The 54,000-nt window shown below is 55.3% G+C and carries 62 protein-coding genes, 1 tRNA gene and 3 pseudogenes (1 of these 66 only partly in view); 31 read left to right on the top strand and 35 right to left on the bottom strand.

Annotated elements, in window-relative coordinates; translation table 11 throughout:
* The 5 genes from P353_RS09590 to P353_RS09570 form a co-directional block, all read right to left on the bottom strand.
* Positions 1-194: the 5' portion of a sigma-70 family RNA polymerase sigma factor gene (locus P353_RS09590; RefSeq protein WP_034368514.1), read on the bottom strand. It extends 385 nt beyond the left edge of the window; the window shows 194 of its 579 coding nt (coding positions 1-194); the start codon lies at positions 192-194; its stop codon lies off the left edge, out of view.
* Between the two features lie 66 nt (positions 195-260).
* Positions 261-836, bottom strand: a complete 576-nt coding sequence (locus P353_RS09585; RefSeq protein WP_034368511.1) for a DUF3455 domain-containing protein — start codon at positions 834-836, stop codon at positions 261-263.
* Between the two features lie 150 nt (positions 837-986).
* Positions 987-1,241 (bottom strand): hypothetical protein, encoded by a 255-nt coding sequence (locus P353_RS09580; RefSeq protein ID WP_034368509.1) that lies wholly within the window; start codon positions 1,239-1,241, stop codon positions 987-989.
* Between the two features lie 204 nt (positions 1,242-1,445).
* A complete protein-coding gene (locus P353_RS09575) occupies positions 1,446-1,817 on the bottom strand; it encodes a hypothetical protein (protein WP_034368506.1) in 372 nt (123 codons plus the stop codon).
* Between the two features lie 288 nt (positions 1,818-2,105).
* Positions 2,106-2,546 carry a hypothetical protein gene (locus P353_RS09570; protein WP_157839586.1) on the bottom strand — a complete coding sequence of 147 codons (441 nt, stop codon included), beginning with the start codon at positions 2,544-2,546 and terminating at the stop codon, positions 2,106-2,108.
* 101 nt (positions 2,547-2,647) lie between these two features.
* Between P353_RS09570 and P353_RS09565 the strand changes: the two genes are divergently transcribed.
* The 3 genes from P353_RS09565 (at position 2,648) to P353_RS09555 (ending at position 4,830) form a co-directional block, all read left to right on the top strand.
* The gene (locus P353_RS09565; protein ID WP_034368503.1) at positions 2,648-3,262 is read left to right on the top strand and encodes a hypothetical protein; all 615 of its coding nucleotides are present in this window, start codon (positions 2,648-2,650) and stop codon (positions 3,260-3,262) included.
* A complete protein-coding gene (locus tag P353_RS09560; protein WP_034368501.1) occupies positions 3,262-3,927 on the top strand; it encodes an SOS response-associated peptidase in 666 nt (221 codons plus the stop codon). The genes P353_RS09565 and P353_RS09560 overlap by 1 nt, the downstream gene beginning before the upstream one ends.
* Before the next feature lie 234 nt (positions 3,928-4,161).
* Entirely contained in the window at positions 4,162-4,830 is a 669-nt protein-coding gene (locus tag P353_RS09555; RefSeq protein WP_157839585.1) for a hypothetical protein, read from the top strand.
* An 82-nt stretch (positions 4,831-4,912) separates the two neighbouring features.
* Here the strand turns inward: P353_RS09555 and P353_RS09550 are convergent, their stop codons facing one another.
* Complete coding sequence (locus P353_RS09550; RefSeq protein WP_034368496.1) at positions 4,913-5,410, bottom strand: thermonuclease family protein; 498 nt, start codon at positions 5,408-5,410, stop codon at positions 4,913-4,915.
* A gap of 241 nt (positions 5,411-5,651) precedes the next feature.
* On the opposite strand from P353_RS09550, the gene P353_RS09545 reads away from it, so the two are divergent.
* Positions 5,652-5,725 (top strand) — tRNA-Gly (locus tag P353_RS09545).
* A gap of 27 nt (positions 5,726-5,752) precedes the next feature.
* Here P353_RS09545 and P353_RS09540 read toward each other — a convergent pair.
* Positions 5,753-6,439: a site-specific integrase gene (locus P353_RS09540; protein WP_080750502.1), complete on the bottom strand. Its 687-nt coding sequence runs from the start codon at positions 6,437-6,439 to the stop codon at positions 5,753-5,755.
* A 397-nt stretch (positions 6,440-6,836) separates the two neighbouring features.
* Here P353_RS09540 and P353_RS29190 point away from each other — a divergent pair, with 397 nt between their 5' ends.
* The 4 genes from P353_RS29190 (at position 6,837) to P353_RS29520 (ending at position 9,230) form a co-directional block, all read left to right on the top strand.
* Positions 6,837-7,259 carry a hypothetical protein gene (locus P353_RS29190; RefSeq protein WP_157839584.1) on the top strand — a complete coding sequence of 141 codons (423 nt, stop codon included), beginning with the start codon at positions 6,837-6,839 and terminating at the stop codon, positions 7,257-7,259.
* Between the two features lie 20 nt (positions 7,260-7,279).
* Entirely contained in the window at positions 7,280-7,756 is a 477-nt protein-coding gene (locus tag P353_RS09535; protein WP_034368493.1) for a helix-turn-helix domain-containing protein, read from the top strand.
* Positions 7,757-7,774: 18 nt separating this feature from the next.
* Positions 7,775-8,353 carry an RES family NAD+ phosphorylase gene (locus P353_RS09530; protein ID WP_034368490.1) on the top strand — a complete coding sequence of 193 codons (579 nt, stop codon included), beginning with the start codon at positions 7,775-7,777 and terminating at the stop codon, positions 8,351-8,353.
* A gap of 688 nt (positions 8,354-9,041) precedes the next feature.
* Positions 9,042-9,230 (top strand): hypothetical protein, encoded by a 189-nt coding sequence (locus P353_RS29520; RefSeq protein WP_198529050.1) that lies wholly within the window; start codon positions 9,042-9,044, stop codon positions 9,228-9,230.
* A 1,040-nt stretch (positions 9,231-10,270) separates the two neighbouring features.
* On the opposite strand, the gene P353_RS29180 is transcribed toward P353_RS29520, so the two are convergent.
* The 3 genes from P353_RS29180 to P353_RS29170 form a co-directional block, all read right to left on the bottom strand.
* Positions 10,271-10,513 carry a hypothetical protein gene (locus P353_RS29180; RefSeq protein WP_157839582.1) on the bottom strand — a complete coding sequence of 81 codons (243 nt, stop codon included), beginning with the start codon at positions 10,511-10,513 and terminating at the stop codon, positions 10,271-10,273.
* A 79-nt stretch (positions 10,514-10,592) separates the two neighbouring features.
* On the bottom strand, positions 10,593-10,760 hold the full coding sequence (locus tag P353_RS29175; protein ID WP_157839581.1) for a hypothetical protein: 168 nt from the start codon (positions 10,758-10,760) through the stop codon (positions 10,593-10,595).
* Positions 10,761-10,775: 15 nt separating this feature from the next.
* The gene (locus tag P353_RS29170) at positions 10,776-11,048 is read right to left on the bottom strand and encodes a hypothetical protein (RefSeq protein WP_157839580.1); all 273 of its coding nucleotides are present in this window, start codon (positions 11,046-11,048) and stop codon (positions 10,776-10,778) included.
* Between the two features lie 453 nt (positions 11,049-11,501).
* On the opposite strand from P353_RS29170, the gene P353_RS09515 reads away from it, so the two are divergent.
* The 3 genes and pseudogenes from P353_RS09515 (at position 11,502) to P353_RS30165 (ending at position 12,977) form a co-directional block, all read left to right on the top strand.
* Positions 11,502-12,023, top strand: a complete 522-nt coding sequence (locus P353_RS09515) for a hypothetical protein (protein WP_232776387.1) — start codon at positions 11,502-11,504, stop codon at positions 12,021-12,023.
* 70 nt (positions 12,024-12,093) lie between these two features.
* Positions 12,094-12,833 (top strand): annotated as a pseudogene (locus P353_RS30315) (terminase gpA endonuclease subunit); the annotation flags it as partial.
* A gap of 15 nt (positions 12,834-12,848) precedes the next feature.
* On the top strand, positions 12,849-12,977 hold the full coding sequence (locus tag P353_RS30165; RefSeq protein ID WP_269799957.1) for a hypothetical protein: 129 nt from the start codon (positions 12,849-12,851) through the stop codon (positions 12,975-12,977).
* 166 nt (positions 12,978-13,143) lie between these two features.
* Here P353_RS30165 and P353_RS09505 read toward each other — a convergent pair whose 3' ends face one another.
* Complete coding sequence (locus P353_RS09505) at positions 13,144-13,902, bottom strand: hypothetical protein (RefSeq protein WP_157839579.1); 759 nt, start codon at positions 13,900-13,902, stop codon at positions 13,144-13,146.
* A 158-nt stretch (positions 13,903-14,060) separates the two neighbouring features.
* Between P353_RS09505 and P353_RS29165 the strand changes: the two genes are divergently transcribed.
* Positions 14,061-14,216 carry a hypothetical protein gene (locus tag P353_RS29165; RefSeq protein ID WP_157839578.1) on the top strand — a complete coding sequence of 52 codons (156 nt, stop codon included), beginning with the start codon at positions 14,061-14,063 and terminating at the stop codon, positions 14,214-14,216.
* A 50-nt stretch (positions 14,217-14,266) separates the two neighbouring features.
* Here the strand turns inward: P353_RS29165 and P353_RS09500 are convergent, their stop codons facing one another.
* On the bottom strand, positions 14,267-14,722 hold the full coding sequence (locus P353_RS09500) for a universal stress protein (RefSeq protein WP_034368481.1): 456 nt from the start codon (positions 14,720-14,722) through the stop codon (positions 14,267-14,269).
* A 170-nt stretch (positions 14,723-14,892) separates the two neighbouring features.
* Positions 14,893-15,345: a universal stress protein gene (locus tag P353_RS09495; RefSeq protein WP_034368705.1), complete on the bottom strand. Its 453-nt coding sequence runs from the start codon at positions 15,343-15,345 to the stop codon at positions 14,893-14,895.
* A gap of 299 nt (positions 15,346-15,644) precedes the next feature.
* Between P353_RS09495 and P353_RS09490 the strand changes: the two genes are divergently transcribed.
* From P353_RS09490 to P353_RS09480, 3 genes are all read left to right on the top strand, one after another.
* Positions 15,645-15,950, top strand: coding sequence for a hypothetical protein (locus P353_RS09490; RefSeq protein WP_034368478.1), 306 nt, complete (start codon positions 15,645-15,647; stop codon positions 15,948-15,950).
* A gap of 53 nt (positions 15,951-16,003) precedes the next feature.
* Complete coding sequence (locus tag P353_RS09485) at positions 16,004-16,561, top strand: DUF1003 domain-containing protein (RefSeq protein WP_034368475.1); 558 nt, start codon at positions 16,004-16,006, stop codon at positions 16,559-16,561.
* 100 nt (positions 16,562-16,661) lie between these two features.
* Entirely contained in the window at positions 16,662-17,087 is a 426-nt protein-coding gene (locus P353_RS09480) for a hypothetical protein (RefSeq protein WP_034368473.1), read from the top strand.
* 60 nt (positions 17,088-17,147) lie between these two features.
* On the opposite strand, the gene P353_RS09475 is transcribed toward P353_RS09480, so the two are convergent.
* Complete coding sequence (locus P353_RS09475; RefSeq protein ID WP_232776385.1) at positions 17,148-17,840, bottom strand: Rha family transcriptional regulator; 693 nt, start codon at positions 17,838-17,840, stop codon at positions 17,148-17,150.
* A gap of 430 nt (positions 17,841-18,270) precedes the next feature.
* Here P353_RS09475 and P353_RS29160 point away from each other — a divergent pair, with 430 nt between their 5' ends.
* On the top strand, positions 18,271-20,385 hold the full coding sequence (locus P353_RS29160) for a hypothetical protein (RefSeq protein ID WP_157839577.1): 2,115 nt from the start codon (positions 18,271-18,273) through the stop codon (positions 20,383-20,385).
* 350 nt (positions 20,386-20,735) lie between these two features.
* Here the strand turns inward: P353_RS29160 and P353_RS09465 are convergent, their stop codons facing one another.
* From P353_RS09465 to P353_RS09450, 4 genes are all read right to left on the bottom strand, one after another.
* Complete coding sequence (locus P353_RS09465; protein WP_034368468.1) at positions 20,736-21,266, bottom strand: hypothetical protein; 531 nt, start codon at positions 21,264-21,266, stop codon at positions 20,736-20,738.
* A 328-nt stretch (positions 21,267-21,594) separates the two neighbouring features.
* Entirely contained in the window at positions 21,595-22,002 is a 408-nt protein-coding gene (locus P353_RS09460) for a LexA family protein (RefSeq protein ID WP_080750501.1), read from the bottom strand.
* Positions 22,003-22,182: 180 nt separating this feature from the next.
* Complete coding sequence (locus tag P353_RS09455) at positions 22,183-22,857, bottom strand: dihydrodipicolinate reductase C-terminal domain-containing protein (protein ID WP_034368466.1); 675 nt, start codon at positions 22,855-22,857, stop codon at positions 22,183-22,185.
* Positions 22,858-23,161: 304 nt separating this feature from the next.
* A complete protein-coding gene (locus P353_RS09450) occupies positions 23,162-23,842 on the bottom strand; it encodes a hypothetical protein (RefSeq protein ID WP_034368464.1) in 681 nt (226 codons plus the stop codon).
* 511 nt (positions 23,843-24,353) lie between these two features.
* Between P353_RS09450 and P353_RS09445 the strand changes: the two genes are divergently transcribed.
* From P353_RS09445 to P353_RS09415, 5 genes are all read left to right on the top strand, one after another.
* Entirely contained in the window at positions 24,354-24,686 is a 333-nt protein-coding gene (locus P353_RS09445) for a hypothetical protein (RefSeq protein ID WP_157839576.1), read from the top strand.
* Positions 24,687-24,750: 64 nt separating this feature from the next.
* Positions 24,751-25,227 carry a GNAT family N-acetyltransferase gene (locus P353_RS09440; RefSeq protein WP_034368461.1) on the top strand — a complete coding sequence of 159 codons (477 nt, stop codon included), beginning with the start codon at positions 24,751-24,753 and terminating at the stop codon, positions 25,225-25,227.
* 95 nt (positions 25,228-25,322) lie between these two features.
* Complete coding sequence (locus P353_RS09435; RefSeq protein WP_157839575.1) at positions 25,323-25,625, top strand: hypothetical protein; 303 nt, start codon at positions 25,323-25,325, stop codon at positions 25,623-25,625.
* A 456-nt stretch (positions 25,626-26,081) separates the two neighbouring features.
* Positions 26,082-26,606: a hypothetical protein gene (locus P353_RS09430; protein WP_157839574.1), complete on the top strand. Its 525-nt coding sequence runs from the start codon at positions 26,082-26,084 to the stop codon at positions 26,604-26,606.
* Between the two features lie 1,125 nt (positions 26,607-27,731).
* On the top strand, positions 27,732-28,052 hold the full coding sequence (locus P353_RS09415) for a hypothetical protein (RefSeq protein ID WP_034368447.1): 321 nt from the start codon (positions 27,732-27,734) through the stop codon (positions 28,050-28,052).
* Between the two features lie 139 nt (positions 28,053-28,191).
* Here the strand turns inward: P353_RS09415 and P353_RS09410 are convergent, their stop codons facing one another.
* On the bottom strand, positions 28,192-28,617 hold the full coding sequence (locus tag P353_RS09410; RefSeq protein WP_034368444.1) for a nuclear transport factor 2 family protein: 426 nt from the start codon (positions 28,615-28,617) through the stop codon (positions 28,192-28,194).
* Positions 28,618-29,052: 435 nt separating this feature from the next.
* Here P353_RS09410 and P353_RS09405 point away from each other — a divergent pair, with 435 nt between their 5' ends.
* Positions 29,053-29,301: a TOBE domain-containing protein gene (locus tag P353_RS09405; protein WP_318010643.1), complete on the top strand. Its 249-nt coding sequence runs from the start codon at positions 29,053-29,055 to the stop codon at positions 29,299-29,301.
* Between the two features lie 224 nt (positions 29,302-29,525).
* Here the strand turns inward: P353_RS09405 and P353_RS09400 are convergent, their stop codons facing one another.
* From P353_RS09400 to P353_RS09390, 3 genes are all read right to left on the bottom strand, one after another.
* Entirely contained in the window at positions 29,526-29,858 is a 333-nt protein-coding gene (locus P353_RS09400) for a hypothetical protein (protein WP_034368440.1), read from the bottom strand.
* Between the two features lie 148 nt (positions 29,859-30,006).
* A complete protein-coding gene (locus P353_RS09395; protein ID WP_232776383.1) occupies positions 30,007-30,354 on the bottom strand; it encodes a hypothetical protein in 348 nt (115 codons plus the stop codon).
* A gap of 122 nt (positions 30,355-30,476) precedes the next feature.
* A complete protein-coding gene (locus tag P353_RS09390) occupies positions 30,477-31,400 on the bottom strand; it encodes a LysR family transcriptional regulator (protein ID WP_034368435.1) in 924 nt (307 codons plus the stop codon).
* A gap of 98 nt (positions 31,401-31,498) precedes the next feature.
* On the opposite strand from P353_RS09390, the gene P353_RS09385 reads away from it, so the two are divergent.
* The 3 genes from P353_RS09385 to blaOXA all read left to right on the top strand — a co-directional run bounded on the left by P353_RS09385 (position 31,499) and on the right by blaOXA (position 33,698).
* Entirely contained in the window at positions 31,499-32,020 is a 522-nt protein-coding gene (locus tag P353_RS09385) for a DMT family transporter (protein ID WP_034368432.1), read from the top strand.
* 260 nt (positions 32,021-32,280) lie between these two features.
* On the top strand, positions 32,281-32,697 hold the full coding sequence (locus P353_RS09380) for a VOC family protein (RefSeq protein WP_034368431.1): 417 nt from the start codon (positions 32,281-32,283) through the stop codon (positions 32,695-32,697).
* Between the two features lie 200 nt (positions 32,698-32,897).
* On the top strand, positions 32,898-33,698 hold the full coding sequence (gene blaOXA / locus P353_RS09375; protein WP_034368428.1) for a class D beta-lactamase: 801 nt from the start codon (positions 32,898-32,900) through the stop codon (positions 33,696-33,698).
* 116 nt (positions 33,699-33,814) lie between these two features.
* On the opposite strand, the gene P353_RS09370 is transcribed toward blaOXA, so the two are convergent.
* The 4 genes from P353_RS09370 to P353_RS09355 all read right to left on the bottom strand — a co-directional run bounded on the left by P353_RS09370 (position 33,815) and on the right by P353_RS09355 (position 38,793).
* Positions 33,815-34,534, bottom strand: coding sequence for a PA1136 family autoinducer-binding transcriptional regulator (locus tag P353_RS09370; RefSeq protein WP_034368424.1), 720 nt, complete (start codon positions 34,532-34,534; stop codon positions 33,815-33,817).
* A gap of 1 nt (position 34,535) precedes the next feature.
* Entirely contained in the window at positions 34,536-35,384 is an 849-nt protein-coding gene (gene hchA / locus P353_RS09365) for a glyoxalase III HchA (protein ID WP_034368422.1), read from the bottom strand.
* 119 nt (positions 35,385-35,503) lie between these two features.
* Complete coding sequence (locus P353_RS09360; RefSeq protein WP_034368420.1) at positions 35,504-37,162, bottom strand: sensor domain-containing diguanylate cyclase; 1,659 nt, start codon at positions 37,160-37,162, stop codon at positions 35,504-35,506.
* 239 nt (positions 37,163-37,401) lie between these two features.
* Positions 37,402-38,793: a PLP-dependent aminotransferase family protein gene (locus P353_RS09355; RefSeq protein ID WP_198529049.1), complete on the bottom strand. Its 1,392-nt coding sequence runs from the start codon at positions 38,791-38,793 to the stop codon at positions 37,402-37,404.
* A 169-nt stretch (positions 38,794-38,962) separates the two neighbouring features.
* Here P353_RS09355 and P353_RS09350 point away from each other — a divergent pair, with 169 nt between their 5' ends.
* Positions 38,963-39,196, top strand: coding sequence for a hypothetical protein (locus tag P353_RS09350; RefSeq protein ID WP_034368417.1), 234 nt, complete (start codon positions 38,963-38,965; stop codon positions 39,194-39,196).
* Positions 39,197-39,364: 168 nt separating this feature from the next.
* Here P353_RS09350 and P353_RS09345 read toward each other — a convergent pair whose 3' ends face one another.
* Entirely contained in the window at positions 39,365-40,249 is an 885-nt protein-coding gene (locus P353_RS09345; protein ID WP_034368414.1) for a LysR family transcriptional regulator, read from the bottom strand.
* Between the two features lie 51 nt (positions 40,250-40,300).
* On the opposite strand from P353_RS09345, the gene P353_RS09340 reads away from it, so the two are divergent.
* The gene (locus tag P353_RS09340; protein WP_034368412.1) at positions 40,301-41,239 is read left to right on the top strand and encodes a DMT family transporter; all 939 of its coding nucleotides are present in this window, start codon (positions 40,301-40,303) and stop codon (positions 41,237-41,239) included.
* An 81-nt stretch (positions 41,240-41,320) separates the two neighbouring features.
* Positions 41,321-41,953 carry a LysE family translocator gene (locus P353_RS09335; protein ID WP_034368409.1) on the top strand — a complete coding sequence of 211 codons (633 nt, stop codon included), beginning with the start codon at positions 41,321-41,323 and terminating at the stop codon, positions 41,951-41,953.
* Between the two features lie 288 nt (positions 41,954-42,241).
* On the opposite strand, the gene P353_RS09330 is transcribed toward P353_RS09335, so the two are convergent.
* The 7 genes from P353_RS09330 to P353_RS09300 form a co-directional block, all read right to left on the bottom strand.
* Complete coding sequence (locus P353_RS09330; protein ID WP_034368407.1) at positions 42,242-44,674, bottom strand: TonB-dependent siderophore receptor; 2,433 nt, start codon at positions 44,672-44,674, stop codon at positions 42,242-42,244.
* Positions 44,675-45,004: 330 nt separating this feature from the next.
* Positions 45,005-46,075 carry a FecR domain-containing protein gene (locus P353_RS09325; protein ID WP_034368696.1) on the bottom strand — a complete coding sequence of 357 codons (1,071 nt, stop codon included), beginning with the start codon at positions 46,073-46,075 and terminating at the stop codon, positions 45,005-45,007.
* A 26-nt stretch (positions 46,076-46,101) separates the two neighbouring features.
* Positions 46,102-46,638, bottom strand: a complete 537-nt coding sequence (locus P353_RS09320) for a sigma-70 family RNA polymerase sigma factor (protein WP_052084813.1) — start codon at positions 46,636-46,638, stop codon at positions 46,102-46,104.
* A 206-nt stretch (positions 46,639-46,844) separates the two neighbouring features.
* Positions 46,845-47,792, bottom strand: coding sequence for a bifunctional helix-turn-helix transcriptional regulator/GNAT family N-acetyltransferase (locus P353_RS09315; protein WP_034368401.1), 948 nt, complete (start codon positions 47,790-47,792; stop codon positions 46,845-46,847).
* Between the two features lie 457 nt (positions 47,793-48,249).
* Positions 48,250-49,170, bottom strand: a complete 921-nt coding sequence (locus P353_RS09310; protein WP_034368398.1) for a sensor histidine kinase — start codon at positions 49,168-49,170, stop codon at positions 48,250-48,252.
* A gap of 2 nt (positions 49,171-49,172) precedes the next feature.
* Positions 49,173-49,844 (bottom strand): response regulator transcription factor, encoded by a 672-nt coding sequence (locus P353_RS09305; RefSeq protein ID WP_034368396.1) that lies wholly within the window; start codon positions 49,842-49,844, stop codon positions 49,173-49,175.
* A gap of 926 nt (positions 49,845-50,770) precedes the next feature.
* Positions 50,771-51,655: a LysR substrate-binding domain-containing protein gene (locus tag P353_RS09300; protein WP_034368393.1), complete on the bottom strand. Its 885-nt coding sequence runs from the start codon at positions 51,653-51,655 to the stop codon at positions 50,771-50,773.
* Positions 51,656-51,773: 118 nt separating this feature from the next.
* On the opposite strand from P353_RS09300, the pseudogene P353_RS29875 reads away from it, so the two are divergent.
* The 3 genes and pseudogenes from P353_RS29875 to P353_RS09290 all read left to right on the top strand — a co-directional run.
* A pseudogene (locus P353_RS29875) lies at positions 51,774-51,848 on the top strand (glutathione S-transferase); the annotation flags it as partial.
* A pseudogene (locus P353_RS09295) lies at positions 51,847-52,236 on the top strand (LLM class flavin-dependent oxidoreductase); the annotation flags it as partial. The pseudogenes P353_RS29875 and P353_RS09295, both read left to right, overlap by 2 nt.
* Before the next feature lie 42 nt (positions 52,237-52,278).
* Entirely contained in the window at positions 52,279-52,755 is a 477-nt protein-coding gene (locus P353_RS09290; protein ID WP_232776379.1) for a GNAT family N-acetyltransferase, read from the top strand.
* Between the two features lie 131 nt (positions 52,756-52,886).
* On the opposite strand, the gene P353_RS09285 is transcribed toward P353_RS09290, so the two are convergent.
* Positions 52,887-53,423 (bottom strand): toxin, encoded by a 537-nt coding sequence (locus P353_RS09285; protein WP_034368388.1) that lies wholly within the window; start codon positions 53,421-53,423, stop codon positions 52,887-52,889.
* Positions 53,424-54,000: the final 577 nt, after the last annotated feature.

Here is a 54,000-nt window from a genome sequence, read left to right as displayed (position 1 = left end):
ATGGACACAAAAGCATCGTGCAGAACATCCTCTGCAGCAGCACGATCCCGAACAATTCTGAGAGCAACACCAAGCAGGTAGCGCGCTTCGCGCTCATAGATGCTGCGCAAGGCCTCGCGATCACCTCGCGCACAGGCTTGTAGCGCAGCGTCGTGGTCGAAAGCGTCGTCGTTGAGGGCGGCTGCAGGCGGCACAAATAAAGAGGTAGAAGGAAATAGAGATAGATCCTTCAACCATTCTAGTCATGCCGTTGCAAAGCCTTACATCGTGGGTTTCCAGAAGATGTAATCAGCCTGGTACTTGACCATGGTCTTTTGGCCTTTGGTGGCTGTTGTGCAGGGTTTGTCTGCAGGAGCAACACCCCCTTGGAGCGCGACGCGCTGGATGTAGCTAACGTCTACCAGCGCGCCGGCACCCATGGCGGGATTGGCCTTTACCAACTGGTAGGGCAAGCTTCCAGGGCTAGATGGTGCGACTGCGAGCTGTGTAGCCGTGAGCTTGGAGCCGTCATTGGCTTCCCAGGTGGCGGGAGGTCCGTAGTAGCGGCCCACAGTCTTGCCGGAGCGATCTTTCAACACCGCATCGGGACCGACGAAGACCCATTCGGTTTGGCCAGGTGCATTGGCCTTGTCCCGGCACTCATAGGTGATGTCGCCACTGCCAACTGTTTCCCAGGCTACCTTGTGACCGGCGGGAACCTGGATGGGGGCAGGCAGCGAAGCCTGAGAGAAGCTGCTGGCTGGTGACTTCATCGAGCCGCATGCAGCGAGCAGGGCTGCAGCGGAAGTGACGGCAGCAAAGGCGGCGAGGCGGTATGCGAAGCGAGTGGTCGACATTGAGATTCTCCAATTAGATCGGTTGGAAGGATTCACTGAAGCAGCACATTGCTTGTGTTGCTGCAGGTACTACCCGCGAGATCGATGTTTGGATGCACCCGATGCAAATTTTTTTGAAAATATTCCGTAACGCTATAACTCGTGGCCGCTTTAGTAGCCCTCAACCAAAGGCATTTCGGTCCCATCGACCGCAATCATCACGCCCGTGGTGTTGGGGTCGATTTCAATTGGGACGCCCCACAGCTCATTGGGCTTGCCGAACGAATTGACGATGTTGAACTGCCGCAGCTCCTCCGGCGGGATCTTAATCAGCTTGGGGTAGGCGTTGTTGTGGGCCTTCCAGTGCTTCAGGAAAGTTTGGCAAACGCGCTTGTGGACTGTGTGGATCGGAGATTCATCGGTCATGGCGCGATTGTCTCAGAGCAGGCCGCCAAGTCGCATTCGCACATGTGGAGCTGTATTCTGAGATCGTGCCGATTCCTTAGTTTCGGCGGAATGCTGCTCTGGATCACCCGTCTAAATCTGCATGTCAGCTGCAGATTGGAGCATTTGCTGAACAATGCTCCCTCAAGGCTGGCTAACCCTGTTCCGCCAATCAGTTAAGTAGCTTTAGTCCACTGGTGCCCCGATTCTTGTGCAGGATCTAATGAGCGCGTTGTAGCCTATTCCACTCATAGGCCCGCCCCACTGCTCAGGGTACTCGTTCATGTATTTTTCAACGATGGCAGCAAACTGCACCGTGTTAAGGCGCATCTGTGTAGTGCAATCGTGAATCTTTGCTGCTTTCGTCTTGTTAGTTGAGGCCAGAAGTGGCGCAAGCATGAAACCGTCAAACAACCCCTGAAGATAGTTCATTCGCAGGATCTTGTTGAGGCGCATATAGTCGTTTCCACTTACATATCCGCCCGGTATGTAGAGCGATTCTGCATGGCAGTTCAGGAATGCGGAAACAAAGAGCACACCTACGAGTAGCTGTTTCATTGCTTTTTCCTTATCGATTATTCGATATATATTTATTTTAGCTATTTGGTGGCTAATTGTCTCTTGGGTCTTGCGAGATCAAAAGGGGCAGGGGAGCGCACAGCGCTTGCCGGGCCGGGTCCGAAATACACAAGCCCGTCGTCAATGGTGACAACAAGCACCCATCCGGGGTGGACTGCTTCTGTGATGTAGTCGCTGGCGCTGCCAGGCAGGATGCGCACATTGGGGAGGCTATATCGACCGGGCGTGCGCAACAGGGTCGGGTATGTCTGCTCTGTCAGTAGTCGGTCAAGGCTGAGCATCTTCGGTGATCCACTTCTTCAGGAGTGCCACGGGGTCAGGGTGGAGCGCGTGGATTTTCATTGGGCAGACGTGGAGCAGAGATTCGTAAAACGCGCGAACCGAGGTGTCGAGCGTCGATACATCACCCTCATTTAGTCGATCTTCGGACCATCGCAACCAGCGCTCCAGCATTTCGTCTTTCACTTCGTCAGGGCTGAGCGTTGAGAGCACTTCGGCGTGGACGGGCGACCAGAAGTACTGGATGGCCCATCGGTGCATATTGGATTTGGTCAGTGCATAGGTCAGGCGGACGCGCCCCAGCATCATGGTGTCAATGTCGGCGGTGATGGTTGCAGCCGACTCGCGGCCAGCCGGAGGCAGAGTCTTAAGCGCAGCCCCCAGCTCCGGTCCGGTCACACGCCCAAGACATCCGTTGGTCGATGACATTTCAAGCCCCTTTGTCTAAAAATGCTGTTTATTTATACAGTAAATTTGAAAGCAAAGCTGATCTGGAGTCCAATGGAGGGCCAGGTTAAAGGAGGTCCCCCATGACCGATTCCGAAGAAGATTTCGACGATGACGACGATGTTGGGGAGTTCGGGGATGTGGAGCGGGAGCTATTCAGCTCTCTGATACCGCAGCCCAATTCCAATGTGGCAGTGTTGAACGCTCTGGCTACTCAGGTTGGCCTTATCGGCCAAGGTGAGTGGATCACCGAGGAGATGCGAAAGTTTGCGGGCGCGATCATCGAGCGCTGCGCCCGAAATGCGTACAAGGCCGTGGAGGTGGGGGAGGTTCCACAGGAGTACATCGAGCGTGAGATGCTGCCTGAACCCCTGGAAGAAATCAGGAATTCAGACAGCTACACCATCTCAAGATCCAAAGTCGCATTGCTGAATGGACTTGCAGCGGATGCCGGCCTCATCGAGCAAGGGGCTTGGATCACACAAGAGTTGCGTCGGTTTTCCGGCGCGGTCATCAAGCGCTGTGCCTGGCACGCGAGACTTGCCCTGCTGGTTGATGAATCCCCGGGCGAATGTGTCCAGCGCGACATGAAGCTGGAGTCTCTGGAGGAGGCGCGGCAGGTCATGGCCGATTATCGGCACGAGCTTGACGAGGAGCTTCAGTACGCTGGCGGCGGCAACATCAACGATGGCGACTGATGTGCAACCGCTATAACACCCCTACAGAGATCGAGATAGAGCGTCACTTTCGTATTGGCCGGGAATCTCCAGGCTGGTGGAAGGATGAGCGTCTCGAGATCTTTCCTCGAGCGCCTGGCCCGTTTCTGCGCCGCGCGGTCGATGACCCGGGCTACAGCATCGAGGGCGTGGCGGGCCAGTGGGGGCTGATCCCCTGGTTTGCGAAAGAACGTACTCTGAAGTACAGCACCAACAATGCGCGGTCAGAGGAGCTGGCAGACAAGCCAAGCTACAAGGCGCCCTGGGCGCGCGGCCAGCGCTGCATCATTCCCGCCTGGAGCTTTGATGAGCCGTGCTGGGAGACTGGCAAAAACGTGTGGTGGAGGTTTCGCCGGACCGATGGCGCGCCGTGGGCGCTGGCCGGGCTGTGGAATCGCTGGAATGATCCAGCTTTAGGCGAGCTCGTGGAGAGCTACACCATGCTGACCATCAATGCAGACTCACATCCCCTGATGAGTCGCATGCACAAGCCAGATCCCAAGCTGCCGGCGGACCAGCAGGACAAGCGGAGCGTGATTGCGATCGAGATGCAAGACATTGATCAGTGGCTTGCGGGCACGATGCGGGAGGTGGGGCAACTGCTGAGATTGTCACCTGTGAATGTGTTTGATGCCGAGCCTGTCTAGTTTCGGGTTCGTGTCGATCGGTTGAATCTACAGCCACAAGCTGTCATTGGCACATTGATCTTCTGCGCTAGTCACATGCACATGAGCTAGCTAGTCACATGCACATGAGCTAAAAATTTTATGGCTTGTCGAAACACTACAAAGCCAAGTTTGCTATCAATTTGATAGACTCATAGAGTATTCTGCGAGCTAGACATGCTTGTCGCATGTTTTCTAAATCTTGTTAGACAACATATGCAGATTCAGCGCCAAAACTTTGCTCGTATAGGAACCCTCACACATCTCTTCGCTGATGCTTGCGAACGAGGCTACGACCAATTCATCGATTTAAGCGAGAAGATCAAAGTCTTTGAGCCATCCGATTACGCCCCTGAGCACGTCGAAGCCGAACGCTTGAGAGATATAGCAGGGCTGCAGACGATTGTTTTTTCCGGAATGTGCTTTGAGTCAGCCATTTATGAGTACGCGGCAGACCACCTTGGTGATGCATATGTCAAAGAACACTTGGATAAGCTTGACGTCCTCTCAAAGTGGGTCATCGTTATGCGGCTTGTTGCAGGATACGAATTCCAAAAAGATCTGGCTCCATACTCGGCGCTAAAAGGACTCGTTTCAGCCAGAAACAGACTAGTGCACAGCAAATCTGAACCTTATAACTTCGCAAACCCTCGTGATCAGTTAGATAGGCTTATGGCTGAAGAGCAGAAGTTAGTTTTGTCGGTTCACAACGCCTATCGCGCCATCCCACTAATTTCGCTGGAGCTTGAATCTGCCCTTGGTTCTTTAAACAATCCTCTCCCGTCGTTTGATCCTGAGGTTTGTCCTGCACTTGTGATCCCCAAGAACCTCCAGCAAACGATTGCGGACTGTCGATCGATTCTGTCGAAGGCAAAAAAATCCTAACCATGCCATCGAGAGGACTAGCCTCGGCAAGCTGAGTCGGGCCTTTCACGTCAAACGCAAGCGAATGCCTGGAGTAGGTCGTTTACGGACTTAGGTTTTGCCGAGGCTCGCGTAAGGCTTTGCGCCAATCCCATAGCGCGATTGGCTCTGGGTCTCGCCAAAGTCCAACGTTTCGAGCCTTGGCCTCTTGGTCTGCAAACTCGTATTGCCCGCGCACCTGCGGTGACTGTTCGCGGGCATAGGCGCGATACCACCAGGCCATGCCTTGCGTGATCATGGCCAGACCTGTATCGAGTGTGCGCGGACCGCTGGGTGCTGACGCTGGAACTACCCAAACTGAGCAGACTTGTCGCTTATACCGGTCTGTCTTGGTGCAGCGCAGCTCAGCCTCTTTCTGAAATGTCAGCTCGGCCAGTGCTTGGCGGGCGCGCTCCCCAAATGGCTGCTTGCGCTCAGGGGCGTCGATGCCCTGCAGCCTAACTTTGATCTGTTCATATTGACCTGGCTCGCCACATCGAGCGGTTAGGGTGTCGCCGTCGGAGATGCCGACGACAAGGCAGAGAAGCGAAATGGCGATCATTCGGCACTATAGAGGCAACGGGCATCTCGCCCGAGTGCTCGGTTGCAAGGATTTCAGCACCGGCGTTCACGAGTCCTAACGGTGGAAAAACCTATACTGAAACCTATACCAGTTGGTAAAGTGCAAGCGTGCTTCATTAGGTTACGTTGTGCTAAAATTTTTCGATGCACTAAATTGTTTTTCCTAGTGAAGACAACGATTTGCGGCAGATTTTGCAATGAAATCATGCAGTTATCAGTGTGCGGGCGTCGTTCAATGGTAGGACTCTTGCTTCCCAAGCAAATAACGTGGGTTCGATTCCCATCGCCCGCTCCAGCTTTACTCTTCTAAAACAAAGACTTATCACGATCTTTGTTTTTTCGGGGGAGTTCCTGGGGAGTTTTGTCCGATGAAGGACTCCAGCTTCGCCTGCTCTATATCCCCCTGACCGTCGTCCAGCCACTTGGAATAGACGTTCAAAAACATCTCCACAGAATGTCCCATCTGCTTGGCTGCATAGGCCGGCGTGGCTCCTGCCATGAGCAGCATCGTCGCATAGGTGTGGCGCATATGGTTGGGCGGGCGGTAACGAATGCCCAGCGCCTTGAACATCGGCACCCAGAAGGGGTTGCGAAACCGCTTGTCGTCTGCCCATGGCTCGCCATGCGTCGGGTCAGCGAAGATCGTTTGTGAATCCTTGGGTGCGGCCTGGTTCATGACGTCGCTGGCCATGCTGCCGAGTTGCGCCCTGGGCGTCTGCTCCTTCTGCCTTTCCAGCGCATCCAGGGCCCGGCTGTTCAGGCTGACCAGGCGGGCCTTGTTGGTCTTGGTCTGCTTGCGCAGGCCCTTGACAACCGCCTCGTGGATCAGCACCTGCTTCTTGTTCCAGTCGATGCTGTGCCAGCGCAGGGCCACCATCTCGCTGGTGCGCAGGCCTGAGAAGAATCGAAACGTGATCAGATTGGCGACCGTGGGCGCAAACTTGGCGCGTGCGTAGTCGATGATCTTCTCGACAGGGTTGGTTGTCGCGCGTGGTGACGCGAACGGCATGTGTGCCGAAGTTGAAAGAAGTGATGTCAGCCATGACGGCCTCCGAAGGTTGTGTGCTTTGCTACAACCACCGCAGCTCGCTTCCCAACAAATGGCGGTGACTCGAAGGGGTAGGAAGACCGGACAACCCTGCGGCAAACCGGCGAGCCTCGCGGCTCCCCCTCCGAGCCACCATAAAACTGGGGCCACAGACGACAAAGCCGCACGACTGCGGTTCAGGTGCGGCTTTGTTGTTACCGCAAGATTGTTTCGGGCTTCCCAACCCGATCACGCTTTACTGGCGTGACGGGTTGGAGTGTAGCGCTACTCGCCTAGGTTTGCAAAGTGTTCCAATTTTTCCAACTTAACGAGATTGACGATCTTCGCGAGGTTTGCCACAATGGTGCCACCTCAACTCATGGCGCAAGCCGTCACCCACCTCTGTTTTGAACCCAACACCATGACAGCCGAAGCACTATCACCATCACCAAATCCTGCGGAGAGCTTGCGCGAGCGGCTTATTCGTAAAGGAGTAATTACTCCAGAAGCTTCTGATGAAGTTAATCAAAGGGCAGCCAATGTTGTCAATCGAGTAATTATTGTAGGAAATTTGGGAATAGGTTTTTACTCGGAAATAAATAGAATCTGCGAGATAGTCAATAGAGTATTTAAGACGATAAATAAATCGCTGCAAAGCGCTTTATTAAGTCTTGCAGAGAAAAAGATCAATAAACTGATTTTCTCTTTTGAAAATTGCTTTTTAAAACTCAATGAGGGTTTTGAAATAGTTAGACATAGTTTCTTTTTTGCCTTCAAGGTAGATAAAAAAAATACGCCATGAATATGGCAGAAGGAAGTTGAATGTTAACTAACTCTTTAACTCATCTTTCTGCTTTTCCAGAGGCAGATACCAAGGGAAGGACAACGGCAAAAGCTGATCCTTATGCCACTGCTGCGCAATCGGCTGCAGTGTTGCGCTCAGGCGCGGAGTTCCGTAAGAATCGGATCGCTGCTGCCGACATGCTGACAACTGACGAGGCTGCAGAGCTGGCCGGTGTATCGCGTGTAACGATCAATGCTTGGATCAAGCAAGGTCGCTGCATCGGCATCTCCAACCTGCGTCGTGGTTTCAAGCTGCCCAAGTGGCAATTTGAACCTCATGTCTTCGAGTTGATTCAGCCGCTGTTTGAAGCGCTGGGCACTACGGATAGCTGGAGCTTGTTGGCATTCCTTGAAAACTCACAAGAGGCACTTGACCGTCGCACACCTTTGGTGGCGCTGGCACAGGGTGAATCTGCTGAGCGTATCTTGCAACTGGCCATGGCAGAAGGACATTGATAAAAATGACCTTCAAAAATGACAATTTCGGTAGATCAGGTTCCAAAAATTGAATTGCCCGCAGGGCAGGTTTTCCATCGCGTTCAACGTATTAAGGCGCGAAAGGGTAGCAATAGTATTAATCGCATGATTCTTCCTCCGGCAGGAATCAAAGCAGGGCGGTTTTGTCTGGCAACTGGGGTGACGGCGTATCTGGCAGATAGTGCGGAGACGGCGTTGTATGAGGCAGTTTTCAGACGTGAACTTAAAACCTTCGTAGCTTTGGAGGATTTGCGATTAAAAGCGTTGAGTACTTTTGTTTCCAAGAAGCCTTTACGACTGGTGGATCTACGAGGCCTTGAGGAGCAGTACCCGGTTCTGCAGTCGCAGCGTATTCAGCATACGCAGGCGCTGGCTGAGGAGTGTTTTGGTGGTGGTTACGACGGCATCTTGTATGCGTCGGCGCAGCACCCTCAGCATGAGTGCGTCTGTTTGTTCGAGTCAGGAGCCAGGCGGCTGAGTTTTATGCAGACGCTGCCTTTGGTGAAGCCGGACACGAACATCTTGCTGCAGGTGGTGATCGAGGCCGCAAGACGTTCAGGTGTGGAAATTACCTGAAGCTAAAAAGCCCGCGAGGTCTGGAACCTTGCGGGCTTTTGTTTGGGTAGTGACTTCTCAATTTGTGAGCGCGCTGCGCTTGCTCTATCTGCATTTGAAAGTAGTTTGATGCTGATAGCTTTGCTGGGCTGGCGGTAGCTGCTTTGCTTTCCATAGCACATAGCAGGCGGCTGCGCTGGCGGTCGTTGTGTTGCAGCTCGTGCAGCACGGTGTCGATTGGATGCATTGGCAGGGGGCTGGTGTAAATAGTTGGTTCCATCAAAGCCCATTTCCAAGGCCTGTGGAGCGTTCCACACGATGCCCACGATCAAGCTGCTGCCGCAGTTCAGAACCAGGGTGCACCCGGCGTGGCCTCGACAAACAGGGGCAGGTGGGCCGCTTTGCCGGCGCGTAACCGGTGCATCTGCATGCGTGCAGGGTGCTTGCTACGAGCCTTGGATATGGATGGCGAGTGCCGTGGTCTTCCAAAAACTAGAAAACCCGCGTGATGCGGGTCTTCTAGTTGATGGTCAAGGGTCAGTGCATTTGCTCTTGAATTTGCGTCAACGGTTGTGAGCCTGGTTGACGTTTATTGCATTTGCATTGCTGCTGACTGAAATTTGGATTTCTGAGCGGCTGCCCCATTTGCATGGGCCAGTAGAAGCGCCAAAAACGAGTTTCGTTGACCGTTTGGGTGGTACCAATCTTCATGGAGATCAGCGAAATAGTCGTCACCCCTGCTGGGCAGGATTTTTCTGCTCTTGTGCAGGCTTCTGGCCAGGCTGTTGCGGGTTTGGGGTTTGCTGCTGAGCTTGCTTGTCTTTTTGCTGTTGATCCGCAGGCGACTGGCCTTGCTGGTTTGCAGTGCTTTGTGGGTTGGTTTGTTGAGTCATGGTGAACATTCCTTGAGGTTGAGAGCAGATCGGAAAGACCTGCTTTGGATCCAGGGACACTTTGAAAGGAGCCACGTTGTGGAGATTCTTTGTGGAGCGATGTCCTGGTGGGTAGTGCTCACGACAGACCGTCTGTTAGCACCGCTGATGCGACATCTTTTTAGGTGACATCGCTGTGAAGTTCCCGTTGTCTTTGGATCAAGACTGGCTGTTGACGCTCCAGATCTTTTTTTTCTTCGTCTGTGGGAGTTTTGTTCTCCTGATGATCTGGCTGGCTGCTTCTATTGCTGATGCCTCTGAAGGTCTTTTTTATGGAGCACAAAAAACCTTGGCATTGCGAATTTAGGTAGGACATAAGGCCTCCTTGTTTGGCGTTGAGTCCTTGATTAATTATTGTTCTGAAGGTGTTTTTATTGTTTTGTGAACTTGGGAGTGTTTTATGGTTTTTCTAGAGAACTCATCAAATTTCGCTATCTCGCTCTCTGCATCGTCATTCGACGACACAGTGAAGTATTTGTCGGTAATAAGGTAGTCGTCTATATCCAAGAGATGTGGTCTGTATACCTTGAATAAATGTGTGTATTTATTGATGAGGGGCATAAAGACCTCTGGTATTTCTGGAAAGCCCTGACTGACTCCCATAGATAAACCATACGCCTCTTTCACCAATAAAACTGTTTTCAGACGAAAAATTACATTAATTGAGGCTGTGTCAAGTAGCAAATAAATGGCTTGGAGCTAGCGTGCAAAAGACTTTATTGCTATCACTGCGTGAGTGATTCACACAAAGTGTTGTTGTGAAAACTTTATAAATATGGGTATATTCGAAGAAATTAATTAACTTCAGAAATTACCCCAAATAGGAGCTATGCCGGTAGATGAAAACTATTGTGGAAGTTCGTTTGAAGGGATACCGCATCCTCTATTTGGATGCCTGAATGGCTGCAGCGTTGAGAAGAGAGGGCTGCGCCAGTTGAAGCAACCTGCAGGTCAAACTATCGTGCAACTAGCGGTGCAGAGTGATAGGCGAACGGGCTCGGAAGCCTTATTCAGTGGCGTTGCTACGTTGTGCCTGACGAGATTTTTTGATGCGCACTTGTGTTTTTTCGTGTTCGTTTTGACGCAATCTGGCTTCGTAAACCGCTGGGCAATAGACAAAGTCGCCAGTAGGCACTGCAGTGCTATCAACTTCATGAAGGACAGGATTGTTTTCAGATGAGGGATTTTTGATTACGCTTAACATATAGGCCTTTAATTTAGCAGGGGAATTATTGATGTCCACCGCCATGCATAGTACTCCTTTTTCGATTTAAAGCCACCTGTAGGGTTCTGAAGGGTCGATCGAGGGGAGGGATAGTCGAATTAGCTTAAGCATCACGATTAATTTGATGCTCTTTTTCGGTTACAGGTTCCTGCAATTGAGTATTCGTTTCTTCCTCTTCTGGCAGGCCTGGAAAAGCTCTCGCCCAAGGAAATAACACATGTATGAGATTCGACCAAAGTTCTTGGGCTTTGGGTAGTGGTTGTGCGAACATATAAATTTCCTTTCGCTATTCGCTCAGAAATCTCTTTCCCACTATTTTCACTTTCCCTGAAGAGGCTTTAGGTGATGGGATCCTTTTTGCAACGATGTCGCTCAAAATAAAGCGTCCCTTTTTGATGGGGTGAACAGGCGTGTGGGAATAGTCGTCATGGGAGGCCGAATGACTATCGACGTCTGGAAGCCCGGTTTTATGGGTGCGGGCATTGAAACCCTTTTTAACTGTGGCTTTCATAAAAGCCTCCGATTCAATAAAGCACTCAGAAATGACTGCTTTCTTCACAATACTCTCTTTTTCTGGCAGAAATCGATTTTGAACCAAAACTAACAGAATTTCGGTTGTCTAGATCTCGGAGAGCAGGGCCACTCGCTCGGTGCTGCAGCTCGTGCAGCACGGTGTCTATCGGATGCATCGGCAGGAGATCCCCAAGCCCAGGTGGCCCGGCTCGGCAAAGCCGTGGTCAAACGCTTCTGCGGCGCTGCGGGCAATGTGGTGGATGGGCGCGCCGCATCGTGGCCCGCATGGAGGGTGGCGACACCAGCATCTCGTACTACGCCGGCAAGTCCGCACGCATGGCCCTGGGCCTAGAGGTGAAGGTTTGATGCGCTGCACAAAAAATAGGCTGAGTGAGGGGCGCGGGTCCTTCCGGCGGGTCTCTGAAGAGAGTAATTCAAGCCGCATTGTCGGACTGTTGCGTGAGTTTCCTAAGGGGGCTAACGAAAGGTTCTGCCTTATTTGGATGCTATCGTTTCGCAAGCAGAGTTTGCGCAGATGGTGGGTGTCAGCGAAGCAAGCATCAGCAGGCGCATGAGCGAAGGCGTGCTGACTTGTGGTGAAAACGTCCACGCCTGGCTGGTGGGCTACTGCGAGCACCTGCGCGACCAGGCGGCGGGCCGTGTCGGAGAGACCCTGGGCCTCGACCTAGTGCAAGAATGCGCCGACCTGGCCAAGGCCCAGCGCGAGGCGCAGGATCTGAAGAACGCCGTCGCCCGTGGCGAGTACGCGCCCCTTGGCATTCTGGCCGACGTGCTAGGACTGGCCAGCTCGGCCATTGTCGATCACATGGACCAGTTCGAAGGCCAGGTCCGCAAGGCCTGCCTGGATCTGCCGCAAGAGGTGCTGCTGATCGTGCTGCGCATCATGGCCGATGCGCGACGGATGGCTCCGCTCCACCTCCCAACTGGTCAACAAAGAGGTCGAAGCCATGGCGCAGTTCGACGCAGACGAGACCGCAGCATTGGATATCAGAGCAGGTAGCGTTTAGGAGGGCAACGCCGCACGAGCGCACACCTCAGCCCCGAAGCCATGGCTACCATCCAGGCCGCCAATGCGCTGCCCGCATTGCCTGGAGAGCATCACCCAGGCCGACCACCTGCCCGGCGGCTGGCCGCTCACCGGCACCTGGGTCTGCAAAAAGACCGGTCGCCGCTACGGCGCAGACCGAATCTGGCACGATGCTGCGGGCCAGCCCTGCCGCCCGCCGCGCACCCTGGGCGTGCATGTCTGGGCTGCCTACAGTTCCCAGCGCACCTGGGTCAGCATCGTCGAAGAATTCGAGCAGGCCCACCGCGCCCTGCAGGCTGGCGACGTAGGGCCCATGACCGGCTTTACCAACGAAACCCTGGGCGAGAGCTGGGTGCTCAAAGGCGACAGCAGCGACGAACACGCCCTACAGGCCCGGGCCGAAGACTATCCCCCCTGGGCCGCGTGCCCGCTGGCGCGCTGCTGTTCACCGCCGGGGTTGACGTGCAGCGTGACCGGTGGGCTGTCGCCCACCAGGTCATTCAGGGCAACACCGCCAGCGAGGCCGACTGGGAGCCCGTCACCCAATACCTGCAGCAGCGCTACGTGCAGGCCTGGCACGGCGGCAGCCTGGGGCTGTCTGCTATCAGCATCGACTCGTCCGACCAGACCCAGGCCGTCTACAACTGGGTGCGCAGCGCGCAAGGGTAGCTTGCCGGCCTGCGCGCCATCAAGGGCGATAACAACGACAACCGCAACATCGTCGGCCCCAGCAGCCTGCAAGAGGTCAACTACCGCGGCCGCAAGATATCGCACGGCATCAAGCTCTGGCTGGTAGGCGTGGACAGCGCCAAAGACTTGCTGCTGGCCCAGCTCGCCGCACTGGCCACGGCCTGCACCCAGCGCCTCACCCAACGCGCTCAGCACCGCGAAAAGCAGGCCGCTAGGTCAAACCGTCCCGCCACGTAACCCGTACCCAGCCTGCCGCCTGGCACGCTGATGATGACCTTCAAGTAATCAATTTTTATAGCCGCTACCGCTTGATGGATAAGTGCTAGAGCCTGATTTGGCTTGAATTTCTCGGCGCAATGAAAAAGCCCCTGCTAGCATTGGCTGGCACGGGCTTTTTGTGTCTTCACTGCCAATTAACTGGTGCATGACGGTTGACGAGCGCAGTCACGAAATGCTCCAAAACATAGTCCTCAGTCAACTGCCAGTTCCAGCGGGCTAGCCAGCTCATAGCGAATGCTTTGATTTGCGAATAGGCGTAGTAGATGCCAAAGAAGATGACGTAGAGGCCAATTGCTATCCCTAGAAGATTGATCAGATAACCGCCAAAGCTATCGTGGGCCATGAACTCCAGGATACTTGGCAGTTCTATGTCTGTGGTGCGGCTGACCAATGCGACAAACAGCGCAAGAGATGCCAGGGTGATGGAGATCAAGCGGGCCTTGGAATCAGGGTCATAGACCAAGCGCCAGTAATTGATCTTCGGAGGGGAAAAGCGTATCTGGTTGGTTCTAAGGTCCGCAATTTCTTTGACAACAGCGGCAAAATTGCCTGCGGGCTTTTGTGTGATGTGCTGCAAGTGCATACATTGCACTTCTTTCAGGTGAGTCTTGGGGTTTTCCTCACGCAGCTTGAAGTACCTTTTTTGCCTTTTCCATTTGAAGTTTTCAATCCAGAGGCTGGAAAGGATGAAAAGCACTTCGGCCGTGTACATGGGGATCATCCAAGGCCAAGTACGAAACCAGACCAAAGTACCGATAAAGGTGAAGAACGCAATTCCTGTGATGAGCCAGCAGGCCCATCGTAGGCTCAATAGCTTGGGGTAGAACTTTCGGCCCTCGAAGGTGTGAAAGTACTTCGCAGCCATTTCATGGTATTTTTCCACGCCGGTTCCCTCTATATTGTTTTATGCTCTTAAGTATCTTAGCTTTGCTATCAATTTAATTGTTGATGTCATTGCTGCATAAGCCCGAAACAAGGCAGAACGAATTTAGAGAACTAGTTTCTCTGGATTGTTTCTAGCGCCCCGCCGACCATCGGCGCATGATTCTCTACAGCCACCTCACCACCGAACAGCTCACCGCCCGGCGCGACAGTTATATGGCCGCCATCGATCCGCGCCTGCTGGCTAAGGCGCGGGCATTGTTAGCCAGCTTGTCGGCTTGGTCGAGCGCCGAGACGCCCAGGTCAACGCCCTGAAAGGGCAGGTGCAGGTCGATCGGCAGTTGCTGGCGACCTACTGACCAGGCTCACTCTTTGACCACAGGCCTGTGCACCAGCACCGGAATGTGGCTGTTCACCAGCACGCGCTGGGTTTCGCTGCCCAGCAGAATGCCGGCAATGCCCTTGCGGCCGTGCGACGCCATGCAGATCAGGTCGCAGTGGCTTTCCTCGGCTTGATGGATGATGGCCTTGTGCACCGAGGCGTTCATGGCTCGTGCCGTCCTGCAATCCACCCCCTCGGCCCTGGCAATGTCCTGCACCGCCTGCAACACCTTGTCGGCCGTTCTTTCGGCGTCCTTGTTCAGGTCGCTGGTGTTGTAAGTCATCATCGCCTCGCCGCTGTACATCAAGGCGGCATAGTCCGGCATCACATATAGCACCGTCACCTGGGAGTCTTGCTCCTTGGCAAACTGCATGCCCGCACGCAGCGCGGCTTCGGAGAGTTTCGAGCCGTCTGTCGGAATCAGAATGTGCTTGAACATTTTCAGCCTCCTTGCGCGCCAGCGCCTGTGGGGTTGCCACGCAATCCGAACGATTGCCAAACCCATACTCACACTCCGGGATGGCTAATGCAACACCCAGAAGTAGGTATTCCGGCGGTTTTTTTGATGGGCAAGCAAAGGCCTGAAATTCAGTGGAAATCGGCTCTGACCTAATTGGCCACCGGCCTGTGCACCAGCACCGGAATGCCGCTGTTCACCAGCACGCGCTGGGTTTCGCTGCCCAGCAAAATGCCGGCAAGGCCCTTGCGACCGTGGGACGCCATGCAGATCAGGTCGCAGTGGCTGTCCTTGGCCTGCTGGATGATGGCCTGGTGCACTGAAAAGTTCATCGTCCGCTCCAACTTGCAGTCCACTCCCTCGGCCTTGGCAATGTCCTGCACCGCCTTTAGCACCGTGTCGGCCGTTAGCTCGGCGTCCCGGCGCATCTCGCTGGGGTTGTAGGCCACCATCCCCTCGCCGCTATACATCAGGGCCGAATAGTCCGGCATCACATAAAGCACCGTCACCTCGGAGCCTTGCTCCTTGGCCAGTTGCATGCCCGCACGCAGCGCGGCTTCGGAGAGTTTCGAGCCGTCTGTCGGAATCAGAATGTGCTTGAACATATCCATCCTCCTTGCGCGCCAGCGCCTGTATGGGTGCCACGCAATCCGAACGATTGCCAAGTCATCCTCACACTCCAAGGTAGCTAGTGCAATACCCATAGTGAATATTCAAGAGGGCAGAAGGGATGCCCCTTAAGCGCGGGGCAGAGCCGACTTAAAGTGATCAGGGTGCTATGGAGTCTTTGCATTCATCCCGGCAAGCTGTGTCGATTCAGGCGCCGGTTCTCCTGTGATGACAAGCGGTTGTTGCGTACTTATGGGGCATTTCCAGATACGCATCGCTCTTTAGGAAGGTCGCTATGACTACATCTGCTGAGGCAGCATTTCGGGAAGTTTCCTCGATGCTTGATGCCTGTAAGAAAGAGCGCGACAGTATGCCTGCTGTACTTGTCGCTGAGTCTATTGGCTTTAGAAGAGATAAGAATGCAGACCCGCAGGTGATCGTCAGTTTGGTGTTTGAAGATGACGCCGGCAGCTCGGTGACTCTTACCGAGCGTCGGCACGACCCTTCCGGATCGCTTCAGAACCTGCCCGACATTCATCGCCTGCGCCTGGTTCTGAATGTGGGTGACGATTCTTCGGTGTGGTGCATGGTCGAGTACTAGGGTCGGCTCGCCGATGGATGATCGCTTCAGGCTTCGAACATCAAGGAGTTCCCATGCTCAACACGGACACCGTTGCCAAGAGGTTGCTCGGAGTCTCCGCAGATACCCTGGACGCCAGAGCGCTCAAGGTCGCCCAGCACATTGCCCGGCGCAAACACATCTCGCGCAATGTGGCGCAGGAGCTGGAGCAAACGCCGCCCACCTTCGGGCAGCGCGCGGCAGATGCCGTTGCAACGTTTGGCGGGTCCTGGGCCTTTGTGATCCTATTTGGCGCAACGATGGTGGTATGGGTTGGCCTCAACACGCTGCTTCTTTGGGCGCGCGGCTCCACCTTCGATCCGTACCCCTACATTCTGCTGAACCTGTTTCTGTCCATGCTGGCCGCCATACAGGCGCCCATCATTCTCATGTCGCAAAACCGCCAGGCAGAAAAAGACCGCATCCGTGGCGAGCACGACTACGAAGTCAACCTCAAGGCGGAGCTGGAGATCATGCTGCTGCACGAAAAAATAGACGAGCTGCAGAAAACGCAGTGGGGTGAGCTCATCGCCATCCAGAGCGAACAGCTGCAGCTGCTGCGCCGGCTGGCGGACGGGCAGCGGCCCGTTTAACCGCGCAGGCTTTGTGCATGGTGCTCTCGCATCCGCTGTGAAGATCGGTATTGGCGGCTAGGGCGGTAGTACGATTCACCAATAACAACTTGGAGAGGGTATGGGCAAATCGACGTATCGCGCATTGGTGATTGCTTCGCTGGGCATCCCAATCCTCGGAATGCTGGCGGAATATGGCTTCGATCTGGTGCCCCATGAGCTGACAGATCTTTCCCAGAGCCTCTTGATGCAGTCAGAGGTCGCCCCCATGGACTGGCTTTTCTTGCTGGCGTTTTCGGTGGTCTTGGTGCTCTGCCTCATTGCTTTCTACGGCATGCTCCGGTTCAGAGCATGGGCACCTCGGTTTACCCTGTGGTCTTCTGTTGCGACCTGGGTTGTCGCCTGTTTCAGCCCGCCCATCATCCTGTCCGGTCTGGGGCACTCTACGTCGACCTTGGGTTGTGTACTCTTTGGAGCGGTGCTTGCCTTGCCGTACTACTCTCCCGAAGTGCGAGAGCTGTTCTGGCCTTCCACGCCAGAGGACTGAGCAAAAGCCCCTGCTAGGGGCTTTTTGTAGGGCACAGCGCTTCGGGCTATCAAAAGCAGCCTATCGGAACGTCATGCGCAGCAGGCCTTCATCGGGCGCAGTGGGCTGCTTGGCTGGCAGGGCCGGTGCAGACGCGCGGCGCTGGCCGGGGGAATTACCGGGGTAGATCGGCAGCGTCACCTGCTTTTCGCGGTGCTGGGCGCGCTGGGTCAGTCGCTGGGTGCAGGCCGTTGCCAGCGTGGCCAGCTGCGCGTCGGTCGCGCTCATGATATCGCCGTCGGCAATGCGCTGCGGCAGGCTGCTGAAGGACACCACCATCTGGTCGGTCGCAATCGGCTGGGCGTGGGGCAGGGTGGCGCGGCCCTGGCTGTCGTAATTCAGGTTCAGCAGATAGCGGCTGTGCTGCCACTCATCTGCATCGCCCTGCATCACCGCATTGAACACCGTGCGGTGCACCTGCGCCGCGGCCTCTGCGGCCAGAGAAAAGGCCAGCTCCATGCGCTGCGTGTCCGCAGGCTGGTGCAGCGCAGCTTCCATACGGTTAAAGGCGTCGATATAGGCGACCTTCCAGCGTTGTGCCTCTTTGCCGGTAAAGCCCATGGCCAGCAGCGTAAAGCCGTCGCGGGTCAGACGGTAGGCGGGGTAGGTTTGTCCGTTTTGCTCGTCGGTGACTGAGGTCTCCGCAAAATTGCGGACACCCCCCTTCGGGCAACTGCGCGCAGAGATTGCGAATGCCGCGCAACACGTCGTCATGGCGTTTGCCAAAGTGGCTAGCTAGATCGGTGCTGAGTGTGGTGGGGATGCCGTCAACGATGGTGACGGTGGGAGAGATAGCCAGTGCGGGCTGAGACATGGTGCTGCTCCTGTTCGAGACTTTTGAAGCCTTATCGCAGCGTTCTTACGCACTGCAATAAGGCGGCCGGGAGGTTAAGAACCTGGGAACAGCCAGGCGGACTTCTTCCCCTTGCGGGTCTTGTATCCGTCGCCCTCCCGGCCATAAATCAACCGTCTGCAAGAGTGCAGGCGTGCAATGTCCGGGCGCAAAAAAACCGCCAACTGTCGGGTGCGGTTCTTCCGCTGTTCCTTAGGAGTTCTTACGCTCCACCTCTTGCGAGGTATGTCAAGTATAGCGGGTGCGCTTTGGCTGGCAAGTGTTGGAATGTGTATCTGCGACTCAGATAACATGCTGCGTCAACAAAAAGCATATGTAGAGGGAGTGACTGTGGCGCAGGAAAAACCAGAGAAGCCGTTTGGCCGTAGTTTGAGTGATTTTGGGCGTCTCAAACTTGGTGAGCAAAAGCTGCTGGATGCCTGTAGATTTGGGAATGAAGCTATCCTTGGTTACGACGGTGTACCTACTCTAGCTAAAAATAATAGAGTCGTACGTGCTGAGTTTTTGCGCTTCTTACTATTGGGAGGCGATGAAAAGGCGCCTATCCACGAGAGAGGCGTGGCTTTACGCGGAGCTTTTTTGTTGGGTGACCTTGATTTGAGTGGTGGTTATATAAAATTCAAGGTTAGCCTGAAATCTTGCCGTATTGGTAATCAGTTCATTGCAACGAATACTCAATTTGATGGAGATATTGATCTTGAAGGCAGCTATCTTGGTAAAGGTCTTCAAGCAAACTTTTTGTACTGTACGAAAAGTGTATTTTTAGGAAATGGATTTAGATCGGCGGCTGAAGTTCAGTTCAGAGGTGCTCGTATTGGCGGTGATTTTAACTGCCGAGGAGGGCAGTTAAACGCTGATAAGGGCGTATCGCTACGTGCACAGGGTATGGATATTTTTGGTAATGCGATATTTGACGATGGCTTCGTTGCCACTGGTGAAGTTCAGCTTATGGACGCCCAGATTAGATGTAACTTGGACTTTAGCAGTGGGCAATTAAAAAATGATTTTGGAGCGGCATTGTGTGCGGATCGTATAAATGTCCAGGGTAGTATTTTTTTTAGAAATGGATTTAAGGCTTCAGGTGTCGTCCGGTTGCTGGGAGCGCAGATTGGTAGTAACTTGGATTGCGGTCGTGGGAACTTCGACGGGATGGCAGATTACGCTATTGACGCTGATCGAATTAATGTAAACGGCAGTGTTTTCTTAAAGTCATCATTCAAAGCCTTTGGTACAGTTAACTTCAACGGTGCAAAAATTGGCTGCAACTTTGACTGTACCGGTGCTCACTTCAAAGTGCAAAGTGGTTTTGCATTATGTGTCGGTAGGAGTATTATCAATGGGAGTGTTTTTTTAAACCATGGATTTAGTGCGAGTGGCACCGTACATATGCTGGGAACATGCATCGGAGGCAATCTAAGTTGCATTAAAGGGGATTTCAAGGCGCACAAAGGTTTTTCTTTAAACATAGAGACCATAGTTGTTAAAGGCGCTTGGCAAATGAGAGAGGGTCTCACTCCAGTACTTGTGAATGCATTGCATGCGGAAGTGGCTGTACTAGATGATGATGTAAATTCATGGGCTAAAGGTAGTGTTCTTGATGGTTTTTTGTACAAATCTATTGCCGGCTCTAATCAAGATTTAGGTGAAAAACGCTTGGCATGGTTGCGTAATCAGTATCCGGATCACTTAAGTAATCAGAAATTCCGGCCACGATCATGGCGTCATCTACAGCGTATTTTGCGGGAGATGGGGTATGTAGAGGATGCAAAAAAGGTAGGTGTTGCCTTAGAAGAGAAGTTATACGAAATTGGGCGCAGAGGGCAATTTTTATGGCCTAAACGCGTGCGTGAAATACGTGAGTTTTTAGAGGGTGGAATGACTTTCTTGACGCACCGCGTATTTGGACTATTTGTTGGTTACGGTTATCGTCCTTTTCGCTTGGTGACCTGGATGTTGTCTGTATGGGTTATTTGTGGGGTGCTGTATTGCATTTTTGCTCTGCCGCAATTTAATGCGATAGCTCCCTCTGATCCATTGGTTTTCCAGAATCCTATTTATGGCGAATGTCAGCCCATTCAAAATAAGAAATTTGAAAAATCTGAGAAGGCCGGGGTGAAGTACGCATGGACCAGTTGCTCCAAGCTCCCCGGCGAGTATTCAACATTTAGTCCATTATTTTATTCTTTAGACTTGTTGTTGCCCGTTGTGGATTTAGGGCAGGAGAATGCTTGGGGAGCTTATATACCATCGTCCACAGACGATATGGTTGAGAAGCCAATCTGGAATCTGCGCTGGGGCTATGCAGTGCGTTTACTTGCTTGGTTTGAGACGCTTTTTGGTTGGATGAGTAGCTTGCTGTTGGTTGCCATTATCTCGGGATTTTCGCGCCGCAACGATGAGGAATAGCGTAACGCTTGGTTGTGAGCGACGACGCTGACTGGCCTACGAGGTGTGTCCACTGTCGTAGTGGCCTATTTAGGCATGCTCAAGTAGGACGGGAAAACTCTGGATGAACTTAAGCGGGCCGAGGCCTGCAATTTCATCTAGCTCAGTTGGTCGCAAAGCAGTACATCAGACCGGTGCTGCCGCTCTGCTGGAGTTGCTACACGCCGCAGCCGCGCGTGTCGTGCGATGTTGGGCAACTCTAATAAACCAAAGAAAAAGGCAATGTAGAGAGCTACATTGCCTTTTTTCGTGAGTGGGCGCTTTTTGGGGCACTAATCAGATTTCAACGGCGACCGCGGGCTGCGCCGTCTCTACCTGCTGCCGGGTTGGGCGCTTTGCGATAGCGCCGCTTGTTGCTGATTGGCAATGAGCTGGGCGGCTAAATGGCTTCTAAGCACTTGCTCCAGCGCGGGCGAGGGCGTCTCGGGGTCTGGGGTCTTGCCAAAGGCAATCAGATTTCTGGTGAGCTGCACCGGCGTCATCAAAATTCCCCAAGGCAGGCCCCACCAGCCCAGGAACAATGAAAAGACCGTGTCTCCGATTTTTTGTTTGGTACCGCATCGTGCACAAGCCACCAGCGGCCGGCTGGACCACGACGTCATCATGACGACGGAATACACGCGGTAAGAGGTATGCACATCCACCGGGCCGGGGCCATCACACTTGGGGCAGTTGCCTCTGTGAACCCGAAAAATATGGGCCTTCACATCGGCGGGGAAGAGCTGGCTCGCAGCGTCGGAAAGTAGCCCTTGGTGCAGGCATTTCTCATTGCAGTAGCGACGGTCGCCGTCTCGCTTTCCGCCAAAAAGAATTCTGGTATGGCAGTACGCGCATGAAGCCATTCAATCTCTCTCAGTGTTGTTATCGCGCCTGATTAAACCAAATATCGCTGGCGATCACTCATCTAAATTCAGAAGGAATGAGTCGTGTATCAAATGCGCCTAACTCGTGAGAGCGAAGGCATGTGGAGTTTGTTTTTCATCAAGAGGTCAGAACGAACTCAGGATGAATCATTGAATTGAGCGCGGCCTGGTGCTCAAGCAAGGCGCGGGCCGAGACCCGCGCTTTCACCCCGATCAGTTGGTCGCGAAGCAGTACATCAGCCCGGCGCAGCCGCTTTGTTGGAGCTGGTCGGTGCTGAAGCCGCGCGTGCCATCAGGGCAAATTGCATCATGCAAAGCGCTTGATGCAGCTGGTGACGACGCCCCAGATCTCCAGGGTCTGTCCTTCCTGCGGCACGACGTCGGGGTAGGTGGGGGCGCCCGCCTTGAGCTTGCAAGTGTCGCCATTGCTGTCCAGCACTCTGATGACGAGCTCGCGCTCGACAACCGCCACGACGATGCTGCCATCGCGGGCGCGCAGCTCCCTGTCCACCACGACGATGTCGCCGTCATCGATGCCGTGTTCCTGCATGGACGGGCCGGCCACGCGCAGCAGGAATGTGGCCTTGGGGTGCGTGACCAGCAGGTCTGTAATATCCAGCCGCTTGCCTGCGAAGTCATTGGCGGGCGAGCCTGCGCGCGCGCTGCGATCAGCCAACGGCAAAGTAACCGGGGACGCGATCAGTTGGACGGGCATACCACTCATAAGGCGATGACTGTGCATATGTACAGTGTAGCGGTTGATGGGGTTCAGATGTCATGAATCCACGTTGATGTCGCATGCTTTCCACCCGATCTAGCACCTGGCCAGCCTGCGGTAGTGAACTGGCTGCGGTCGGGTCGGGCGCGGTTGTCAGAAGTTCGTGCCTGAGAGCGTTCAGAGCCACCGCTTCTCGATGAACTCGGTAATCGAGTAAACCCGATTTAGTAGCTTTTGCTCAATCACTGCACTTACGATTTGCTGTACGCCATGAGCGTAGGGAGAGTCGCCAACTACTCTCGATTCCATCGCGATCTGGCACGAACCATCATTGATTCTGATTTGATGGAAGGCATGCCGCCCCAGATGTTCTTCTTGAATTTTGAACTCACCTGTTTGGGTGGCTGTATCACGAACTGAAGCAATCTTGTCTATGGAAAGGCTCAATGCGTTGGCAATAGCAACAGCGGTGCCTGGGACAGACTTTTTAGATGCCTGGTGAGATTCCGTTAGCTGTATGTCATAGCCACTGAACAAACTGCCTGAGCATTCCAACATATGCATAAATTTGAGCATGAGGATGTTGGTGTTGGGGCATAGCACAACAGGAAAGCAGACATCAACGGACTCAATCGCGGAACCGGTGGACAGTTCAATCAGAACGGAGGATGTGCGTGAACAGAAAGTGGAAATTGTCTGCAGCTCTCGTCCAGAGCCTGCATGAATAACTATGCTTCGTTCATTTGAAGTCGGCTGGCTATGCCAGGGCAAAATTGTTTGTCTCTGGTTAGAAGTGAGAGATGTCAACAATTCAGAACCAAGTTTTCCTGTGCCGGCTACAAAGACTTGCATGAAATAGATCTACCCGTTCAACCACCATTGATGTAGTGCATCGTATCGTGAAAACGATAAAGCGAATCATCGCAAGGGCCGATGACAGTCTTTGGCTTTGCTGAGGGCTGTGTTGACGACCAGGCAGAGTAGGGTGGCCGTGAGCACCGAAGCGTCAGGGGCGTTTAGGGCGAGCGCCGGCTTGCCATCAAATTGGGCAGCGATATCGGTGTGTGGGGAACGTGGCGATCTTCATGTCGTGTTCAAACAGGGCAAGGAAGCCCTGCTTGAACTTGCGCGGCCGAGGCTCGCGCCTTAATCCCTGTCAGTTGGTGGCAAAGCAGTACATCAGCCCGGCGCTGCCGCTCTGTTTGAGCTGGTCGACGCTGCAGCCGCGCGTGCCGTGCGACGAGTTCCACGAGGCATTGGCCACAGGGTCGGGGTTGGTGCCCTTGTGGTCGTGGTGGCCCACGATGGCAGAGCCGCCGTCGCTCTTGGTCCAGTTGCCGCAGGTGGTGTCCTTGCCGGGCTCGGGCACGGCCAAGGTGCCGTCAGGGCGCGAGCCGGTCAGGATGTCGTGGCGGTTGACCTCATCTCCAAAGCCCGAGACGACTTCGCCCTTCTCGGTCAGCGAGGTGTCCTTGCCGACCTTGGCATTGGCGCTGTGCAGGTCGGCCACGCTGGTGGCAATGACCACGCCCTTGGCATTGGGCCACGGCCCGTTGCCGATGCGGTCGCGCGCGTTGATAGCGGGTTGCCCATTCAGCGCCGCATTGCTCAGGTAGGCGCGCCAGGTCTTGTTGCCGGCGCCCACGCTGGCGGCCAGAGACTGGCAGTAGCGGTCGGCCCCGGCCAGCCCGCCCAGGTCGCCGCCCTTGCCGGGGTTGGTGCTGGTGATGAAAAAGCTCATGGGGTTGCCGCCTGACGGCCCCATGGCGCCGCAACCAACAATCAGTGCGGCAGCAGCAAGGGCGGTGCTGGCAGATAGAACCAAACGACGGGACATGGCAGGCTCCTGAGCAATAGTGGAGCACGCAGGCTAACGCAAGGTTGTGTCAGCGGCAATATGGGTGGGGCTGCAGGCTGGGCTAGGAGCAGTGGGATGTCTGTAGATGAGGCAGTGGACTAGCACTGCTTCAATCAAATATCCAGAAATAAGCACCCGCAGCAGCACATGCCAAAGCCATCACCAAGAAGACCCAGTGCAAGCCTGGAATTCCGTCAGCCCCGGTGTACTTTTGAGAGCGAGAAGTCCCTTGTTCTCGTACCGACAAGGGGTCGGCGCCCACAGCTCTGCCTGACGCAGAGGAAACCGCCCAAACTCGATGATTCGCCGAATGGCGAAACTGAAATGCGTCGTAGGCTAAGTAGCCAAAAAAGGCGGCGAGCGCAAAGAGCCAAAGCGGTGACATTCAAAGCATCGGTTGTTATGGAGGGCACATAATTATTGGCTCAATCCTTAAGAAATATGGCAGAGTCTGGCTTCACACAGTTCCGAGATGTGAAGACCGCGAGCCATGCCCAGAATTCCTCCTGCACCTGTAAAACTAGCGCGATCTGATGTGCTCGATGGGGATCCCGTCGCCGAGGAAGAGCGTCAATGGTGGGTGCGCATCATTTTTGTAGCGCTAAGTGCAGGCTGCGTAGTCTTGGTGATTAGCCTTCTGCGTTCGTTTGCAACGCTTCAGGACTATGCAGGTGCTATGTTGGTTAGCATTTTTGCATTGCTCGCTGCATTCTTTGCAGTCTTGGCAGCCCCCAACCGGTTTCAAGATAGATTTATACGACCAATAATGATCTACGGACTAATATTAGAAATAATAGTCAATAGTTTCATTATTATGAAATGACGTCCAAGCCTTATGCTTGGACACTCGAATATCAATCGTGTTGCATGCTAAGAAGTTCCATCCTATGTCTGAAAGTACCGTTGTAACTGGTGTCGTGGTAAGAGCCATTCAACCCAAAGACTTTGATCAGTGGCTCTCGCTCTGGGACTGCTACAACGCTTTCTATGGACGCTCCGGAGCTACGGGACTGCCCCGAGAAATTACCGAGACAACCTGGGAACGCTTCTTCAATCCCATCGAGCCGGTATTTGCAGTGGTCGCGGAACATGAAGGAGAGGTAGTTGGCCTGGCCCATTACCTGTTTCACTGCACCACCACCAGGCTTGGCCCGGTCTGCTACCTGCAGGATCTTTTCACGGCCCCCACACGGCGCAAGCTCGGAGTTGGCAAGGCCCTCATCAACAACGTCTACGAGCAGGCCATGCTGGCTGGCGCGAGTCGTGTCTACTGGCAAACTCAAGCAGCCAATGAAGCTGGTCGCGCGCTCTACGACAAGTTGGCCAGACATGCCGGGTTTATCGTATACAGCCATGAGCTGTAGCCTGTTGCGACCATGCTGGCGGGGTGAGGCGGCTGTTTGGGGTCGTGCAACTGCTGTTGTTAGGTTGTTGACTTCGGTTACTGGTGAACTTCACAATGAGTGCCAAATTTGCAGGAATAGCTATGTCTTTATTGCAACGCCTCCGAGGTGACCTTTTTCAGCAAGTGCCTTGCCTTGGGCAAACGCTTTTCCTGTACAAACAAGGTTTTGTCTTGGGCATATTTGTTGCCCTGATTACGCTCATTATTTTCAATCTTCCATGGCAAATTCTTTCGTTTGAGCGAGAGGCAATACAGCTCGTCATAGCTGTAATTGGAAGCTATGCTTCGGCCAATCTCGTGGGTACTCGCGCGCCCAGTGGATGCCCACCGGAGGTCGCTGCCAAGCGCTGGATATGAACCGGTAAGCTCACCTCGGGGTAGAACTGCGACTATTTAAGCTGATAAATATCAGGTTCTTCTGGATAGAAATGGATTGCGATGATTAACCCATTTTTTATAATTGTGTTGATTATAATAATCGTTATTATATTCCTTTTGGCTTTTCATGTTTTTCGAGATGTACGAGGCGGCAGAAGAAATAGAGAACTGAACTGCTACGCATGTGGAGCGCACACACAACTCTGGCCCATCCATCACAGCAAGGGTGGCACATACCTGTACTGCCAAGACTGTAAGAAAAGGCATGAAACGCTGAGTCGTTGGTTTGGAATGGTTGGTTTGGTGTTGGTGGCTTTCTTCTCAATGGTTATATTTTTTGCTAGAAACTGAAATTAATCGAAAATAATACTTCCCTGTTCATTCATGCACTGAAAATAATAGATAAATTACCTTTTTAGAAACATGAACTTGTTAATGCCAATCATTGTCAAGAGTCAGCTCTCTCTTGCAACCGTTTATCTGAGTTTGGGTATGGTTGTTTTCGGCTTGTTGCTGGCATTTTTTGATACCAAATATCTCTTCATATCGGTGGTTTTTGGTGGGGTCGGATTGATATCTTTATGGGGTAAGGTGATCGCAAACCGACGTCAAGTCAACTTAGATGCCGCTGCTGGTCAGGTGACCATTTCGAGGGTTTCAGCCCTCTTCAGGCCAAAGCAGCGTACCTACCCTTTAGAGATGTTTGGATCAGTTCAGTCATACATCCTGCAAGGGAAGTTCCCCATCAACCGTGTGGAGTTGGTTACTAAGGCAGGGGGAGAGGCATTGATGGTTGCTCAATTTGCGCCTGCAAACTTCGCTCCTTCGTTTTTTTCTTTCCCCGCAGACGGGGAAAACAAGTGTGCAGCAAGTCTTCGGCAAGAGATCGCTGTTCAGCTCGGGCTTCTTGATCGAGGTTTTCTCGGGAACAGAATGTTCGGAGCGCAACTCAAAGACTGACAGCAGCTCAGCTGCTGAAGATTTAGTGCCAATGGCAGCAATGAGGCGGTCGGCGGCAGTCGCGGATCCGCTAGAAGCAAACTCTGGAAATTGACTTCAAGCCCTTGTACAACTCAAGTTCGGGGAGGCGTCGTGAAGTTATTTATTGTTATGTTTTTTTTGTTGATATTGGCTGTATCGATATTTTTTGAAATTATTTTATTGATGAGCTATTCATCGTCAGATAAATTCAATCAATGGAAAAGTGAATTCATTAATGGAAATAATTTTCATTTGGGTAAATTGTGGGGATTTTTTGAAAAAACCATTCGAATCAGATATATATTTATTTATCTCGGTCTTATTGGTTTAGCACTTTCTTTGATTAACTATAGAGATTGAGGATCCGCGGATGACCTATTGCTTAGATTGTGGCGAATAAAATTACGCAAATTCCACTGTGGGTTGGAACGGACTTAAGTTTTTGCTGTGGCCAGCATTGACTACCTGGAAGAGCAGGGTGGTCGCAAGCATTGACGAGTCAGGGGAGTTTTCTGGGGAGTTTAGGGGGCGCGACGGGAATTGAAATGATGGCGCTCAGAGGGAGAGTCCCCCGCTAAACCCCCTTAAACCCCGGTTTGATCGGTTCGATTCCCATGGTTTGCACTGTCGGCCTTTTCACGCGGGGAAGAACTTGAAAAATAGGGCTGATGATAAAAGCACGACAAACAGGCCGAAATATGAAATGGCCTGAAAGTCTGAGTAATCTTCAATGTCCTTGCTCGGTCTGGCCAACCTGGGGTACTTTCCAAGCGTAAGAATTTTGAGTGCCAACCAACCTGGCCAAAAAAGCACAAACTCGAAGGCGAACTGTTTCACTGCGTGTCCAACGAGACTTAGGACAGCATCCATATTTCTTCCCTGTACAGTGGTCGTCCAATCATTTTTGATGCGATTGTCGCCTGAGTCAATTGCTTGAGGTTCGGCCGCACATGTGTCCGCTCATCGATTGACTGCAATTGGCTGAGAGCAGCGGCATGACACGACATGGAGCCTTCGTTGTCTTGTAGGAGTTCGGCAAGTGTCATTGGTCATTAAGCGGTTTAATGCCGTTCACTTCAAAAATCCGAGGTTTGCATCAGAGACATGAGCCAAGTTGCTTTAACTATCGCCGTAGCCTGGTTTGGCTTTGCTCAAGCAATCCAGCCCGTTGAGGCTGGCCTCCAGCCTTTGCTTGACCGTCAGAAGGCTATCCAGCACGAGCAACAGCAGCTCAATCAATTGCTTCAAAGCACGGCCACAAAGCCGGAGATTCGAGCAGACGCGTACCGGGAGTACACAAGAGTTGAGCTTGAGAGGCAAGAACTGGAGTGCGATATAAAAAGGGCGAGAAGCTGGGTAGTTTCGCCATTGGTGATGCATGCGATGCCTGAAACAGGAGTCTCCTGTCATGCAGCGCTGGGCTAACGCGCCGGTGAACCACGTTCTGCGAATACTGAAGCGAACGTTAAGCAGCTATCCCAGGGTGTTGTTGACGGCTGGGGAACGATCGCGGCTGCACACCAAACAATGCGAAAGCTCACAGGCTTGTGCCAAAGCGTGTGGATCAGGCCATATTTGCGGCCCAACTGCGAACTTGCTTTCGTGATTTGATTTTCCAGCCATCCTTTGTGCGCTCGAGGCTGTCCTCATACCAAAGGCCGCTCACAGAAGTGGTTTCTTTGCCTTCAGGTGTCTTGCCTGTCATGGGGACGATGGCCGCAGATCGCGCGGTGGCGATATTTCCTGCGAGATCAATTTTGACCGTAGAGACTGTGTGCTGTGTCGAGGCCAAGCTGCCAAGGATTGGCACAAAAAAACTTTGCAGCTCGGCAGGAGAGCCTTTGGGTCCACCAAAAGCGGTGAAGTCCAAAACCGCATCAGGAAGAAATATCGCTTGAAACGAGTGCCAATCCTTTTCGTCTAAGGCATGACAGTACCGTGCCAGGAGTTCGTTGATTTCTACCTTGTCCGAGATGTCCTGAAGTGTCATTGCTGGCTCCGTTTGGAGGTCATGATTTGAACCAATCAAGACAATACGAGCATCGTCCGACAGGGGCATCGTCTGTATCGACTATCGCGCGTGTAGCGGTGCTGTCCGAGGAGCATTTCAACTTCCGCGTTTGATTTCTCTTGGAGGTAAAGCGCGACCCTGAGCGGACATTTTCTGAGTCAGCTGGGTGCCAGTGTTCTGTTGGAGCCCTGATCAAGATGGACGGAGACGCTGAGGGGGGCGTTGCGGTAGTAGGCATCAGTCAATGGCTGGGAAAGCGCTGAACATGGCGTTTGTGTGCGACTCACCAAGGCTGGCGAATGTACGTCACCGACAACCGATTGCAGCTGTCGCTGCTCGGTCCATTGCAGTCATACAGCTGCTGATAGGATCTCTATATGGCAGCGCTTCTACAGCCATCGAGTCGCTGAATATATGCTGTTGTCCGTCGTCATTTCTTCAGATACAGATACTATGAAAATCAGTGCTCGCAATGTCTTGCAAGGCAAGGTTATCTCGATTGTCACGGGCCCAGTTAGCACGGAATTGACACTAGAAGTTGCCCCTGGTGTGAGAGTCACATCCTCTATCACCTCAACGTCGGCCCAGTCTCTGGGATTGAAAGAGGGCGACAATGCGTATGCCGTCATTAAAGCGTCATCGGTGATGGTTGCTGTGGATTAAACAGCTCTTCTGTCTAAGCAAAAAGGCTCCCCCAGGAGCCTTTCTGATCCAGCCAGTTCAGATCGATTGCATGCGCTAAGTTGAAAACTTCTTTCGCGAGCACATCGATCTCCAGACCGACGCCGCGGATAGCACGGCGACGTTTGCGTAGACAGCCAACACGCATCAGAAGCCGGACAAGGGATTGCTGCGCTTCTGAATTCCCGGGGGCGTCTGAGGTCCCATCAAGTCAGGTGGTCTTCCACAATCAACCAGCCCATACTCCCAACACCATCATTGATGATGTCCAAGTGGTTGCCGCCCTCGTGCACACGAATGTTCTGACCAACGAAGGCTTTGGGTGCAACGCGCTCAATATTGGACAGGGCCAGTCTTATTTGCTCGCCAAGCTCAGAAAGCGACTTTTGAGAGTAGTCAATGTCGATAGCCTCGGCCAGCAGTCCATAGACAACTCTCTTTTTTCCCTCCTCAGGGAAAGCGAGCACCTTTGTATGCAAGAGCTCTGCATCCGAAAATTTGCGACCAGTGAGCTTTTCAAAAACTTCAATGCTTGGCAAAGTTCCCTCCTAGCGCTGCGTGACTCAATGTAACCAGCATAGTCGAGCGCATTGAAGAGATGCAAGCACCAAGAGCGCGTAGTTACGCCTACTTCACTAATGAATTCAGGACTGCAAACGACCCAGACCAGTCGCTGGACAGCGTTTGTCAATCGTCCTCGGGTGCCTGATCCTGCCTGTGAAAGGCCTCCCATGCCGCTGCTTCCAGTTCACCGCCATCAGAGATGAGATTGCCGTCCTCATCATGAAGCGTATACGTTTGCTGCTCGCCTCCAATGCTCGCGGCGCCATCAAGTCCCAGCAGCAACGTATACATGGTGTCTCTCAGCACAGAATCTAGAATCGCTCGGAGTTGCTCGTGTTGCTTGGGCGTGAGCTCTAGAGCTTCGATCCTCGCTGCGACCTCCGACTCTTCATGAGCATTCATGAAAGACAAAAGAAGTTCTGATTTGAGGTTGACCCAGTTCTCAACAAATTGTTTGGAGTTCATCGTCATATATCAGGATGCAATGGGCAAAAGACCGCCATTGGCCGATTGAATCCGCCACCCATTGCAGTCATCGGCAGAGTTTAGGAGGCTGAAGAAAAATTACCGCAAAAGTCGCGACTTGTGGCAACTCACTGCTCGCCAGCACTCTGTTTGCAGCTGTTCATTACAGCGAGCCTGAGCCAGGCCAACGCAGGGTCATTGTGCTTTCGCGTATGCCAGGCTTGTTGGTATGCCATTTTGGGTAGTTGCAACTGGCGTGGAGGTGCAAACTGCCGCAGATTCTTAAATGAGCGTAGCGGGCCTACAGCACGACGGGCAATCGTCAGAACCAGATCGGTACCTGGCAGCAATTCAACCGCAGCGCTCCAGTGTGGCAAGGCCACGGCAATCCTCCTTTTGAGTCCCTTGGCGGCGAGTGCGCGCTCGATTTCGTCGTTCGCATCCGGCCTCAATGCCAGCATGACATGTGGGCGTGTCAGCCATTCCTCTAGCGACAATCCTCCTTTTTCCGGACTGACGGACTTGTCTGCGAGACAGATGAAATCCTCTTCGAACAGTGTTTCGACCCGGATGTCTTGTGCAAGATCGGGAAAGATCCCCAGAGCCAGGTCCAGTTCACCATCGGCTAGCTGTACCAGCATTGCATCCCGGCTGGCCTGACTGATGGCGAAGTCAAAGCCAGGCGCATGTTTGCGGACGTATTGCATCAGGTCCGGGAGTACCAGCCGAGCCGCATAGTCGGACAGTGACAGCCTGAATCGTCGTTGTGCCTGCAGTGGATCGAACTGGGGCGTTCCCAGCAGAGTATTGAGGCTGCCTAAAGCCTCCGAGAGTGGTGGCAACAGCACATTGCCGCGAGCCGTCAGCTCCAGCTTTCCCAGCTTGCGCACCAGCAATGGGTCATTGAAATGCTCGCGCAGCTGAGCTAGCGAATGACTCACTGCCGGTTGGCTCTTGTGCAGGCGCATGGCAGCCCTGGTCACGTGCTTCTCAGTCAGCAACGCGTGAAGTGCCAGCAGCAGATTAAGGTCGATACGGCGCAGATCATCCATATGACGAATAGTACATGTACATATAAACGATTTCCATAATTAATCCGTATGCGAGACCATTCAAACATTGCTTGTAGACGTTTGAAGGAGTAGCAGATATGAACAGCAAGATGGCATTGATGACGGTCGCCTCACTGGGTATGGCCTTGCTGGCGGGGGCCATCCTGCCTTTTCAGGCCGCTGCAAATGCCAACGTAGGCCGTGCTCTTGGTCACCCTTTCTGGGGAGCAGCCACATCGCTGGTGATCAGCCTGGCCGTGATGGTGCCCATGCTGATGCTGGTCAAAGCCCCCATGCCTAATTTCAGCAATGCGTTTCACGGTCCCTGGTGGTTGTGGATCGGCGGTGTCCTGGGGGCTGTTTACGTCGCCAGCGCTGCAGCCTTGATACCCAAGCTGGGTGCCGGCGGATTTCTGGTTGCCGTGGTCGCAGGACAGATGGTCGTGGCGGTATTGATCGATCACTTCGGTGTCATGGGACTGGAGCCCAAGCCCATCAACGTCATGCGTGTACTGGGTGTGCTCCTGATTCTTGGCGGGGTGTTCCTGATCCAGGGCGCAGGAGCAGCCAGGCCTGCCGCCACTGCGATCCCCGTCACTTCCAGCGTAGGCTTGGCTTGAGCACAAATAGTGATTGATCCACTGGCGCCAGCGCGCTGAACACTTCTCGAAAGGAGATGGAAATCAGCGCGTCGCGCCGAAATGCTCAATGCGAACCCCTGAGTAGACATTGACGGCCCCGTGCCGTAACCGCTTGAAAGATCAAGCAAGCACAGGCCTTCCGATCGAAAAAATGTCCCTGACGCTCGCCGAACGTCTGGGGTTTCATCACACCAAGTGCATACGATTACGAGTGTGCATGTCCGCAGCAGGAGATCGCCATGAGCAAATTCAGTATTCAGCACATTGATCACATCGTGTTGCGCGTCGCCGACCTGGAGCGAAGCATCCGCTTTTACCAAGCGGTCCTGGGCTGTGCCTTGGTGAAGCGTCGCGAGGATTTGGGTATGGTTCATCTGCGAGCTGGTGCATCCATGATTGACCTGGTGGATGTTGAGGGCCCCTTAGGCCGTGCGGGCGGAGCTGCGGCTTCAAGCGAGCGCAGAAATGTCGATCATTTCTGCCTGCGTATCGAGCCTTTTGATGAGCAAGCCATCCTCACCCATTTGGCTGGCCATGGTCTTGAGGCGGATGGGGCGGTGCGACGCTTTGGCGCTGACGGCATGGGCCTGTCCATTTACTGCAAAGACCCGGACGGCAATCAGCTTGAACTTAAAGGGCCAGCGAGCGCCGATTGACAACTCAGGCGGCAGTCCGTACTCCCGGAGTGCTCGCTATGCCCGATCTGGTTGCTCGAAAGACAGCCTCTGGCTGTGGATTCAAGCGATTGCGGGTGCCGCTGTCCGGCCCGCAACAGACGCTGCCCATCGCGGCAAGGTGTCACCGCTCCTGTCCCTGTCAACTCAGGACGGGTTCGTTTGACCCTTAAACTAGCCGCATGAATCGACGTAGTCTGGTCTTATCGGCCCTGGCCGCAGGGTTTGCTCAAGTGACGGCGGCAGGCCCCCAGCCTCAAGAAATGGCCGAGTGGTCTCGGTTTTTCACAGAAGCCGATGCGCAAGGCAGCATCGTTGTTCTCGATGCACGCGATAACTCTGAAACTACTCACGTCTACAACGTGTCGCGTTCCGCTCGGCGTTACTCGCCAGCCTCTACCTTCAAGATTCCGCACAGCCTGTTTGCGCTTGATGCAGGGCTGCTGCGTGACGAATTTCAGCTTATTCAATGGGATGGTGTGAAACGACTTGTGGCGGCGTGGAATGTGGACCAGAATCTGCGCTCCGCGATGAGGAACTCCACCGTCTGGGTGTATGAGCGCTTCGCCAAGGAACTCGGCGATGCACGCGAGAGCGCCTATATGCGAAAGATTGGGTATGGCAATGCGGTCGCCACTGGCGACAAGCCATTCTGGGTTGAGGGCGACCTCGCCATCTCATCCTTCGAGCAGATTGCTTTCTTGCAACGGCTTTACCGCAATCAACTGCCTTTCCAGGTCGAGCATCAGCGGCTTGTGAAGGACGTGATGGTCAATGAAGCAGGACCTCACTGGATACTGCGTGCAAAAACGGGCTGGACCGGAAAAATCGGCTGGTGGGTGGGCTGGGTAGAGTGGCCCAGCGGCCCCGTCTTCTTCGCCTTGAACATGGACACGCCCAACAGACTTGCCGACCTTGCCAAACGGCAAAGCATCACACGCAATGTTCTGCGCTCCATTAAAGCGCTACCCACTTCAGCATAGACCTGAACCGGGAGCGGAAGCCGGCAGAGCCATGTCTTGAAGAGCTCCTGCGGCCGGTTCCTGCCCCCGTTTGCATGTTCCAAAGGGATACTTGAGATGTGAGCCGACATGGATAGTCAGGCGACGATCTCTCCGTTGCGGATCGCCACGCGAATGGCCTGCGCCGTCGTGGCGACGCCCAGGCGCTTGCGGATGCGGCGCAGGTGGTTTTCTACAGTGCGTTCGGACAGGCCGAGGGTTGCGGCAATCTCCGTCTGCCGCCGGCCGGCGGCCGTCCACGCAAGCACCTCACGTTCGCGATCGGACAGGGTGCCGAGCTCCTCTTGCGGGGGCAGTTCCAGCAACCTGCGCGCCGTGCGGAACGCGGCTTGGGCGATCAGCTCCAGCGTCAGCCGGGCCTGCGGCGAGGCATCGATGCGCTCGCCGCCCAGGCTCATCGCGCCTTCCAGCCCCAAGAGGCCGAATACAGGCACTTGCAGGCCGTGGACACCAGGGCCCTGCGGCGCGCGGACGACGCTGTAACGCTCGCTCTGAGCGCCGTTCGTCTTGGTCCAGAAGAAGGGCAGATTCGTCTCCAGGATGTGGCGCGTCATCGGGCAGTGCCGCACGTAGGTTTCAGCATCGACAGGCGCGCTCGTGCCGAACCAGTCTCCCTCGATCCAGTAGATGCGCTCCACCGCATCGTCCCGAGCGCTAGAGGCCGAGAACAGCACGAAACGGTCGTACCCCAGTGGCGCACCGACCGCACGCACCGTATCCTGGATTGCGGCGAGACTGCGGGCACCCTCTATGATGAGGGCTGCTTGGAATGCCGCCTGCGCGATTGCGGTGCTCATCTCAGGCCGTGACTTCCTTGAGCAAGGTTTCGGCCGCGAGCTTGCCAAGCGCATTGCCAGCCAGCGGGCTGTCGCCAGTGATCAGCTGCCGGTCCCGGTGCACGGCACCCGAGATGCCGTCGTTGACGATCTCGAAACCCAGGGCCTTGAGCCTTTCGCCGAACTTCCAGGTTAGGTGACCTGGCATGTAGCCGATGGCAGGGGTCTGCGCATCGAGCGTGTCCGGGAAGGCGCAGATCTTGTAGCCTCGGTAGATGTCGCTGTCGCCAACCGCGAGGAAGGCAGCAGGGCCGTGGCACAGAGAGATGACGAACCGGTTGTTGGCCGCCGCCCATTCCAGCACCGCGCCCACGTCACGGCTGTCGGGGATACCGATCAGCGCGCCATGCCCGCCGGGGACGAAGATGGCGGCGTACTGCTCCAGCCCCTGCTCAAGCACCGTCGACAGGCGCAGCGGCTCCTTGAATTGGGAGTGGTACTTGTTGAAGAAGCCCTTGACCCTATCGTCTTCGGAAGGCATTGCCCAGAACTCGAACTTGACGGGATTTCCCGACACCGTCGCCACATCGAACGCGAAGCCCGCCTTGTCCAGGTGGTACATGGGCAGCAGCGTCTCGACCGGGTGGTTGCCGGTGGAGAAGAAGCTGCCGTTGTCGGTCAGCAGGTAGCGCTCGTCTGCACCGATCATCAGGATCTTCTTGCTGCCTTGGTAGGTCTTCGCGTAGTCGGCGCCGCTCAGGTCGGACTTGGGCGACGTGAACTGACTGAGCGAGTAGGGCGAGGGAAAGAACGCATTGAGTTCGGCTGGATCGGGTTGCGGTTGCTTGTCGGGAGTCGTTGGCTCAGCCATGGGTCACCTCTGAGGTAGTTTGCGGAGTGCACAACAATGCTGCGGCAAGAAACCTGTGGCAATGAGGGATTTCCGTCAATGCGGGTCAGGCTAAGCCGGAATTTTGCTCCTGGTCTGTTTCAGGCTCGCACAGAGCCAAAGACGGGGGCGGAAGCCTGGAGTCGCTCCGCCAATTCGCGTGTTTCAATGGCTGAGTCACCTGCTGAGTCACTTTTGGCCGACTGCATTTGCGATGCTCGCCGCGCCTGTTTGTCCGCATACATGCACTGATCAGCCTCCTTGAGCACAGCCTGCGGAGAGCTGGCGGATGGATCGGCACTCACAATGCCAAAGCTTGCTCCTGGGTAGTCGAAGCTGCACTCGGCAAATTTATAGCTTCCGATCAGCAGCGGTGCCAATCGGCTGTGCATGGCTTCAAGAGCTTTGTCCTGATCCATTGGGTCAGGCGGCGCAATCAGTCCGATGACGACGAATTCATCACCACCTAGCCGCCCCAGCATGTCACTCTTGCGCAAACCCGCAGACATGCGCCGGCCGACTTCGACGAGGAACTGGTCACCGACCACATGTCCGTAGGTATCGTTGATCGCCTTGAACCCATCCAGATCGATGAAAGCCACCAGGACCCATTGCTGCGTGCGGCCCGCTAAAGCGAATAGCCGGTCCAGTTGAGCCATCACATTGCGCCGGTTAGGCAGATTGGTCAGTGCATCATGGTTCGCGGCATGCCGCTCGTCCTGCCGCCGCACCACCATTTGCACGATCACGTGGCTGGATAGCAGGATGAAAAGCAGGCCGATCGCCGCCACCAGGCCTGCCATCCAATAGTGCTGCCGACGCATGGCAGGCAGGTGATCCAGGGCAGCCATCGTGATCAGCTGGTACTGTGTTTTGGATAGCGGCTCACGTCGTAGCAGATAGGGTATGCCATCGATGAGCCACTGGTCAGCAAGGCCAGAGCTGACTATGGCTCGCACATCCAGAGCTATTCCTGGATCTTCATCATTGTCTGGTGAAGATGTCATGCTGGAAGACCGCGCAGAACCCGGCGAAAGAAGCGCCGCCGCATTGCGGAGCATGAATGGAGCAGACGAAGCGGTGGTCACTCTTCCCTGGCGATCCACGATCAGTGCAATGTGCTGTCCAGTCAGGTTGAGCGCTATTTCCGGGGCATCGAACTTCACTGTGACGGAGCCCAGAGGCACGTCGTCTTCGTTCTCGATGCGGCTTGCCACAAAATAGGACGGCGTCTTGTTCAGCCGGGCGATACCGAACGAATGGCCATTGCCGTCACGCAATGCATCGATCAGATAGGGGCGGCCAGAGTAGATCATGCCCACGATGCTGTCAGGCTCGTCCCAGTTGCTGGCCGTTACCGTGTCGTCCGACATGTTGTTCATGTAGATGCGGGCATAACGCAGGTCGCTGGAGAGTTCATGCATGAAGTCGCCGACTTTGCGCACCAACGGATCCTGCGTGAATTGCGCCGCGCGCTGCTGGCGCGTAAGCCTGGCCAGACTTGGCGGATCGTCGCGATACCGGGTGGCCAGCTGGATCACCGAGCCCTGGCGCGCCACCATATTGGCCACACTCGACATTTCCGTGAACAGCCGATCCATGATGCGTGCGGTCGTCTTGACTTCGTATTCGACGCTGGCCGCCAAGCGGTCCAGTTCTGCCCCCTCGACCTGCTTTGACATCCACCACCCCAGACCCGCCACCAAGGTCAGCCACGCAACGGCCATTCCTAGTGTCGCGATGCGCACCGTGGATCGCATTGACTGTTTGCACTGAGCTTGCTGCGGTATTGCCTTGCCCACGTACTCCCTCCAGGCCGTTTTGAACGGATGGTAACAAGTACGTCTGGAGCGAAAAGTCAGGAAAAGTCATCGGTGAAGCTGGTGCCGCGGCCGGATGAGTCCTCTTCGAAAAAAGCCGGAGCAGTCGATGGCTGAACCGGCCTGGATGCGACCGCCTTGAGAGAGCTCCCGAATGGTGTGCCGTCTTTCCCGGGCACTTAAACCACCGCAGCGCTGAACGGCTCTGGCCTTCGTGCAAGCAGATGAGAGAGCCTTTGAAGGCCTGTCTGCAGGCGGCCACGGTCCTTGATGCTGCCCAACGAGATGCGAATGGCATTGACGGAGTCGCTGCAGGTGGCGAATGCCTCTGCTGGAGTGACTGCGATGCCCTCGCTGCCGGCTGCACGCGCAAGCTGTGAGGAGCTCCAATACCCTGGCAACTCGAGCCATATATGCAGGCCGTCTCCTGTGCCGTTGTACCTCCCCGCAAGAATATCCCTGGCCATCCAGTGACGCAGACGCGCCTCCTTGCGAACGCCTTGCATCAAAGCGGCAGCCGAGCCGTCGAGGATCCACTGTGTGGCCAGTGCAGCCGTCAGAGGAGCGACCATCAGCGCAAATGACCTGAGCGCGACCAGGAAACGTTCGCGTTCATGCTGGTCACGTATGAGCACGAAGGCCACACGCAAACCGGGCGTCAGGCATTTCGACAGGGTCGAGATGTAGCACACCTGCTCCGGGGCAAACGCGGCAATAGGTGGTGGCGGTGCATCGGCAAGCAGCCAGTAGGGATCATCCTCGATGATGCGTACATTGCAGCGCTTCGCGATGTTGGCGAGCTCCTTGCGCCGGCGCTCCGGAATGGTGATGGCGGTCGGGTTCTGCAATGTGGGATTGAGGTAGACCAGCCCAGGCTGGTGCTGATGGCAGGCCTGCTCCAGCATCTCGGGCATTATCCCGTGCTGGTCCGCTTTCACCGCAACGATGCGCCGGCCGAGCTGGGTTGCGGCAGTACGCAGGCCCGGATAACTTGCTGACTCTGTCAGTATCACATCGCCAGGCTTCGTCAGGGTCAGGATCAAGGCGGCAATTGCCGCTTGCGCGCCCGGACAGACAACAACCTGCGCTGAATCCAGAGTTCCAAACATCGGCTCCAGCCATCTGGCTCCTGCCTTACGGTCGGAGTCGCTTCCACCGCCCAGGTGGTAAGTCATCAGCAATGCGGTGTCTGCCCCCATCATTACCTGAGAAAGGCCTTGCTTCAGCAGGTCGTCGAAGTCCACGCCAGCAGGCGGGGGAGGAGTGTTCATGCTCAGGTCGAGGACCGAGGTCAGTTCAACTTTCGGTGCCGCAACATAAGTACCTCGCGCGCCGCGGCCCTCCAGCAGATGGCGGCGTCTGGCTTCGTCGTATGCGCGCGTGACCGTCGTCAGGTCGAGGTTCAGCTGCGCTGCCAACTGGCGCTGCGGAGGCAGACGATCACCCGGCTTAAGCGATCCGTCTGCCATTGCCGCCTGCAAGGCATCCGCAATCTGCAAGAAGCGCGGCCCGCCATGCACGGCCAATCGCGGCAGCCAAACTGGCAAACTGTCATCTTGTATGGTTTTCATACGCAGACATTTTGTCTTAATGTATGGAAATTGCTTTTAAGTAATATGCCTCAGAGCGTGTGGCGATCCCATTCTTGTATGGCAATCGCCGACGTCTTCGCTTCTCTCCTTCGGGAGGGCGGTGCTCCTCACGATAGACAGTGTCAAGTCATAGGCTGGAAATTCTCAAATGATCGATTGGGTCCCTGTAATCTTTGTTACGTTCAAGGTTCTCATCTTCGGCGCGTGCATGTTCTTCGCCATCAAGTGGCATTACGACCAAGGAAAGAAGGGAATGGACAGGCGCGCGCTGCTGCGCACGGGTGGCAAGGTGGCTGCAGCCTTCATGCTGGCGCTGCTGTGTGTGTTGCTGTTCACCTTTGGCCTTGCCAGGATGCTCGGTATGGACTTGAGCCTCCCATGATGGCAAAGACTGGTCGGCAAATATCCAGTAATGCAATGAACCTTGCATTCTTCGGACGACCATAACTTGTTGCCTTATCGAAGACGGCAATCTGCCTTGCGTCGCCGTTGCTGACCACCTTTGGCTCCAGGCATTCGGGAGAACACTTGCCCCGGATGACGAAGTCACTCAATACTCAACCGCCAGACTGGCCCTGCTTTTCTGAGCCAGCTCGACAAAAGCCAAAGCAGCGGGCGAGAGCTTGTCAAAACTCAGCGCGGCCAACGCGATTTTCCGGCGACAGCGGGGCTTTAATGGGCGGTAGACAACACCAACCGGGGGCTCTGGCAGAGCCAGGCGTGCAGCAATGGTGACTGCCTCGCCTTGCGCTACAAAGCCCATCATTGAGGTGAGCTGCTCAAACCTGAACAGAGTTCTGGGTGAGGCGTCTTGGCTGGCCAAAAAAGCATCGATATGGGGGCCTGAGCCTGCGCTGGTGCGGATAAAGGGCTGTCCATGAAAGCTCATGGCACCAATGGCCGATTGGGATGCCAGGGGATGCGCAGCAGGCAGCACCGCCACCAGCTCGTCTTCGGCCAGGGTCAGGGTGTCGAAGCGCTCGTCGGGCAAGACGACAAAGCCCAGTTCCACGCGCCGCTCCAGCAACCACTGCACGACTGTGCTGTCTATGGTTTCCTCGATGTGCACCTCGACCAGGGGGTGCTTCTGCTGAAAGCGCGCCAGGAGCCGCGGCAGCACACGCAGCGACGAGGTGGCGCCAAAAGATGCAATGCGCAAGGTGCCCCGGGCAATGCCATGCTCCGCATCGGCTTCCTGCTGCAATGCCTCTTTTTGCTGAAGGATGTCATTGGCGCGGCTCAGTAGTCTGGCGCCCACGTCGGTCAGTGTTGCCGCTGCCCCTTCTCGCTTGAAAAGCGTCACGCCCAGCTCTGTCTCCAACTGCTTGATGGCATGGCTGACGCCGCTCTGGGAAATACCCAGCACACCCGCTGCGCGCGAGAAGCTGCTGACTCGGGCGAGCGCAGCAAATACTTCGAGTTGCGTGAATGTCATGAGCTTTTACTCATTCGACGATGAATACTGATTATCAGATAGTAACGTCTCATGAACACATTACGAACCTCCACCCATTTGGGATTGATTGGCATGGCTGCCCTGTGGGGCGCTTCCTGGCCCTGGGGACGCATCGTTGCGCAAGCCATGCCTCCTCTGGCTGCGGCCAGCCTGCGCTTCTTTCTGGCTGGGCTCCTGCTGGTGCTGTGGCTGTACCGCAGCGGGCGCATGGGTGCATTACGTGTCCTGGAGCCTCGCCAATGGGCGGGCCTGGCCTGCGCTTCTGCCGTAGGCGTACTGGGCTACTCCGTGTTCTTCTTACAGGCACTCAAGACTGTGCCTGCGGGCAAGGCGGCCATGGTGGTGGCGCTCAACCCGGTCCTGACCATGTTGTTCGCAGCGCTACTGTTTCGTGAACGCGTGAACGCCATCATGTGCCTGGGTTTGGCGCTGGCGGTGACGGGCGCCCTGTATGCGCTGAGCGGCGGCGCTTTGGGGGGGCTGGTGTCTTCCTCGTCCGGCGTGGGGGAGTGGCTGCTGCTTGGCTGCGCCGCATGCTGGGTTGCCTATACCCTGATAGGACGCATCGTTCTGACCCGCGTGGATGCGCTGACCACGACGACGGCGACCGCACTCATTGGCGCTGCACTACTTCTTGTGGGCAGCATTGCCCTGGAGGGCTCGTCCGCCTGGGCTGGCCTGGCAAAAGCCCCTGCAGCCGCTTGGTACAGCGTTGTGGCCCTGGCCCTGGGCGCTACGGCATTGGCTTACGCCTGGTACTTGAAGGGCGTCCAGGAGCTGGGTGCTGGCGCCGCAGCCGCGTATATGTCCCTGGTGCCGCTGTTTGGGATGCTGCTGTCCAGCTTCTGGCTCAGAGAACCCATTACCAGTTCGCTGCTGGGAGGCGGCGCTACGGCCATCTTCGGCATGTTGTTGATGAATATCGGGCGCATACGACTGGAGAGGGCCGCTCACTCTGCTGCTGCCTGATTCGGGTCGAGTGCTGCTGCTTTCGGCCCGGAGCAGACCTCGACTGATACATTTAAATGCAACAACACTTAAGAAACCATCATGCCTGGCTTTGAGAATTGGCTTGCTTTCGGCCTTGTTTCCCTTGGAATGGTCCTCACTCCAGGACCGAACATGGTTTATTTGATTTCCCGATCGATATGCCAGGGACGTGCCGCCGGGCTTATCTCCCTGGGAGGAGTTGCTCTCGGTTTCGTGTTCTACATGATGTGCGCGGCACTTGGCATTACGGCAATCGTCATGGCGGTACCGTATGCCTACGATGCGTTGCGCATTGCTGGGGCTCTGTACCTGATCTATCTGGCATGGCAAGCCGTCAAGCCGGGCGGTCGCTCTCCGTTCGAAGTCAAGAACCTTCCGCAGGATGGCCCAAAGAAACTGTTCCTGATGGGGTTCCTGACCAATCTTCTCAACCCGAAGATCGCTGTGATGTATCTGTCACTGCTGCCTCAATTCATCAGCCCTGAACATGGCAGTGTGCTCTCTCAATCCCTGGTTCTGGGCTTCACCCAGATTATGATCAGCGTCAGTGTGAACGCCACGATTGCCATGCTTGCAGGATCGATAGCAGTATTTCTTTCCGTCCGTCCGACGTGGATCTTGGTCCAGCGATGGCTGATGGGAACAGTCCTCGCCGGCTTGGCCGTTCGTATGTTGACCGAAGCAAGGAAATAGCACCTTGCCGAACCACCTTGGGACGTATTGCGACAGTCATAGATAGAGCATTTGCGGCTCTTCACACATCTCAGAAGCGTTCACTGGGATATGAAGCCATTGACAATGGCGATGCTAGACAGCCAATCGGCGTTCAGCATCGTCTGACGTTACACGCCTGACCCGTGAAGCGGCTAGCACGACCCGGCAAACCCAAGGTTTGCGGTTGAGACGAAACGCGAAGCCGCAGGCAGTACAGAAGTATGACAAGGCTTCGCTGCGACGTATCAAGGGTGGTGTTGGCGGCTCTTAGAAGCGGTAGCGCGCTGTCACCAGTACATTGCGCGGATCGCCATAGACGCCCGTGCCGTAAGAGCCCAGGCCCGGCATATAGGTCTTGTCGAACAGATTGTTCACGTTGATCGACATTGACCAGTGTTTGTCCATCTCATAACGTGCCATCAGTCCCACCACGGCATACGACGGCTGGGTGGCACGCCAGTACGGGGCGCTGGGTTGCTGGTAATAGGTTTCGGTTTGCCAAGTGACATTGCCACCCACGGTCCAGCGCGACCAGTCACCGTGCAGGCGGTAGGTGCTGCCCAGCTTGAGCAGATGGCGGGGCTGATTGGTATTCACCGCTGGCGTGACCACATCAGGCTGTGCCGGCGCCTTGGACGTGCGGTAGGTATACCCCCCGAACAGGTTCCAGCCCGGCGCGATGCTGCCGGACAGCTCGGCCTCCAGACCCTGGCTGGTGATGCCATCGATGGCGGTGTAGATCTCCTCACCGCTGCTACCGTTCAGCCCCTGGTACTGCGCCGCATTCTTTTGCTTGATGTGGAACAGCGCCACGCTGGTGTTGAGCTTGCCATCAAGCAGTTCGCCCTTCACTCCTACCTCTTTGCTCAGCCCCGTCAGCGGCGACAAGGGGTTGCCGCCCGCATCCTTGTAATAGGTCTGCGGGTTGAAGATATTGGTCACGCTGCCGTACACGGACCACTGCGGGTTCAGGTCATAGACCAGGCCTGCATAGGGCGTGATCTTGCGGTTCACCTGCAGGTCGTTGTTCAGGCTGGTCTTGCCCGTGGCCAGCGCCGTGTTAGTGTCCAGCATGTCGTACCAGCTGGCGCGGGCGCCCAGAATCACCGACAGGTCATCCGCGGGCCGCAGGCGGGTTGCCGCCGACAAACCCTTTTCCAAAACCACGATGTCGCGGTCTGAGTTGCGCGTGAACGTGGGCTGGGCGATGTTGCCGTCCCAGGCAAAGTAATTGGGGATGTTCGTCCAGACCGTGTTAGACAACTGGGCCGCCCGGTGCTGGCGCGAATAGCCCGCACCCAGCATCACATCATGGCTACGGCCCAGCAGCTGAAACTTACCGTTCAATGCAGCGTTGAAGGTGTTGACGTCGGTCTGCGTGGGAATGGTGCCCGCGATCATGCGGATACCCGCCCCCGTCACCCGGTTCACTGTGCCGTTATAGGCCGCACCGTAGACCACGTCACGCGACTGCGTGAGGTGGCTGGCCGATGCATCCAGCACCCAGCCGCCACCAAAATCATGCTTCAGACTGCCGAACAGGTTGCGACTGTCGTTGTCCCAGTAGGACCAGCGCGCAGCCGGATTGACCGAGCGGCTGAAGTCGGTGCGCGTGCCATCGCTGTAGAACAATGGCAAGTGGCCGAAGGTTGAGCCATCGGCCTTGGACTGCATGTAGTCAAAGCCCAGGCTCAGCAGCGTGTTGGGCGTGAGGTCTGCCTCGACAATGGCGTAAAAGTTACGCGTGTCCCGGCTGTAGTAATCCACATTGGACTCGGCATTTTGTCCGGCCACGACGACACGGCCGCGCACCGTTCCGGCCGCATTCAACGGCCCGGAAACATCGGCGGTAGAGCGGTAACGGTTCCATGAACCTGCGCCCACCTCCACCGAGGCTGCGAGCTCCTTGGTGGGCTTTTTGCGCACCAGATTGACCACTGCCGATGGGTTGCCCGCTCCGGTCAGTAGACCGGTGGCGCCTTTGACAACCTCCACTCGCTCGTAAATGGCGCTGTCGGCCAGCGAGGTCGTGTACTGGTTGGCCGAGTCCATGGTGTTGGGCACGCCATCGAACTGGAAGTTCTCGATGGTGAAGCCGCGCGAATAGAAGGTGTAGCGCTCGCTGTCATTGCGGCCCACGGTGATTCCGGGCGTTTTTTCAAGCACGTCAGGTACGGCTGTCAGTGCCATATCGTCCATCAGTTGGCGCGTAACGACGCTGACGGATTGCGGCGTTTCTCGCAGCGCCAGGCCCATGCGGGTAGCGGTGGTCAAGGGGGCGGTGGGTGTATATGCACCCTCAGCAACAACAGTGCGCTCAGCTGCTGCAGTCACTGTGACCGCCGCCATTTCGGTTTCCCCCGCAGCTGCTCCAGCAGCGCTCTGGCTTACCTGCGGCACGCGGCGTAAGGCCCAGCCGCCATTGCTCTGGCGCACTGCTTGCCAGTCAGTGCCCTTGAGCAGCGCCCCAAAAGCCCCCTCGACGGTGTAGTTGCCGCGCAGCCCGTTGCTGCTTCGGCCAGCAGTCTGTTCTGGCGTGAAGATCAGTGCCACGTCGGCTTGACCAGCTGCGCTGCGCAGTGCCGTATCTAGGGGGCCGGCCGGGATGTCGTAGCTGCGCTGTTGCGATGTTTGAGCGTGAGCGGCCGTCACGGCCAGCGGCAAAATGGCGATGGTGCCTGCACACAGAGCCCAATGCACGGAATGGGCCAGTAGGGATGGAGCGAAAAGGCGGCGCGTTGACCGATGGGAGGTTTGAAGGTGCATGACGTTGAACAGTCTTTGAAATCCGATGGCAATGATTGAAAGCTTTCGGAAATAAAGAAGCCTGAGAGTTCGAATCGGGTCAGCCCTGGTGCAAATTTCTTTCAGATGCTTTGGACGTCATCGCTGCGGGCCGCAACTGCACAGAGGCTTGGGCGCAAGAGCTATCGAGAAACAAGCCGGACCAGCTGGATGTCACCCTGGCCCGAGTCCTGGATGGCAGGGCAGGGCGGATGCCATGCTGCAAGCAGTTGTGCCACCGTCGCCTCAATGGCTGCCGGCGTGGGCAGCCTCCACTTTGACCCACCAGTGGGAGCGCCAACGCACTTGCACTGGCAGCGAACTCGGGAGCATGGCCAGAACCGCATCGGTATTGGCAACTCCTCCTTCTGCCCCAAGAGGGAAGACTCCTGAAAAGCGCAGCCCGGCCACCGCAGGATCTACCCGTAGCCAGCCACTGCGGTAGCGCCCCAGTTCAACCAGAAAATCATCGAGCCGCTGGTTGTCCACCCACAACTGCCCTTGGCTCCAGGCCAGCTCGCGCTCACCGGCTGCACCTGGCTCATGAGCATGCGTGCGTTCAAAAACGACTACCTGGCCTGCATCCAGTCGCAAGGGTGTGCTGCCCGGGGAAGCGTCGACCGGGTGTATTTCCACCGCGCCCTCAAACACCGCCACCTGGGTCTTGCCACTGTTCTGCCGCACAGTAAAACGCGTGCCGAGGGCGCGTATACGTCCTTCGGCGGTCTCAACCACGAAAGGCAGCTCGCCCAGTTCACCCGGCGGGTGGCCGGTAGTGAACAGGGCTTCGCCCTGCAGCAGACGAACGCGGCGTTCGGGGCGTGCGAAATTCAGAGCCACCGCACTACGGGTGCCCAACAGCAATTCGGTGCCATCGGGCAGCGTGTGGCGCTGGCGCTCTCCGGCGCCGCTGCGGTAGTCCGCCGCCAACTGCTGCCATTGAGGCGTGCGCGTGACGATCCAGCTAGCGCCTGCGGCAGTGCCCACGCCCACGAACAAGCCCAGCAAACGTCGACGTGACGCGGACGCGGGCGCTGCGTGCAATGTGCGGTAGCCCACACCGTCTGCGTTCAATCCCTGCAATGCACCGGTAATGGACTGCAAATGCTGCCAGGCACGGGCATGGTCTGCGTGGGCGTCATGCCACTGACTCCAGCTCTTTTTCTCTGCTTCCGTAGCGGCGCCGCCGTGCAGGCGCGTAAACCAGTCTGCGGCGGCTTCGGCAACGGAGGCATCTAGGGGGGCACCGCCGGCGCGCAACTGCACACCGGTGCCCGGTGCAGGAGCCGCCAGGCGGCAGGTAGAGCGCTTTGTCATGACGAAACAGAAGCAGTGCGCATGGATCAGGCCAGCGCCAGGAGAAAACATTGACGGTGCGCCTGCATCAGATAGCGCTTCACCGAAGTCATCGAGACACCGAGCCTCTGTGCAATGGCAGCGTAAGTCAGGCCTTCCAGATGAGCCAACAAGAATGCTTCACGTGCCTTTGGAGCCAGAGCATCCAATACTTGATCGACTGCCTGCAGCGACTCAAGAGTAATCAAGCGCTCCTCTGGTGGCGGCACCAGATCTTCCGCCAATAGCGCCACAGCATCAAGATAGGCTTGCTCCAGCATACGACGGCGGTAGTGGCGAATGACCAGGTTCTTGGCTACCGTAACCAGGAAAGGTCGAGGCTGCTCGATGCGCGCCGCCATCCCGGAGACGATGACGTTGACAAAAGTGTCGTGCGCAATGTCTGATGCCTCGAAGGCATTGCCCAGCTTGCGCCGCAGCCAATGCTGTAGCCAGCCATGATGTTCAACGTACAGCGCGTGAACGGGATCAGCAGGAGCAGAGGAGGATGCGGTCACAGACGGTAGACCGCGATGACGCGGCATTATTTGATAGTGAGAACTATTCTCATTCTAGCGTCTAATCAAATTGTTCTTTGCGGAGTCGCCGCGCCAATGGCCCGTTGCCATCGCTCCATTCACGATGGGCGCTACGTTTGCATCATGGCTCTCATGGCGCGCAGAGAATATCGCCACAGCGGCTTCGCCGCCTGCTGTCGGCCAGAAGCTGCCCTTGAACCGGCAATAAATTTTCAGGACACGCGAACGAATTGCTGCTCAGTCACTGCGCTTCCCCACTGAGTTCCTTGTTCCTCCTTCTGCAGCTTGAAGCCAAAAGACTCATACAGCTTGCGGGCAGCGTCCAACCCCTTGAATGTCCACAGATGGACTTCACGGAACCCGCGCATATCGCAGAATGTCATCGCCTCTGTCATCAATTGCCTGCCGACGCCGCTACCGCGACAACCATCGTCCAAGATAAACCATCGCAGATGGGCCCTGTTTTCACCCAGGTCCTGCCCATCAATCGCGAGCGAACCAACAATTCGGTCATTGAGCAGGGCGGTCCACACCCTATTGCATGGCTTGTTCAGCCGTCCGGCGAACTCAGCCGCTCCACTTGCGACCTGGCTCTCGAAAAACTGCCCAAAATTGGAGTGCTTCCAGTAGAACGCCGCGTGCATTTCGGCAATGCGCCCAACCAGTCCGGGGCGATATCCTGCGCTTACGGTAATTGGGCTTTGCTGCTTTTCTGCCAAATTCAAACGGTGGGATTTAAGTGCTCCTGCATATGCGGACAAGCCCTGCGCAACCGCTTGTTGCTGGGAGCGATTGAGGTGCTGAAACGCACTTTGCACCTGCATCTGGCCATAGGAATGAATCTGTCTGACCGTGCAGCGCCCCTGATGTGTCAACTGCAATAGCTTGAAACGGCCGTCATCGATAGCAGCCATTTCCTTGATCTCTCCTGCTGCAACCAGTTTCGCAAGCATTCGGCTGACGCTTGACTTCTCCAGCCCTAAAAGCTGCACGAGTTGAACGGAGGTCATGCCTTCATGGGCGTCGATTTCAAGCAATGCATGCACAGCCGATGCCGAGTAATCCGTTGCGGCCAGTGTCGGCTGCATGAATCCGAGCTCTCTTACCAGGGCGCGGGAGTCGGCTCGAATCGAGTCAATTTCAGACATGGTGTTGGTCATCTGTGGTGCCAAACAATCATAATTGGTTGCAATATACAACTATATAGTTGTAATGTGCAACGGATTTGTGCTGCAGCCTGCCATGGGTAGATGGATGCCCATGGCCAGATACAGCGCGCCAGCCATTCCGTCGCAGAATGCCTGTCAAGGAAGGCCCGTGTTGATTTCCAGGTAAAACGGACCCTCCGGGGGCTAGTGGGTCACTTCTGGGTGGAAATCAACAGCCTTGTAGAGATTTCCGAACGTCTTAACCGCAGCATCAAGACAATGAGTTCCCAGAAGATGGCCGCGATGCGCAAGCTCGAGGCGAAGTCCAATCAGGCGCTGATGGCGTTTTGTCTGAATAGCGGAGTGTTCATCAATGAGATGAGCTCGCTTGCCCTGGAGCCCCCAATCGAGCATGAGGTGGGCACGACGTGCGGTGTCCACAATAAGAACGTCGTGAATTCAGGCCTCTCTAGGAAAGGCTGTTCGATTCACACCGCCATCGCATCAATACCTGTGTGCCTCCGCCATGGCGGGGGTGGATGTGAAGGTCGCCGCCAATGTTTCGCATGCGATGAAACATGTTTATGACGCCATGCCCGGACTTGCTGGGGTCGTTGAGCACGGCTCGAAGATCGTAGCCCTTGCCGTTGTCCTCTATGCTCAGATACCAGTCCCAGCCGAAGCTTTGCAGATCGCCCTTTTGATAGGGCTCCAGTATCAACCACATCTCGGTCGCATCGGCGTGCTCGATGGCGTTGCTAAGACTAGCCTGAACAACGGCCAGGATTTCATGCGCAACGCGGTCTCTGGGAAGTGGCAGCGTGGTCTGCTGACCGACCCCGAGCTCGGGGTCGGTCAACTGCCAGTGCAGTACAAGGCCTTTGCGTTGAAGCGCGGGCTCCAGCCGATAGCGCAATCGCGCCAGGCGCATGGCCAGATTGTCGGATTGGGCATCCATGGAGTCGACGATCAGGCGCAGGTCCAGCAGCGACTGCTCCAGTACTTTTCTGGCAGGGCCATCTTCAGCCGAGGACTGTGAGTTCATCAGGCTCAAGGCCTCTACCAACTGGCTGCCCAAAGTGTCATGCAGGTCTGAGGCGATGCGCTTGCGCTCTTCCTGAACTTCCTTGGATGGTTGGGCACTGGAGCGCAGTCTGGCCTTGATGACACGATAGATTCCGGGAATGTACCAAAGCGAGATAAGCAATCCGCTGAAAGCCACCAAAATACTGAAGACAAAAAACCAATCCTGGTTTCGCAGAGGTGTGAGAAAACACCAGCTGAGCAAGGTAATGGCCTGAAGGAAACTGGTTGTTGCCCTCCAACCAAGATTTCTCAGCGATTTCATACTATTGCCGCCTCGGGCTATAAATAAAGAAAATGCCTTCAAATTTATATCAACCCACGCAAAGAGGCGGCTTTTACTGCATGAGCTCTTGTCTTGGCCTGCAGTTTTCGGTACATGTTTTTTACATGCGTGGATACTGTCATTGTGCTTATCTTGAGATGCGTGGATATTTCAGGAGAGCTGTAACCGCAGGCAATGAGTTTCAGTATTTCTATTTCTCGTTCAGATAGTTTCTCTTCTTTGGTGCGGTTTGACGCCGAAACGACATAATTTTGTGATCTGCTAACCAGCGACAGGATTTTCTTGGCGAGAGACGGGGTAATGGATGCACCACCATTGGCAACTTGCAATACTGCTTGTGCGTAGTCGCCAAACCAGGAGTTTTTCAGCAAATAGCCTACAGCACCTTTCTCAAAGGCCTGAAAGACCTTTTCATCTCTTTCAGTTACTGAAACGATAATGCTTTGCACATGCGGGTGGGTGCCTTGGACAAGCTCAAGCAGATCCAGACCTTCGCCATCGCCCAGGTTGAGATCTATCATCAGAACGTCGAAGTCGTGCTGTTGAATGCTCTTGCGTGCCTCACGCAAGCTGCAGGCATGCCCAACTAGCAGGGTTCTTGAGTCGCCCATCAGATCCTGGGCAATCACTCGACGAATATGGCTGTCGTCGTCCACCAGGAAGACGCGAACGGGCTGCTCTCGCTGGCCCACCATGTGCCCAGGCCACATCGAGTGGTTGATCGATGGAGGCGCATCATTGTGATTGTTAAACAAGGGCGGGCGAGACGAAGTCTGGACGGCTGACATAGATGGCTCCCGATGAAAAAACTGGGGGCTTGAATACTCTAGGAAATTAATTAGTGCTCATTGGGAAATCCATAGAAAATGTCAAATAATGTCAAATTTTACTGAACTTACAAAATGAATCCTTGAAAAGGGGTAGACGCTTGACGTTGTGTTTAATGAGTCAATATGTAAATATAATTAATTAAATCAACTCTTTGGATTTAATTTTTCAATTCATGCAAAACTGAAATAATTCGTCGTAAATTTTGTGTTATTGGAATTTTTTGTTTGGTTATTGATGGCGTATTTCAATAATCCATTCAGCATATTTTGATAGTTCTTGGAAATTCAGTTGGGTGTTTTTTGGAATTTTAAAGAGTTCAACTGATTTTCGATGCGCTGAATTTTTGTTATTTCGGGATTAGAATGAAAGAAAGATTATGATTTTCGGATATTTACATATTAATGAATAAATGCTGGGAAAATCTGGTCTTGAACGAGGTGCATGATATTTATGGCTTGAAGGTGGCAGTCTTGGGCCATTGCCGTGGAATGCCGGTCTTATTGACGAAATACCTTCTGTAACTGGAGAGTTGCCATTCAGAAATGGCATTAATAATCGCTGATTTTTCTGGCAGTTATTGCGTTGTCTGGTATTACCTTAGATGCGGTGAGAAGTTTCGGCATGGCGGTCAAAAACATGACGCCGAGTGCAGCATCTGCCTCGCTTGCGGGTATCGCCATTGCGGGCAGCGCGAGTGCGCTGAGCATGAGCCAGAGGCTTTGCGCTACCTGGGAATGCCGGTTGATTCAATTCGAGTAGCGGCAGGGCCGCAGGGTATCTGCTTGTGGCCTTACTGGGCCGCTTCTGCGCGAATCCAGTCCAGGAAGGCGCGCACTTCGGGGCGGTCAGCTGCACCAGGTCGGGTCACGGCGTAGTAGGCGAATCTTGCCGGCCAGGGTTTGTCCAGCACCTGAATAAGTCGGCCAGTCGCGACTTCTTCCTGGGCGTATGCCTGCGGCACCAGAGCCAGGCCCTGCCCAGCTTCCGCAGCGCGGATGAGAAGGAAATCGTCTTCAAATGCGCTGCCGCGCTGTGCACGCGCGTCGTCGGCCACCCCGTGTGCTTTGAGCCAGAGCGGCCAATCTGCGCGGTCACTGTCGTGGAGCAGGGGATAGTCAAGGCAATCGCCTGCCTCATTGATCACCGCACCCTGGCAGCTCTTCAAAAACTCGGGTGAAGCGACAGGCGCCAGAACCGGTGCCATGAGGCAGGTGACCTCAAGCCCGGGATAGTCTCCCAGCCCATGGCGCAAAGCGACATCAACACGGTCTCGTTGCAGATCCACCAGCTCCGACGTTGCTTCAACGCGGATTTCGATGTCGGGGTGCAATTGCTTGAAGCGTCCAAGCCGAGGTACCAGCCACGACGCCGCAAACGTTGCGACGGTGCTGACGGTCAGGCTGCGTCTTCCCTTGCTGCGTTCCAGGGCATGCATCGCCTGGTCAATTTGAAGAAATGCCTCACGCAGCCTGGGGTGCACGCTGGCACCTGCTTCGGTCAGCCGCATGCCAAGGCGTTCACGTTCCAGCAAGACAACTCCCAGGCGGTCTTCCAGCACGCGGATTTGCTGGCTTACGGCGCCGGGGGTGACGTGCAGGGCTTGCGCTGCGGCCTTGACGCTTTTGCGCTGCCCAACCTCGACGAATGTGCGCAATGCCTGCAAGGGATAGCTCATATTTACTTTAGATTTTCTAAATTCATTGGTAAGAAATGATCGCTTTATTTGAGGCTGTATTCATCTGAAAATTTGCGATGTCAGCGTTTCCAATGATTTTAGATTATCTATAAATTCAATGTTGCATCTCTACTCCGACAGCTCCCCCAATGGCTTCAAAGCGACGATCGCGCTTGAAGAGCTCTCTCTGCCTTGCCGAGCATGCGGATGGATGGCTGACCTATCCCAATGCAACCCATACCCCTAGAGGGCCTCAGCTCCTGGCGGAGAAGATTCGGGCCTGGCGTGAACTTCTTCCCGGAGGGGCGTTCAGGCCGCACATGACGAACGAGTGGATCGACCTGGTGGATGATCCCGGCTATCCTCGGACCCCCTTGCACGGTGGCTATGTTCTGCGCACCGGGCGAAAAGGGCTGATGGCCTTGCTTGAAGAGTGGCAAGCGGCAGGGGTAAACCATGCCGCGCTTGGCATTCAGCTTTCACAGCGCCCGCCAGCCGAGGTGCTGGAGGAGCTAGCCAGGGAGGTGCTGCCGAACTTTCCCTCGCACGAAGGACCGTCGGCGGCGTCCGCCGTCTGGTGAGAAACACAGAACCGGCTCGGGAGTGACCAAGCAGGAGCAACCATGGACAAGAGAACCCCGATGTCGAGTGCAGTGAAAATTCGCCCCCTGGAAATGAGCGATCGAACGCCATGGCGCGATCTCTACCGCCAGTACGCACATTTCTACCAGTCGCCCATGACCGATGCGATCCTGGATCGAAGCTGGTCATGGCTGATGGACCTGCATCACCCGATGGAAGGGCTGGTCGCAGAATCGCGGGAGCGCCATTTGCTGGGATTGGCGCATTTTCGCGCGTGCCCTGACCCGCTGATCGCGCAGGATGTCGGGTTTCTCGACGACCTGTTTGTGGCTCAAGACCAGCGTGGCTCAGGCATAGGCCGCAGCCTGATCATGGGCGTGGCTGCCAAAGCGCAGGAGCGGGGCTGGCCTGTGGTGCGTTGGATTACCGCTGGCAGCAATGCCCAGGCGCGCCAGCTCTACGACAAGCTTGCATCGGCGACCGACTGGGTCACCTACGACCTCGATGTGCAGCGATAGCGAGCATATTCGGCGGCCTGGTTCGGGCCTGACTATGGCCCTCGCAGTCAGTCCCCGAGCCTGCATCCGAGCGACTGCAAGGTGGTCATTGAAATGCCGGGCTGTAGCAGGGCTGCGAAGGTGAACCCATGTCAGTGCTCTTGTGAGGCAGCGATCGCCTTGAGGAACGTCGAGGCCTCTGAAGGCTCGGAAAATTCAATCCATTGCAGATGCGCATACTTGCCATGCTCGCGAAGATCTGCGAACTTTGACTGGTTTTTTGCATAGGTGGATAGTGACCAGAGAAGTACTGATTCTTTCGAGAGAAAGGCCATCCGCAGTGACTCCCGGTTTCCGTGCGACAGACGCTTACGGGTGATGCCATGGCCAAGAGTGCGCCGGAGCAGGCGAGAAAATACGGTGAAGCGACCGTAGTTGAGCCATACGACGTGTGTAGCTCGTGACCAAAGCATGTCTCGAACAGCACTGTAGTTCCCATCGGCTACCCAGCATGCTCCTTGAGTAGCTTCAACAACTGAATGCTTGAATTGCTCGGGTGGCACTGCTTGCCAGTCTGCCCCCCAGTAGTGGGAATCCAGTTCGATATATGAGGCCCGGATCTTGCGAGCCAGCTTTTTGGCAAAGGTGGATTTGCCCGCACCACTGGTGCCGATCACTAGATAGCGCATCTGAGTCCTTTGCAGCTATGAGCGGCGAACACGATCCGGCAAACCGAAGGCTTGCGCTTGAGACGAGGCGCGAAGCCGCGGGCAGTGCAGAAGTACGACAAGGCGATGCAACGACGTATCAAGGTTTGTTACTGGTTCTCAATGACGGTCGGCCATGCTGATCATAGGTGAGGGAAACGACGAGTTTCAATGTACGAGAATCAGGCAGCACTGCTACTGCTGGCTGGGCTGTGACCGCAGCAAATCGCTCAGTGTTTTCGGTTGGATTCTAGTCTCGCGACTGCTTCTTGCTGGTGGGTGAGCGCCTCAGGAGGACCCATCGCAGCCCCTCGTTCGCTGTCGCCATAGGTCAGCTTTACAGCGATTGCTGCTGCTCATGCCTGCATAGTGAACAACAGGTCTCTGCCACATAGCAGGCGTCCCGAGCACTAAGACAGTCGATTTCTCAACGACTGATTTCAGATGAGAAGACCTGGATCGCTCGAGGAAGGACAGGTGCTGACACGATCAGGAAGTCTTTAGGCTTGAACTCGTACACGGGCCACTTCAGTGCTGAGTGGCTGCGTATTTGAAGAGC

It is taken from the genome of Comamonas testosteroni (genome assembly GCF_000761245.1).
GTDB lineage: Bacteria > Pseudomonadota > Gammaproteobacteria > Burkholderiales > Burkholderiaceae_C > Comamonas > Comamonas testosteroni_C.
The sequence above is the reverse complement of the archived record's forward strand: the minus strand, read 5'-3'. Positions and strand labels throughout refer to the sequence as shown.

Excerpts from the sequence above, each read along its gene's own strand:
- P353_RS09565 (WP_034368503.1), top strand. The coding sequence starts at position 2,648 with ATGACCGATTCCGAAGAAGATTTCGACGATGACGACGATGTTGGGGAG.
- P353_RS09460 (WP_080750501.1), bottom strand. The coding sequence starts at position 22,002 with ATGCCCGTCCAACTGATCGCGTCCCCGGTTACTTTGCCGTTGGCTGAT.
- P353_RS09430 (WP_157839574.1), top strand. The coding sequence starts at position 26,082 with ATGCCAATCATTGTCAAGAGTCAGCTCTCTCTTGCAACCGTTTATCTG.
- P353_RS09345 (WP_034368414.1), bottom strand. The coding sequence starts at position 40,249 with ATGACATTCACGCAACTCGAAGTATTTGCTGCGCTCGCCCGAGTCAGC.
- P353_RS09340 (WP_034368412.1), top strand. The coding sequence starts at position 40,301 with ATGAACACATTACGAACCTCCACCCATTTGGGATTGATTGGCATGGCT.
- P353_RS09560 (WP_034368501.1), top strand. The coding sequence starts at position 3,262 with ATGTGCAACCGCTATAACACCCCTACAGAGATCGAGATAGAGCGTCAC.
- P353_RS09405 (WP_318010643.1), top strand. The coding sequence starts at position 29,053 with ATGCTGTTGTCCGTCGTCATTTCTTCAGATACAGATACTATGAAAATC.
- P353_RS09325 (WP_034368696.1), bottom strand. The coding sequence starts at position 46,075 with ATGACAAAGCGCTCTACCTGCCGCCTGGCGGCTCCTGCACCGGGCACC.
- P353_RS29175 (WP_157839581.1), bottom strand. The coding sequence starts at position 10,760 with ATGTTCGCACAACCACTACCCAAAGCCCAAGAACTTTGGTCGAATCTC.
- P353_RS09455 (WP_034368466.1), bottom strand. The coding sequence starts at position 22,857 with ATGCAAGTCTTTGTAGCCGGCACAGGAAAACTTGGTTCTGAATTGTTG.
- P353_RS09350 (WP_034368417.1), top strand. The coding sequence starts at position 38,963 with ATGATCGATTGGGTCCCTGTAATCTTTGTTACGTTCAAGGTTCTCATC.
- P353_RS09300 (WP_034368393.1), bottom strand. The coding sequence starts at position 51,655 with ATGAGCTATCCCTTGCAGGCATTGCGCACATTCGTCGAGGTTGGGCAG.
- P353_RS09550 (WP_034368496.1), bottom strand. The coding sequence starts at position 5,410 with ATGATCGCCATTTCGCTTCTCTGCCTTGTCGTCGGCATCTCCGACGGC.
- P353_RS09385 (WP_034368432.1), top strand. The coding sequence starts at position 31,499 with ATGAACAGCAAGATGGCATTGATGACGGTCGCCTCACTGGGTATGGCC.
- P353_RS09355 (WP_198529049.1), bottom strand. The coding sequence starts at position 38,793 with ATGAAAACCATACAAGATGACAGTTTGCCAGTTTGGCTGCCGCGATTG.
- P353_RS29520 (WP_198529050.1), top strand. The coding sequence starts at position 9,042 with ATGGAGATCAGCGAAATAGTCGTCACCCCTGCTGGGCAGGATTTTTCT.
- P353_RS09495 (WP_034368705.1), bottom strand. The coding sequence starts at position 15,345 with ATGTTCAAGCACATTCTGATTCCGACAGACGGCTCGAAACTCTCCGAA.
- P353_RS09575 (WP_034368506.1), bottom strand. The coding sequence starts at position 1,817 with ATGAAACAGCTACTCGTAGGTGTGCTCTTTGTTTCCGCATTCCTGAAC.
- P353_RS09315 (WP_034368401.1), bottom strand. The coding sequence starts at position 47,792 with ATGACCAACACCATGTCTGAAATTGACTCGATTCGAGCCGACTCCCGC.
- P353_RS09490 (WP_034368478.1), top strand. The coding sequence starts at position 15,645 with ATGACTACATCTGCTGAGGCAGCATTTCGGGAAGTTTCCTCGATGCTT.
- P353_RS09445 (WP_157839576.1), top strand. The coding sequence starts at position 24,354 with ATGCCCAGAATTCCTCCTGCACCTGTAAAACTAGCGCGATCTGATGTG.
- P353_RS09500 (WP_034368481.1), bottom strand. The coding sequence starts at position 14,722 with ATGTTCAAGCACATTCTGATTCCGACAGACGGCTCGAAACTCTCCGAA.
- P353_RS09540 (WP_080750502.1), bottom strand. The coding sequence starts at position 6,439 with ATGCCGTTCGCGTCACCACGCGCGACAACCAACCCTGTCGAGAAGATC.
- P353_RS29180 (WP_157839582.1), bottom strand. The coding sequence starts at position 10,513 with ATGGCGGTGGACATCAATAATTCCCCTGCTAAATTAAAGGCCTATATG.
- P353_RS09585 (WP_034368511.1), bottom strand. The coding sequence starts at position 836 with ATGTCGACCACTCGCTTCGCATACCGCCTCGCCGCCTTTGCTGCCGTC.
- P353_RS09305 (WP_034368396.1), bottom strand. The coding sequence starts at position 49,844 with ATGGTGGGCCAGCGAGAGCAGCCCGTTCGCGTCTTCCTGGTGGACGAC.
- P353_RS09485 (WP_034368475.1), top strand. The coding sequence starts at position 16,004 with ATGCTCAACACGGACACCGTTGCCAAGAGGTTGCTCGGAGTCTCCGCA.
- blaOXA (WP_034368428.1), top strand. The coding sequence starts at position 32,898 with ATGAATCGACGTAGTCTGGTCTTATCGGCCCTGGCCGCAGGGTTTGCT.
- P353_RS09415 (WP_034368447.1), top strand. The coding sequence starts at position 27,732 with ATGAGCCAAGTTGCTTTAACTATCGCCGTAGCCTGGTTTGGCTTTGCT.
- P353_RS09360 (WP_034368420.1), bottom strand. The coding sequence starts at position 37,162 with ATGCGATCCACGGTGCGCATCGCGACACTAGGAATGGCCGTTGCGTGG.
- P353_RS29165 (WP_157839578.1), top strand. The coding sequence starts at position 14,061 with ATGATTCTCTACAGCCACCTCACCACCGAACAGCTCACCGCCCGGCGC.
- P353_RS09480 (WP_034368473.1), top strand. The coding sequence starts at position 16,662 with ATGGGCAAATCGACGTATCGCGCATTGGTGATTGCTTCGCTGGGCATC.
- P353_RS09290 (WP_232776379.1), top strand. The coding sequence starts at position 52,279 with ATGGACAAGAGAACCCCGATGTCGAGTGCAGTGAAAATTCGCCCCCTG.
- P353_RS09395 (WP_232776383.1), bottom strand. The coding sequence starts at position 30,354 with ATGACGATGAACTCCAAACAATTTGTTGAGAACTGGGTCAACCTCAAA.
- P353_RS09465 (WP_034368468.1), bottom strand. The coding sequence starts at position 21,266 with ATGGCTTCATGCGCGTACTGCCATACCAGAATTCTTTTTGGCGGAAAG.
- P353_RS09555 (WP_157839585.1), top strand. The coding sequence starts at position 4,162 with ATGCAGATTCAGCGCCAAAACTTTGCTCGTATAGGAACCCTCACACAT.
- hchA (WP_034368422.1), bottom strand. The coding sequence starts at position 35,384 with ATGGCTGAGCCAACGACTCCCGACAAGCAACCGCAACCCGATCCAGCC.
- P353_RS09450 (WP_034368464.1), bottom strand. The coding sequence starts at position 23,842 with ATGTCCCGTCGTTTGGTTCTATCTGCCAGCACCGCCCTTGCTGCTGCC.
- P353_RS09570 (WP_157839586.1), bottom strand. The coding sequence starts at position 2,546 with ATGTCATCGACCAACGGATGTCTTGGGCGTGTGACCGGACCGGAGCTG.
- P353_RS09580 (WP_034368509.1), bottom strand. The coding sequence starts at position 1,241 with ATGACCGATGAATCTCCGATCCACACAGTCCACAAGCGCGTTTGCCAA.
- P353_RS29160 (WP_157839577.1), top strand. The coding sequence starts at position 18,271 with ATGCTGCGTCAACAAAAAGCATATGTAGAGGGAGTGACTGTGGCGCAG.
- P353_RS09530 (WP_034368490.1), top strand. The coding sequence starts at position 7,775 with ATGACAATTTCGGTAGATCAGGTTCCAAAAATTGAATTGCCCGCAGGG.
- P353_RS09535 (WP_034368493.1), top strand. The coding sequence starts at position 7,280 with ATGTTAACTAACTCTTTAACTCATCTTTCTGCTTTTCCAGAGGCAGAT.
- P353_RS09285 (WP_034368388.1), bottom strand. The coding sequence starts at position 53,423 with ATGCGCTATCTAGTGATCGGCACCAGTGGTGCGGGCAAATCCACCTTT.
- P353_RS09320 (WP_052084813.1), bottom strand. The coding sequence starts at position 46,638 with ATGCCGCGTCATCGCGGTCTACCGTCTGTGACCGCATCCTCCTCTGCT.
- P353_RS09370 (WP_034368424.1), bottom strand. The coding sequence starts at position 34,534 with ATGAGCACCGCAATCGCGCAGGCGGCATTCCAAGCAGCCCTCATCATA.
- P353_RS09475 (WP_232776385.1), bottom strand. The coding sequence starts at position 17,840 with ATGACGACGTGTTGCGCGGCATTCGCAATCTCTGCGCGCAGTTGCCCG.
- P353_RS09440 (WP_034368461.1), top strand. The coding sequence starts at position 24,751 with ATGTCTGAAAGTACCGTTGTAACTGGTGTCGTGGTAAGAGCCATTCAA.
- P353_RS09410 (WP_034368444.1), bottom strand. The coding sequence starts at position 28,617 with ATGACACTTCAGGACATCTCGGACAAGGTAGAAATCAACGAACTCCTG.
- P353_RS09390 (WP_034368435.1), bottom strand. The coding sequence starts at position 31,400 with ATGGATGATCTGCGCCGTATCGACCTTAATCTGCTGCTGGCACTTCAC.
- P353_RS09435 (WP_157839575.1), top strand. The coding sequence starts at position 25,323 with ATGAGTGCCAAATTTGCAGGAATAGCTATGTCTTTATTGCAACGCCTC.
- P353_RS29190 (WP_157839584.1), top strand. The coding sequence starts at position 6,837 with ATGGCGCAAGCCGTCACCCACCTCTGTTTTGAACCCAACACCATGACA.
- P353_RS09380 (WP_034368431.1), top strand. The coding sequence starts at position 32,281 with ATGAGCAAATTCAGTATTCAGCACATTGATCACATCGTGTTGCGCGTC.
- P353_RS09335 (WP_034368409.1), top strand. The coding sequence starts at position 41,321 with ATGCCTGGCTTTGAGAATTGGCTTGCTTTCGGCCTTGTTTCCCTTGGA.